The organism is Gordonia sp. NPDC003425 (assembly GCF_053588635.1).
Genome location: NZ_JBSFQI010000017.1, coordinates 39,725 through 97,395 on the forward strand (window position 1 = coordinate 39,725; position 57,671 = coordinate 97,395).

48 protein-coding genes and 2 pseudogenes (1 of these 50 cut by a window edge) are annotated in these 57,671 nt (G+C 67.0%); 34 read left to right on the forward strand and 16 right to left on the reverse strand.

Going from position 1 to position 57,671, the window contains the following annotated elements; translation table 11 throughout:
- Window positions 1-969: pseudogene (locus ACWDTD_RS17450) on the reverse strand (glutamate synthase subunit alpha); the annotation flags it as partial.
- Between the two features lie 367 nt (window positions 970-1,336).
- On the opposite strand from ACWDTD_RS17450, the gene ACWDTD_RS17455 reads away from it, so the two are divergent.
- Window positions 1,337-1,909 carry a DUF937 domain-containing protein gene (locus ACWDTD_RS17455; RefSeq protein WP_449748393.1) on the forward strand — a complete coding sequence of 191 codons (573 nt, stop codon included), beginning with the start codon at window positions 1,337-1,339 and terminating at the stop codon, window positions 1,907-1,909.
- Window positions 1,910-1,961: 52 nt separating this feature from the next.
- Here ACWDTD_RS17455 and ACWDTD_RS17460 read toward each other — a convergent pair whose 3' ends face one another.
- The gene (locus ACWDTD_RS17460) at window positions 1,962-4,106 is read right to left on the reverse strand and encodes a DUF2254 family protein (RefSeq protein ID WP_449748394.1); all 2,145 of its coding nucleotides are present in this window, start codon (window positions 4,104-4,106) and stop codon (window positions 1,962-1,964) included.
- A gap of 94 nt (window positions 4,107-4,200) precedes the next feature.
- Between ACWDTD_RS17460 and ACWDTD_RS17465 the strand changes: the two genes are divergently transcribed.
- Entirely contained in the window at window positions 4,201-5,004 is an 804-nt protein-coding gene (locus ACWDTD_RS17465) for a PIG-L deacetylase family protein (protein ID WP_449748395.1), read from the forward strand.
- 14 nt (window positions 5,005-5,018) lie between these two features.
- On the opposite strand, the gene ACWDTD_RS17470 is transcribed toward ACWDTD_RS17465, so the two are convergent.
- From ACWDTD_RS17470 to ACWDTD_RS17480, 3 genes are all read right to left on the reverse strand, one after another.
- Window positions 5,019-5,528, reverse strand: coding sequence for a DUF779 domain-containing protein (locus ACWDTD_RS17470; protein ID WP_449748396.1), 510 nt, complete (start codon window positions 5,526-5,528; stop codon window positions 5,019-5,021).
- Window positions 5,529-5,810: 282 nt separating this feature from the next.
- Window positions 5,811-7,334, reverse strand: coding sequence for an acetaldehyde dehydrogenase ExaC (exaC, locus tag ACWDTD_RS17475; protein WP_449748397.1), 1,524 nt, complete (start codon window positions 7,332-7,334; stop codon window positions 5,811-5,813).
- A 171-nt stretch (window positions 7,335-7,505) separates the two neighbouring features.
- Window positions 7,506-8,780 (reverse strand): GAF domain-containing protein, encoded by a 1,275-nt coding sequence (locus tag ACWDTD_RS17480; protein WP_449748398.1) that lies wholly within the window; start codon window positions 8,778-8,780, stop codon window positions 7,506-7,508.
- A 155-nt stretch (window positions 8,781-8,935) separates the two neighbouring features.
- Between ACWDTD_RS17480 and ACWDTD_RS17485 the strand changes: the two genes are divergently transcribed.
- The 4 genes from ACWDTD_RS17485 (at window position 8,936) to ACWDTD_RS17500 (ending at window position 12,819) form a co-directional block, all read left to right on the forward strand.
- On the forward strand, window positions 8,936-10,744 hold the full coding sequence (locus tag ACWDTD_RS17485) for a DUF2207 domain-containing protein (RefSeq protein ID WP_449748399.1): 1,809 nt from the start codon (window positions 8,936-8,938) through the stop codon (window positions 10,742-10,744).
- A gap of 124 nt (window positions 10,745-10,868) precedes the next feature.
- Window positions 10,869-11,441 (forward strand): LemA family protein, encoded by a 573-nt coding sequence (locus ACWDTD_RS17490; protein WP_449748400.1) that lies wholly within the window; start codon window positions 10,869-10,871, stop codon window positions 11,439-11,441.
- 54 nt (window positions 11,442-11,495) lie between these two features.
- The gene (locus ACWDTD_RS17495) at window positions 11,496-12,332 is read left to right on the forward strand and encodes a phosphatase PAP2 family protein (protein WP_449748401.1); all 837 of its coding nucleotides are present in this window, start codon (window positions 11,496-11,498) and stop codon (window positions 12,330-12,332) included.
- Window positions 12,333-12,420: 88 nt separating this feature from the next.
- Entirely contained in the window at window positions 12,421-12,819 is a 399-nt protein-coding gene (locus ACWDTD_RS17500) for a YccF domain-containing protein (protein ID WP_449748402.1), read from the forward strand.
- Window positions 12,820-12,864: 45 nt separating this feature from the next.
- Here ACWDTD_RS17500 and ACWDTD_RS17505 read toward each other — a convergent pair whose 3' ends face one another.
- Window positions 12,865-13,122, reverse strand: a complete 258-nt coding sequence (locus tag ACWDTD_RS17505) for a hypothetical protein (protein WP_449748403.1) — start codon at window positions 13,120-13,122, stop codon at window positions 12,865-12,867.
- 163 nt (window positions 13,123-13,285) lie between these two features.
- Here ACWDTD_RS17505 and ACWDTD_RS17510 point away from each other — a divergent pair, with 163 nt between their 5' ends.
- The 18 genes and pseudogenes from ACWDTD_RS17510 to ACWDTD_RS17595 all read left to right on the forward strand — a co-directional run bounded on the left by ACWDTD_RS17510 (window position 13,286) and on the right by ACWDTD_RS17595 (window position 36,528).
- Window positions 13,286-14,641 (forward strand): NAD(P)/FAD-dependent oxidoreductase, encoded by a 1,356-nt coding sequence (locus tag ACWDTD_RS17510; protein ID WP_449748404.1) that lies wholly within the window; start codon window positions 13,286-13,288, stop codon window positions 14,639-14,641.
- Window positions 14,638-15,366: pseudogene (locus tag ACWDTD_RS17515) on the forward strand (DUF1365 domain-containing protein); the annotation flags it as partial. The gene ACWDTD_RS17510 and the pseudogene ACWDTD_RS17515, both read left to right, overlap by 4 nt.
- Window positions 15,367-15,548: 182 nt before the next feature.
- Window positions 15,549-16,895, forward strand: a complete 1,347-nt coding sequence (locus ACWDTD_RS17520; protein ID WP_449748405.1) for a class I SAM-dependent methyltransferase — start codon at window positions 15,549-15,551, stop codon at window positions 16,893-16,895.
- Window positions 16,892-17,704 (forward strand): DUF1295 domain-containing protein, encoded by an 813-nt coding sequence (locus ACWDTD_RS17525; RefSeq protein ID WP_449748406.1) that lies wholly within the window; start codon window positions 16,892-16,894, stop codon window positions 17,702-17,704. Before ACWDTD_RS17520 ends, ACWDTD_RS17525 begins: the two co-directional genes overlap by 4 nt.
- A 145-nt stretch (window positions 17,705-17,849) precedes the next feature.
- Window positions 17,850-18,422, forward strand: a complete 573-nt coding sequence (locus ACWDTD_RS17530; protein ID WP_449748407.1) for a sigma-70 family RNA polymerase sigma factor — start codon at window positions 17,850-17,852, stop codon at window positions 18,420-18,422.
- Window positions 18,415-19,320: an anti-sigma factor gene (locus ACWDTD_RS17535; protein ID WP_449748408.1), complete on the forward strand. Its 906-nt coding sequence runs from the start codon at window positions 18,415-18,417 to the stop codon at window positions 19,318-19,320. Before ACWDTD_RS17530 ends, ACWDTD_RS17535 begins: the two co-directional genes overlap by 8 nt.
- 211 nt (window positions 19,321-19,531) lie before the next feature.
- Window positions 19,532-20,821, forward strand: a complete 1,290-nt coding sequence (locus ACWDTD_RS17540) for an aromatic ring-hydroxylating oxygenase subunit alpha (protein WP_449748443.1) — start codon at window positions 19,532-19,534, stop codon at window positions 20,819-20,821.
- A 10-nt stretch (window positions 20,822-20,831) separates the two neighbouring features.
- On the forward strand, window positions 20,832-21,830 hold the full coding sequence (locus tag ACWDTD_RS17545) for an FAD-binding oxidoreductase (protein ID WP_449748444.1): 999 nt from the start codon (window positions 20,832-20,834) through the stop codon (window positions 21,828-21,830).
- 8 nt (window positions 21,831-21,838) lie between these two features.
- A complete protein-coding gene (locus ACWDTD_RS17550) occupies window positions 21,839-23,089 on the forward strand; it encodes a sarcosine oxidase subunit beta family protein (protein ID WP_449748409.1) in 1,251 nt (416 codons plus the stop codon).
- A gap of 40 nt (window positions 23,090-23,129) precedes the next feature.
- On the forward strand, window positions 23,130-23,426 hold the full coding sequence (locus ACWDTD_RS17555) for a sarcosine oxidase subunit delta (RefSeq protein WP_449748410.1): 297 nt from the start codon (window positions 23,130-23,132) through the stop codon (window positions 23,424-23,426).
- Window positions 23,423-26,302 (forward strand): FAD-dependent oxidoreductase, encoded by a 2,880-nt coding sequence (locus tag ACWDTD_RS17560; RefSeq protein ID WP_449748411.1) that lies wholly within the window; start codon window positions 23,423-23,425, stop codon window positions 26,300-26,302. Before ACWDTD_RS17555 ends, ACWDTD_RS17560 begins: the two co-directional genes overlap by 4 nt.
- A 31-nt stretch (window positions 26,303-26,333) precedes the next feature.
- Window positions 26,334-26,879, forward strand: a complete 546-nt coding sequence (locus tag ACWDTD_RS17565; RefSeq protein ID WP_449748412.1) for a sarcosine oxidase subunit gamma — start codon at window positions 26,334-26,336, stop codon at window positions 26,877-26,879.
- Complete coding sequence (locus ACWDTD_RS17570) at window positions 26,876-29,329, forward strand: GcvT family protein (RefSeq protein WP_449748413.1); 2,454 nt, start codon at window positions 26,876-26,878, stop codon at window positions 29,327-29,329. Before ACWDTD_RS17565 ends, ACWDTD_RS17570 begins: the two co-directional genes overlap by 4 nt.
- Window positions 29,330-29,408: 79 nt before the next feature.
- Window positions 29,409-31,079, forward strand: a complete 1,671-nt coding sequence (locus tag ACWDTD_RS17575; RefSeq protein WP_449748414.1) for a BCCT family transporter — start codon at window positions 29,409-29,411, stop codon at window positions 31,077-31,079.
- On the forward strand, window positions 31,076-32,581 hold the full coding sequence (locus tag ACWDTD_RS17580; protein WP_449748415.1) for an aldehyde dehydrogenase family protein: 1,506 nt from the start codon (window positions 31,076-31,078) through the stop codon (window positions 32,579-32,581). The genes ACWDTD_RS17575 and ACWDTD_RS17580 overlap by 4 nt, the downstream gene beginning before the upstream one ends.
- A gap of 17 nt (window positions 32,582-32,598) precedes the next feature.
- Complete coding sequence (locus ACWDTD_RS17585; protein ID WP_449748416.1) at window positions 32,599-34,152, forward strand: APC family permease; 1,554 nt, start codon at window positions 32,599-32,601, stop codon at window positions 34,150-34,152.
- Window position 34,153: 1 nt separating this feature from the next.
- Complete coding sequence (locus ACWDTD_RS17590) at window positions 34,154-35,719, forward strand: GMC family oxidoreductase (RefSeq protein WP_449748417.1); 1,566 nt, start codon at window positions 34,154-34,156, stop codon at window positions 35,717-35,719.
- A gap of 23 nt (window positions 35,720-35,742) precedes the next feature.
- Window positions 35,743-36,528, forward strand: coding sequence for an IclR family transcriptional regulator (locus tag ACWDTD_RS17595; RefSeq protein WP_449748418.1), 786 nt, complete (start codon window positions 35,743-35,745; stop codon window positions 36,526-36,528).
- A 435-nt stretch (window positions 36,529-36,963) separates the two neighbouring features.
- Here ACWDTD_RS17595 and ACWDTD_RS17600 read toward each other — a convergent pair whose 3' ends face one another.
- The 7 genes from ACWDTD_RS17600 to ACWDTD_RS17630 all read right to left on the reverse strand — a co-directional run bounded on the left by ACWDTD_RS17600 (window position 36,964) and on the right by ACWDTD_RS17630 (window position 45,235).
- Window positions 36,964-38,481: an ATP-dependent DNA ligase gene (locus ACWDTD_RS17600; protein ID WP_449748419.1), complete on the reverse strand. Its 1,518-nt coding sequence runs from the start codon at window positions 38,479-38,481 to the stop codon at window positions 36,964-36,966.
- A complete protein-coding gene (locus ACWDTD_RS17605) occupies window positions 38,478-40,217 on the reverse strand; it encodes a SulP family inorganic anion transporter (protein ID WP_449748420.1) in 1,740 nt (579 codons plus the stop codon). Before ACWDTD_RS17605 ends, ACWDTD_RS17600 begins: the two co-directional genes overlap by 4 nt.
- Window positions 40,218-40,274: 57 nt before the next feature.
- Complete coding sequence (locus ACWDTD_RS17610) at window positions 40,275-40,901, reverse strand: MBL fold metallo-hydrolase (RefSeq protein WP_449748421.1); 627 nt, start codon at window positions 40,899-40,901, stop codon at window positions 40,275-40,277.
- On the reverse strand, window positions 40,898-41,992 hold the full coding sequence (locus ACWDTD_RS17615; protein ID WP_449748422.1) for an S-(hydroxymethyl)mycothiol dehydrogenase: 1,095 nt from the start codon (window positions 41,990-41,992) through the stop codon (window positions 40,898-40,900). The genes ACWDTD_RS17610 and ACWDTD_RS17615 overlap by 4 nt, the downstream gene beginning before the upstream one ends.
- Window positions 41,993-42,195: 203 nt before the next feature.
- Entirely contained in the window at window positions 42,196-43,473 is a 1,278-nt protein-coding gene (locus tag ACWDTD_RS17620) for a LuxR C-terminal-related transcriptional regulator (RefSeq protein WP_449748423.1), read from the reverse strand.
- A 26-nt stretch (window positions 43,474-43,499) separates the two neighbouring features.
- Window positions 43,500-44,555, reverse strand: a complete 1,056-nt coding sequence (locus ACWDTD_RS17625) for an alcohol dehydrogenase catalytic domain-containing protein (protein WP_449748424.1) — start codon at window positions 44,553-44,555, stop codon at window positions 43,500-43,502.
- A gap of 212 nt (window positions 44,556-44,767) precedes the next feature.
- A complete protein-coding gene (locus ACWDTD_RS17630; protein ID WP_449748425.1) occupies window positions 44,768-45,235 on the reverse strand; it encodes a Rho termination factor N-terminal domain-containing protein in 468 nt (155 codons plus the stop codon).
- Between the two features lie 75 nt (window positions 45,236-45,310).
- Between ACWDTD_RS17630 and ACWDTD_RS17635 the strand changes: the two genes are divergently transcribed.
- Complete coding sequence (locus tag ACWDTD_RS17635) at window positions 45,311-45,580, forward strand: DUF7218 family protein (protein ID WP_449748426.1); 270 nt, start codon at window positions 45,311-45,313, stop codon at window positions 45,578-45,580.
- A gap of 6 nt (window positions 45,581-45,586) precedes the next feature.
- Here ACWDTD_RS17635 and ACWDTD_RS17640 read toward each other — a convergent pair whose 3' ends face one another.
- Window positions 45,587-46,393: a LuxR C-terminal-related transcriptional regulator gene (locus tag ACWDTD_RS17640; protein WP_449748427.1), complete on the reverse strand. Its 807-nt coding sequence runs from the start codon at window positions 46,391-46,393 to the stop codon at window positions 45,587-45,589.
- Window positions 46,394-46,550: 157 nt separating this feature from the next.
- On the opposite strand from ACWDTD_RS17640, the gene ACWDTD_RS17645 reads away from it, so the two are divergent.
- A complete protein-coding gene (locus ACWDTD_RS17645; RefSeq protein ID WP_449748445.1) occupies window positions 46,551-48,143 on the forward strand; it encodes an AMP-binding protein in 1,593 nt (530 codons plus the stop codon).
- A 22-nt stretch (window positions 48,144-48,165) separates the two neighbouring features.
- On the opposite strand, the gene ACWDTD_RS17650 is transcribed toward ACWDTD_RS17645, so the two are convergent.
- Window positions 48,166-48,792, reverse strand: a complete 627-nt coding sequence (locus ACWDTD_RS17650) for a pyridoxamine 5'-phosphate oxidase family protein (RefSeq protein ID WP_449748428.1) — start codon at window positions 48,790-48,792, stop codon at window positions 48,166-48,168.
- 219 nt (window positions 48,793-49,011) lie between these two features.
- Between ACWDTD_RS17650 and ACWDTD_RS17655 the strand changes: the two genes are divergently transcribed.
- The 7 genes from ACWDTD_RS17655 to ACWDTD_RS17685 all read left to right on the forward strand — a co-directional run bounded on the left by ACWDTD_RS17655 (window position 49,012) and on the right by ACWDTD_RS17685 (window position 55,476).
- Entirely contained in the window at window positions 49,012-50,673 is a 1,662-nt protein-coding gene (locus ACWDTD_RS17655) for a DUF6777 domain-containing protein (protein ID WP_449748429.1), read from the forward strand.
- Between the two features lie 670 nt (window positions 50,674-51,343).
- Window positions 51,344-51,634 (forward strand): hypothetical protein, encoded by a 291-nt coding sequence (locus tag ACWDTD_RS17660; RefSeq protein ID WP_449748446.1) that lies wholly within the window; start codon window positions 51,344-51,346, stop codon window positions 51,632-51,634.
- The gene (locus ACWDTD_RS17665) at window positions 51,594-52,256 is read left to right on the forward strand and encodes a DUF3558 domain-containing protein (RefSeq protein ID WP_449748430.1); all 663 of its coding nucleotides are present in this window, start codon (window positions 51,594-51,596) and stop codon (window positions 52,254-52,256) included. The genes ACWDTD_RS17660 and ACWDTD_RS17665 overlap by 41 nt, the downstream gene beginning before the upstream one ends.
- A gap of 195 nt (window positions 52,257-52,451) precedes the next feature.
- A complete protein-coding gene (locus ACWDTD_RS17670) occupies window positions 52,452-52,766 on the forward strand; it encodes a WXG100 family type VII secretion target (RefSeq protein WP_449748431.1) in 315 nt (104 codons plus the stop codon).
- Window positions 52,766-53,056 (forward strand): WXG100 family type VII secretion target, encoded by a 291-nt coding sequence (locus ACWDTD_RS17675; RefSeq protein WP_449748432.1) that lies wholly within the window; start codon window positions 52,766-52,768, stop codon window positions 53,054-53,056. Before ACWDTD_RS17670 ends, ACWDTD_RS17675 begins: the two co-directional genes overlap by 1 nt.
- 9 nt (window positions 53,057-53,065) lie before the next feature.
- Window positions 53,066-54,391 carry a hypothetical protein gene (locus ACWDTD_RS17680; protein WP_449748433.1) on the forward strand — a complete coding sequence of 442 codons (1,326 nt, stop codon included), beginning with the start codon at window positions 53,066-53,068 and terminating at the stop codon, window positions 54,389-54,391.
- Window positions 54,391-55,476: a hypothetical protein gene (locus ACWDTD_RS17685; protein WP_449748434.1), complete on the forward strand. Its 1,086-nt coding sequence runs from the start codon at window positions 54,391-54,393 to the stop codon at window positions 55,474-55,476. Before ACWDTD_RS17680 ends, ACWDTD_RS17685 begins: the two co-directional genes overlap by 1 nt.
- Before the next feature lie 104 nt (window positions 55,477-55,580).
- On the opposite strand, the gene ACWDTD_RS17690 is transcribed toward ACWDTD_RS17685, so the two are convergent.
- The gene (locus tag ACWDTD_RS17690; protein WP_449748435.1) at window positions 55,581-57,119 is read right to left on the reverse strand and encodes a flavin-containing monooxygenase; all 1,539 of its coding nucleotides are present in this window, start codon (window positions 57,117-57,119) and stop codon (window positions 55,581-55,583) included.
- A gap of 130 nt (window positions 57,120-57,249) precedes the next feature.
- Between ACWDTD_RS17690 and ACWDTD_RS17695 the strand changes: the two genes are divergently transcribed.
- Window positions 57,250-57,671 carry the 5' end (the start) of a PucR family transcriptional regulator gene (locus ACWDTD_RS17695; RefSeq protein WP_449748436.1) on the forward strand. Its footprint extends 784 nt past the window's final position, so 422 of the gene's 1,206 nt are visible here — the first part of the coding sequence; its start codon is at window positions 57,250-57,252; its stop codon lies off the right edge, out of view.

Consider the following 57,671-nt stretch of genomic DNA (forward strand, 5'->3'; position numbering starts at 1 on the left):
GCTCCCGGCGTCGGCAACACTGGACCCGCTCGCTTCGCTCCCGGCGTCGGCAACACTCGACCCGCTCGCTTCGCTCCCGGCGTCGGCAACACTCGACCCGCTCGCTTCGCTCCCGGCGTCGGCAACACTCGAGTCGTTGCCGAACATTTCGGTGTCGATGAGTGCCTCGCGGGCGCGCATCCAGTTGCTGTTGCCGGTGACGGTGTTGATCTCGCCGTTGTGCGCGATGCGACGGAAGGGGTGCGCCAGCGGCCACGACGGGAAGGTGTTGGTGGAAAAGCGCGAGTGCACCAATCCCAGCGCACTCTCGACCCGCGAATCCTGCAGGTCGAGATAGAACCCGCGCAGCTGCGGGGTGGTGAGCATGCCCTTGTAGACCATGGTGGTACCCGACAGGCTCGGGAAGTAGACGGTCTCACGGCCGGGTCCGTCGGCGCCGGCGCCCTTGGTGCCGAGTTCGTGCTGCACGCGCTTGCGGACGACGAAAGCGCGGCGCTCGAGATCCATGCCCGACGCACCGCCGATGAAGATCTGCCGGAACGTCGGCATCGCGTCGCGGGCCAGCGCCCCGAGTCCGTTCTCGTGGGTGGGCACCTCGCGCCACCCCAGCACGGTCAGCCCTTCGGCCTCGACGATCTTCTCCACGCCGGCGCACGCGTCGCGCACATCGTGGGCGGCCTGCGGCAGGAACGCGATGCCGGTGGCGTAATGCCCCTCGGCGGGCAACTCGAAGTCCACCACCTCCCGCAGGAAGCGGTCGGGCACCTGGATCATGATGCCCGCGCCGTCGCCGGTGTTCGGTTCGGCGCCCGCGGCGCCACGGTGTTCGAGGTTGACCAGCGCCATGATCGCCTTGTCGACGATGTCGCGACTGCGTCGACCGTGCATGTCCACGACGAATGCGACGCCGCACGAGTCGTGCTCGTTGATCGGGTCGTAGAGCCCCACCGGGCCGGGAGCATGCTTCATAAGTTCGCCTCACTTGGTGCGCGACTCTGCGCACGGATATCGCCCGTATACGTCTGTGATGGCACCTGGCGCCGGGAGAGCCGGATCATCCCCCTCGTCGGGGCTGACCTGGGCTGATCCGTCGTCGCCCGGCGGTACCTGCTGCCAGCGCCGTTGCTGGCCGGCGTGCGAGGACCGGTTTGACGGCAAACGCACCACTGCTTCTTGAGCATTGTGGGATATTTTCTCACGGGCGGTACCCAGTACAGAAATCCGGCTACCACACGCACCCAGATTCCGCAGCGTTCGTGGCGGTCAGCGTGTCATTCCGTTTCTGGGCGGCAGGCCCGGCAGTTGGCGTTTCACATCCTCACAGGAGGTCGTAGTCGTGTCAGACATCGACGAACTCATGTCCCGCCTGCCGATCGGCGACATCGCCGGTCAACTCGGCGTCGACGAAGCCACGGCCCGAGCGGCGGTCGCGCAGGCGCTGCCCGCGCTCGTCGGCGGGCTCGAGCACCAGACCGAGTCCGACGAAGGTGCGCAGCGGGTCGCGGCCGCGCTGGCCCAGCACGATAACGACCTCGCGCACGGCGAGATCAACATCAGTGAGGTGGACACCGCGGACGGCTCCAAGATCGTCTCGCACATGTTCGGCGACAAGTCCGGCGAGGTGGCCTCGGCGCTGAGCAATCAGGTGCCCGCCGCGGCGGTGGACCAGAGCCTGATGTCCAAACTGCTGCCGATCCTCGCCCCGATCGTCATGAGCTACATCGTCGCGCGGATGCGCGGCGGTGCCACCTCGGGTGCAGGCGGAGCCGGTGACCTGGGCAGCATCCTCGGCGGCGCCCTGGGTGGCAGCGCCGGCGGTGGGTTGGGAAGCATCCTGGGCAACGTGCTCGGCGGGTCCGGCGGTGGTATCGGCAGCATCCTGGGATCGGTGCTCGGCGGCAAGAAGTAGTCGGCAAGAAGTAGTCGGCGAGAGGTAGCGGTTCCCACCAGGGCGTCGCGCGTCAGCAACTCATGGGCCGCCCGGTCTGCGATCCGTATCCCTGCCGGTCGGCGGCCCGGGCGAGACGACGGTCGAGTGGAGTGGACCATTGCGCCTCGACCTGCTGATCGAGCGCCCGGATACGGTCCTCCACGGGAGGGCGCTGATCGTCGGCGCATTGATCGAGCAGCGCGTCGAACAAGGCGCGCAGCCGACGCTGCACGGGTGCGTGACCGCCGCTGTGCCGACGGATCTCGTCGGTTCCGATGGCGACGAAGTCGGCCCAGCCGCGCTGGTATCCCACCACGAGCGGTGTCGCGTCGGCGTCGGTCCGTAGCCGGGCCGCGAGGAGCAACAGCAGCTCCTCGATGTGGTCGAGTGACTGCACCGCGGTGGTGGGATCGTTGCCGACACCCGAGATCGCCTTCAGCGCGATGTCGGAGATCGCCTGCAGCGACGCGGTGGGACTCACCGAGGGCTGCTGCATGTCACCGAAGAGCAGGCACCGCAGGACCTGACGCGACGCCGCCTCGGGCGGGGTGCCGTGAACGGCCACCACCGCAACGCCTTCGGCGACGAAGTCACCCACCGACACCAGCATCTGCAGCCGGACATCCCACGCGACGGCAAGGCGTTGCATCCGGGCGACGTTGACCGCCAACAGAACCCGGTCCCGTGTCGCGGCGCGACCGAGCCGGATCACGGTGGGCGCAGCTGCCTCATCGTCGGTGATGACCGGATCAGTAGTCGCCGGAAGGGTTGCCTCCACCACGGAATCCCCGGTCGTCGCGGTGGCCGGATACTGCCGAAGCACCGCACCGCGCCCGTCGGATGCGATCCACTGCAACAGTTTCGACGCGTTGAGCAACGTGCCCACCCGTGCCACCAGCGCGATGAACAGGAACGCGGAGACCACCGTGAGAAACGCCGCGATGGCCGTCGACAGTCGCGGTGAGGGCTGGTCGTCTCCGGTGACGAGGTCGATCGCAATCGTGACGCTGAAGACGAAGGTGGCCAGGAAGAATCCGATCGACCACCGCATCACCGGTTCGCGCTGCAGCATCGGGATCACCCGCACCGAGATCTGGGCACCGCCGAACTGCATCGCCAGTGTCACCGCGGTGAACACCAGACCGGTGAGCGTGGCCATCGCACCGGCGATCACACCCAGAATCGTTGCCAGCGTGCCCGAATCGACCCGCGTGCCGAACTGGGAGTCGAGTTCACTGCAGACGAGGGCGGCAACCATGGCCAGCACCACCAAGACAACGGGCAGACGCCACGCGGGCGTCGTGCGGAGCCGACGACGAATGCGCCGCCAGCGGATCGCGGTGGCGAGCGCATTCGGTGCCACCGCCGCCCGCGGTGCGGCGGCGGGGACGGGCACCAGATCCGGCGGGTCGTCGGGAACTCCGAAGCGTCCGGCGATGGCCTCCTGCGCCACCACCTTCCACCGCATCAGCGGCTCCCGGAACCTGATCTCGCGGCGCACCGCCTTGTCGTACTTCTGCTCTCGTGTGGTGTATCGCCAGCGCGCCCACGGTGATGCGGGGCGGGCCACCCGAATCGCTCCGACGACCAGCAGGATCGGGACGAACATGCCCACGAGCCCGGTCCACAGTTTGCCCTTGAGCAGGGTGATGATCGCCAGCGCCACGTTCAGTGCGACTCCGGCGATCACCGCGACGCGCGCCCAGACGTCGTGGTCGTCGGCGAATTCGGTGATCGCGTCGGGAAATCCCAGCGGCCGCAGGCCGAGCAGGAACAGCACGCCGATCGCGATCGCCACGAACACCGCGTCGACCGACGCGCGCCCCTCCTCGGCCCAGTACACGTCGCGTAGATGCAGGATGAGTGCGAACTCGTCGAGGACAAGTGCGCATCCGATGCCGAAGAGGGCCGCCAGCACGCAGTCGGCGATCGGGGTGTCGAACCGGGAGAGCACCAGCAGTCCGAACCCCGAGCCGATCAGCAGCATCACCCCGAAGAACTCGTGATGCATGTGCACACCGCCGGGGGTGACGTTGCCGGGCCACCAACTGACCTCGGCCCGGATCATCCGGACGCTGACACGGATGAACAGGAAGGTGAGCACGAAGGCGATGAGGAACAGGAACAGCGGCAGGCGGCCGGTCTCCACGATGGTCTGATCGAACCAGCGCGTCATGGGGAAACCCTACTGTTCACACCGGCCGCCCGGATGACAGATCAATCGATCGGCCGGCGCTCCGATTGTCCGGATTCGATGACATGATCAATCGGTGAGCACCATCGTCTTCGTTCATGCCCACCCAGACGACGAGGGCACCGCCACCGCGGGCAGCATGATCCGCGCGGCCCGTGAGGGGCACCGGGTGGTGGTCGTCTACTGCACCGACGGGGACCCCGGTGACGTGCCCGACGATCTGGCTCCCGGTGAGACGGTTGCAAGCCGCCGGCGCAGCGAGGCCGAGGCGTCGGCGGCCATCACCGGCACGAGTCGGGTGGCCTGGCTGGGATACGGCGACTCGGGGATGACGGGTTGGGCCCGCAACGAGGCCGACGGGGTCTTCTCCCGCGCCGATCTCGGTGAGGCCGCCCGACGGCTGGCCGACATCATCGACGACGAGAACGCCGACGTCGTCATCGGCTACGACTGGCACGGCGGATACGGCCACCCCGACCACATCATGCTGCACAAGGCGACTCGCGCCGCGGTCGATGTGGCCGCCACGAGGCCGCGTTACCTCGAGGTCACCATGAATCGCGATCTCATGCGGCAGCTGTTCGTGTTGGCCACCGCAGCCGGGATGGACGGATTCGACCCGGACACGGCCGGCGACGACGGCAACCCGATCGGAACGCCGGAGGCCGAACTACATTGGGCCGTCGACCTCGGCGACGACGTCGCGACCAAGCGTGAAGCGTTGGCGTGTCACGCGAGTCAGAGCGACGTGCGACGACTGCTGGCAATGCCCGTCGAGGTGTTCCCTTTCGCGTTCGGCACCGAGCATTACCTCGAACCCGGTCGTCCACCCGGCATGATCCGCGCCTGGTGGCTCGACCATCCGCCGACGGACCGCTGAGCGCGGCTGCCTTCTCACACCCCTGCTGCCGCGCCGGTCAGCGGCGGGTTCTCCGCCAGCACGGCATTCTCGTCTTCGGTGAAAGCTCTTGCGCGGGAAAGGAATCGGACGCCTTCGGGTGATTCCAGACTGAACCCGGCGCCGCGCCCCTTGACCACGTCGAGGATCAGCTGGGTGTGCTTCCACAGTTCGAACTGATCCCCGTTGATCCACACCCGTACGACCGGAATCGGTTCGGGCAGTTCGATCTCGCCCACCAGCACGTCCCGCTGGCCCACCCGATATTCGCCGACCGGGTAACACATCGGAGCCGAACCGTCGCAGCATCCACCGCTCTGGTGGATCATGAGCCCGCCGTGCAACTCCGACAATTTCGTCAGGAGCGCCACGGAGGCGTCGGTGGCGATCACGCGCGCCGGGATCGACGTGATGTCCGCCAACGCATCGGACTGTGCGGCGTCGGAATGTGCGGTGTCGGATTGTGCGGCGCCGGAATGTGCGCTCTCGGATTGTGCGCTGGGCATTGTGTGCCTACCTCTCACTGTGATCTACAACACAGACTAGCCGCGCGCTGGTTGCAGGGGAGTTGCAGCCGCTCGTCCACCGGTCGGTGGAGGGCAGCGTCCACCGGATCATCCACCCGGCCGGAGTTTGCCGCGTCGGGCCGGAGCCGACGAAAGTGGTTGGTGTGCAACAGAATCACCCGCCTCCCTCGACCCACACGTCTGATCGCAGGCCCCCCACGACGCCGCCGCGCAACCCGACTGGGCTGCGCGGCGGCGCTGGTTCCGTGGGCGCTCAGGCGATCAGAAGAAGCCCTTCGCGTTCTGCGCGTAGCCCACCAGCAGGTTCTTGGTCTGCTGGTAGTGCTCGAGCATCATCAGGTGGGTCTCGCGGCCGATGCCCGACTGCTTGTAGCCACCGAACGCCGCGTGTGCCGGGTAGTCGTGGTAGGTGTTGGTCCACACGCGTCCGGCCTGGATCTCGCGGCCCGCGCGGTAGGCGGTGGCACCGTCGCGGCTCCACACACCGGCACCGAGTCCGTAGAGGGTGTCGTTGGCGATGTGGATGGCGTCGGCATAATCCTTGAAGGTCGTGACCGCCAGCACCGGGCCGAAGATCTCCTCCTGGAAGATGCGCATCTTGTTGTGGCCGTCGAACACCGTCGGCTTGATGTAGTAGCCGCCGGAGAGGTCGCCGCCCAGGTCGGCGGGTTCGCCGCCGATGAGGACCTTGGCGCCCTCCTCCTTGCCGATGGCCAGGTAGGAGCTGATCTTCTCGAACTGGTCGTTGGATGCCTGAGCGCCCATCATCGTCTCGGTGTCGAGCGGGTTGCCCTGCTTGATCCGGCTGACCCGGTCGACGGCCTTCGCGATGAAGTCGTCGTAGATGTCTTCCTGGATGAGCGCGCGGCTCGGGCAGGTGCACACCTCGCCCTGGTTGAGCGCGAACATGGTGAAGCCCTCGAGGGCGCGATCGAGGAAGCCGTCGTCGGCCGACATCACGTCGCCGAAGAAAATGTTCGGGCTCTTGCCGCCGAGTTCCAGGGTCACCGGGATCAGGTTCTCCGACGCGTACTGCATGATCAGCCGGCCGGTGGTGGTCTCGCCGGTGAACGCGATCTTGCGGATGCGGTTGCTGGACGCGAGCGGCTTGCCCGCCTCCACACCGAACCCGTTGACGATGTTCACCACGCCCGCCGGAAGCAGGTCGGCGATCAGGCTCATCAGATACAGGATCGACGCCGGGGTCTGCTCGGCCGGCTTGAGCACCACCGCGTTGCCCGCGGCCAGGGCGGGAGCCAGCTTCCACACCGCCATCAGGATCGGGAAGTTCCACGGGATGATCTGTCCGACCACGCCGAGCGGCTCGTGGAAGTGATAGGCGACGGTGTCCTCGTCGACCTCGGAGATCGAGCCCTCCTGGGCGCGCAGTGCGCCGGCGAAGTAGCGGAAGTGGTCGATGGCCAGCGGGATGTCGGCGGCCAGGGTTTCCCGGACGGCCTTGCCGTTGTCCCAGGTCTCGGCGACGGCGATCTTCTCGAGATTCTCTTCCATGCGGTCGGCGACGCGCAGCAGCGCCAGGGCACGCTCGGCGACGGGCATCTTGCCCCACTGCGGGGCGGCCTTGTGCGCGGCGTCGAGCGCGAGGTCGATGTCCTCGGCGGTCGAGCGGGCGACCTCGCAGAAGGTCTTGCCGTCCACCGGCGACGGATTCTCGAAGTACTGCCCCTTCACCGGCGGCGTCCACTGGCCACCGATCCAGTTGTCATAGCGGGACTCGAACGACATCACCGAACCATCGGTTCCCGGCTTTGCGTAGACAGTCATGTGTAACTCCTCAAGTGCCTGTTTGCGGTATCACCGCGACCCGATGGACCGGATCGCATGTGATGTGTTGCACACAGTAGGAGCAATGTGGTTGCAGACACGTTGCAGGTGCGTTTGCAACGTTGCGGGACGCCGGTCGCACCGTCCCCGGCGGGCGCGTTCGAGGCTGCGCTACACCCCGTAGCGCCGGTCGAGGAGCCGAATCCGGCCCCCGACCATGGCCCTGTCCGGGTGACCGACGGGCAGGCGGTGTTCCAGACGCCGCCACGCCACCAGGTCGTCGCGCCCATGCGCCGACGACGTCCACGCGCGCAGCGCACCCACTTCACCCTCGGCGATCACCCGCGACCGCACGTCCTCGCGGAGTTCCTCGAAGATCTCGACGATGCCCGGCGCACTGGATTCCACCAGCAGCCCACCGCGCCCGAGGTCGTCGATGATCGCGGTGAGATCCCCGCGGCCGGCCACCCGTTCACGCAGGTCGGCGACATCCGTGTGCAACTCGGTGGTCAGCCGGTAGGGCCGCGACCCCAGCACGTCGGTGCCCAGATCGCGCCGCAAACGGGAGATCTCGGCGCGCACCGTCACCGGGTCGATGCCGTCGTCGGCAAGCAGCAACGCCAACTGTTCGGTGTTGAGCCCCTCCGGAAAGTGCTGCAGCAGCAGCAGGATCTCGGCATGCCTGCGTGAGAGGGTGCGCGCCCCGGAGGGATCACCGGCGCGCTGCCACCGGTACGCGTGGTCGGCGAGCACGCTCAGACGTGCCCCGCCCGCCTGCGCCGCGAATGTCGCCGGGTTGGCCAGGTCGACGGCCCGTGACTGCAACTCGCGTTCCACCACCGCCACCACCGACCGCACCGCGGCCAGCGCGAAGGGTTCCGCGGCCGCACGGCCACCGGTCACGTCGATCACACCGATCACGTGCCCGGTCGCCGGATCGTGCACCGGGGCCGCGGCGCAACTCCATTCCTGTACCTGACTGGAGAAGTGTTCGGGACCCACCACCTGAATCCCCTTGTCGAGTGCCAGCGCGAGGCCCGGGGCGTTGGTGCCGGCGACGTCCTCACTCCACATCGACCCCTCGACGAAGTTGATGCTGCTGGCCTTGTCGCGCGCCGACGACTCACCCTCGACCCACAACAGCCTGCCCACCTGATCGGTCAGTGCCACCACCACACCGGAGTCGGCGATGTCGTCGAGCATCAGTGACTGCACCACCGACCGCACCGCGGTGATGGGATGGCTGTCGCGATACCGGGCGAACTCCTCGTCGGTCATCTCGATGGTGTCGACGCTGCTCTCGGTGGGATCGATGCCCCTGCGCAACGAGCGCGACCACGATTCGGCCACCACCGATCGCACCGCCCCCGCGGACGGGCTCACTCCCGCAAGAAAGTCCTCGTAGGCGCGGCGGACGGTTGCGGACAGCGCGGCAACATCGGTCATGTGCCCTCCGAATCCACCTCTGGTTCCCACGATTGTGCCGCTATTGCTGTGACCACGGCAACAACGCGCCGATCATCAGGCCGATCTCACCCGTAGGCGAACCGGATGACGGACCGGTGACGCCGACGCGCGCATCGAATAATCTCCCCTGCTGCGTGAAGAGGGTTCTGCTGTCCGGTGCGGTCGCGTTGCTGACGCTGATCGGTCTGACGTGGTCCCTCGTCGATTTCGACACCTCCACCGATTCGGGCACCGACCCCGTCACCATCACCGACTACCGCGCCACCTACCACGTCGAGCGCGACGGCACGATGCGCGCGTCGGAGACGGTCACCGCCGATTTCCCCGAGGGCCGGCACGGCATCTTCCGGTTCTGGGACGTCGTCGACACCTCGAACAGCGGCGTCCGCCTCACCCCGGAGAACATCCACGTCCGGCTCGACGGTGGATCGGTTCCGGTCGCGATGAGCTGGGAGAAGCACGACCGGTTCCGCGTCGCCAAGATCGGCGACCCCGACTCCTACCTCGCCGTCGGCTCGCACACCTACACCATCGACTACACCGTCGACGGCGTCATCGGACCCGGCATGCGCTCGGCCTCCGACAGCCCGGGCTCGGCCGGGTGGTCGGGACGCGACACCTCCCAGTTCCTGTGGCGGGTGGTTGCCGACGGCTGGCAGATGCCGATCCTGAAGTCGACGAGCACCATCACGCTGCCCGTACCGCCGACCGCCGCCACCTGCGCACTCAAGACCGGCGATCCGTGCACGGTCACCGACGCCGGCCCGAACACGCGGGTGGTCACCACCGGCGCGCTGCCGCCGTCGAGCGGCGTCGCCTTCCGCGCCGACCTGCCGATCGCCGCACCCGCACGTGACACCACCCCGTGGCCTCAGCCACTCGACCGGGTGCTGGGCCGGTCGCTGATCACCGTCCTCGTGCTGCTCGCGCTCTCGCTGGTCACCTTCGCAATCGGTGTGTTCCTGGTCGTGCGCAGCATCGAACGCCAACCGCTGCTGCCGGTCATGTACGGCCCGCCCACCGACCCGGCCAACCCGACGATGACCCTCAGTCCGGTGCAGACCTATTACGTTGCGCGCGAATCGGTTCCGTCGACCGCACTGACCTCCACGCTGCTGTTCATGGCCGAACGAGGCCTGGTCGCGCTCAAACGTAACGGCGACGAATGGACGGTGACCTCGCTGGTCTCCCCCGACGTCTGGCGCACCGTCGACCCGGTGACGGGGTCGCTGGCCCGCAGCCTCAACATCCGGGCGAGCGGACTGAAGTTCAAGGCCGACGGGTCGGTGGACGCCGGACGCACGCTGAGCAGTGCGAAGTCCGAACTGCAAGCGGCGACCACCAACTGGGCACGCGATTCCGGCACCGTCGTCGACAGTCGCGCCGAGAAGATCGGCCGATGGCTGGTGGCCCTCGCGTTCGTGGTGGCCGCGGCGCTGTTCATCCTCGGCTGGTACCCGTTCTCCCTCGCGGTGCTGCCGATCGCCGCGTTCGCCATCGGCGGTGCGGGTTTGTGGGTCTCCGGCGTCGGCACCCGACGCACCGCACTGGGCCGGGGGGTGTGGTCGCAGGCCGGCGGTTTCGAGCGACTGCTCTCCACCCCGTCCAACCGCGACCGGCTCGACTTCTCCGCCCGCAAGGACCTCTACACCTCCTACATCCCGTACGCGATGGCGTTCGGCTGCGCGGCCGCGTGGGCGGCCAAATACCGTGCCGCCATGGGTACCGAACCACCAACCCCGGTGTGGCTGGCCGGCGCGTACGGCTCGTCGCCGGGGACCGGATGGTCCAGCGCGAACCTCGACAACTTCGACGCCAGCATCTCGTCGTCACTATCGGCGTACTCGGCCAGTCAGTCCTCGTCGTCGGGTAGCGGCGGCGGGTTCGGTGGCGGCTTCTCCGGCGGCGGCGGGGGCGGCGGGGGCGGGGGCGGATCGTGGTGACCGGCGCATCATGGTGACCGCCGGAAACATCCCGCGCAGCACGCCGCGCACATACTCTTCCAAGATCTCTCCGCAGAGCACACACGACCCGCAAGAACCACAGGACCCGTAGGAAAGGCCCGGCATGACCGCCGTCATCATCGTTCTCGTCATCGTCGTCGTACTCGTCGTCGCGCTCGTGGCCTTCGCGGCCATCGCATTCAACCGTCTGCGCCGCGCCGACATCACCGCGCAGGAGTCATTGGGCGGCATCGACGTTCAGCTCACCCGTCGCGCCGACCTCATCCCCAACCTGGTGAACACCGTGCAGGGCTACGCCGCCCACGAACGCGGGGTGTTCGAACAGGTGACCGCCGCCCGCGCCGGACTGCAGCAAGCGGCCCACGGCGGGTCGGTGGAGCAACGCGCGGCCGCCGACAACACCATGTCCCAAGCCCTCGGCAGGTTGTTCGCCGTCGCCGAGAACTATCCGGACCTCAAGGCGTCGGCCAACTTCATCGCGCTGCAACAGGAACTCTCCGACACCGAGAACAAACTCTCGTTCGCCCGCCAGTACTACAACGACGCAGTGTCGCGGCTCAACGCGCTGGTGACGACCATTCCATGGATGTTCTTCTCCGCCATGGCCGGCGTCCGCTCCCGCGAGTTCTACCGCGCCCCCGAAGGACAGCAGCAGCCACCACGTGTCCAGTTCTGAACGGCGCGTGCCGGATACGGGCACGACGGCCACACGTTCCGGCACAGTGGAAGCATGACCGCGCTCGACAACCACCACCCCGAGTTCTCCCACTCGCAGGTCGCCGCGCGCCCGAGTATCCGGCCGGTGGCCGCAGCAACACTGGTGGCGAGCTGCGCGGCCCTGGCAGCACTGGCGTGGTTCGCCCTGCACACCGGTGTCGGACAGCGCGCCGACCAACGCGCGATGCTCGCGGTCGACGGCACCGCGGAAGGTCAACGATCCGTGCTGCAGTTGCTCGGCTACGTATCGGGTGCCGCGGTGGCGCTGGTGCTGGTGTGCGCGGGAATCGCGATGGCGCGCGGCAAGGTGCGTCTCGGGGTGGCGGCGGTGATCGTGATGGGCGGCGCCGCCCTCACCACGCAGATCCTCAAACACTTCCTGATCGAGCGGTCCGACCTCGCCGACGGCGTCGCCGCGTCCAACAACAGCTTCCCGAGCGGACACACCACCGTCGCGGCCGCGGGCCTGGGTGCGCTGCTCCTCGTCAGCCCACGACGACTGCGTCTGGTGGTGGTACCGGTGGGTGCCTTCGCGGTCACCCTCATCGCCGCGGCGACGATGGTCGCCGGGTGGCATCGGGCCTCCGACGTGATCGCCGCGATCCTGGTTGCCCTCGCGTGGACGGCGCTGGCCGCGCTGGTGGCCGGCGGCCAGTACCACGGTGTGCGTGGTGTCACCGCGCTCGCGTTGGTGGGCACCGCGGCGGCCATCGGACTGTTGGTCTATCTCGGCGTGCGTCCGACGTACGGATGGTCGGGCATCACCGACGCCGCGCTGGTGCTGGGCGCGGTCGGCGTCGCCACCGCCGGCGGGGTGGCGCTGATGAACCGGACCGCCCCCACGTCCTGAACCCGCCGAGGTCACCCGTCCCGGACGATTTGCCTCGAATCTTCACGCCGCAGGCAATCAGAAGGCCCGCAGCGAGGACAATGAGGTCATGCGCGTCATTCTGAACATCATCTGGCTTCTGCTCTGTGGCATCTGGATGGCCATCGCCTACGTGTTCTTCGGGATCATCTTCTGCATCCTGATCATCACGATCCCGTTCGGTGTCGCCTCGTTCCGGATGGCGAATTATGTCCTGTGGCCGTTCGGCCGCACCGTGGTCCGCAAACCCACCGCCGGCGTGGGGTCGCTGCTCGGCAACATCCTGTGGATTCTGCTCGCCGGATGGGAACTGGCCATCGGCCACATCTCCTTCGGGCTTCTGATGTGCATCACCATCATCGGCATCCCGCTGGGCATCGCCAGCTTCAAGATGGTGCCGATCTCGCTCTTCCCGCTGGGTGCGCAGATCGTGGACAGCGACGAGTACATGCCCGGCGTCCGGGTGTGACCCTCGGGTGAGTGCCCGCTGCGGGTCGATCCGATCCGGGTACCGCTAGGGCTGCCACCCGTTGCGCCGGGGGTAGCGGGCCCGCAGGTAGCTGTAGGCGTAGGTGCTCAGCAGCAGTGCCGCACCGCTGATCACCGCCGGCCACAGAAACAGGTTGTCGATCGAGTCGCGCACCGTCGCGATCACCCATCCGATCACCAGGATCACCGTCGCGATCGACGCCAGCAGCCGCACGATCAGCACGAATGTGGTCAGCACTGCCCAGACCGCGGACCGCGCGTGGTCTTGGGTTCTGCCGCTCATGGTGTCAGGGTATCCATCCCGGTGCGTGACGGCCGGGTGAGCAAGAGCGTGCCCTATCGCCCTGCGCAGCCCACAATGGTGGCATGCACACTCGCTGCCCGGCCGTGCCCGCGCGACCCATCCGAGGACATTGCGGCACCGAACAACGGGCATGAGTTCGCCTATGCGCGCGGTTCCGCCCGCCACCACCGCCGTCATCGGCAGCGGAGTGGCCGGCCTGACCGCCGCGCACATCCTGTCGAAGAGTTCTCGGGTCACCCTTTTCGAGGCCGACGACCGGCTCGGCGGGCACGCGCACACCCATCAGGTGCCGATGCCCGACGGCAGCACCGTCGGCGTCGACTCGGGATTCATCGTTCACAACACCCGCACCTACCCCACATTGCTGCGACTGTTCGACGAGCTCGGCGTCGCCACCCGTGACACCGACATGTCCATGTCGGTGCATTCCGAGCTCAATGGCCTGGAGTACGCGGGCGCGCTGGGCATCTCCGGACTCTTCCCCACCGCGCGCAACCTGCGCCGCGGCCGGTACCTGCTGATGCTGGGTGAGATCGTGCGGTTCCACCGCGCGGCGCGGAGACTGCTCGATGATCCCGACTCCGACGAGCCGCTGGCCGAATTCGTGGTCCGCGAGGGATTCTCCGACTACTTCCAGCAGAACTTCATGCTGCCGCTGGTGGCCGCGGTGTGGTCCTGCGACGCGCAGACGGCGGCACGCTATCCCGCCCGCTACCTGTTCACCTTCCTCGACCACCACGGCATGCTCACCGTGTTCGGGTCGCCCACCTGGCGCACGGTGGTCGGCGGATCGGGCACCTATGTGCGGGCCGTCGACGAGCGGGTGCGGGCCCAGGGCGGCACGGTGCGCACCGGCGCACCGGTCACCCGGGTGCACACCCGGCCCGACGGCTCGGTGGAGGTCGGCGTCGACGGTGGCGGCAGTGAGGTCTTCGACGCCGCGGTGATCGCCACCCACCCCCATCAGGCGCTGCGCATGCTCGCCGAACCGACCGCCGACCAGCAGCGGGTACTGTCGGCGATCTCCTATCTTCCCAAACCCGTTGTCCTGCACAGCGACACCTCACTGATGCCGCAAGCCCGCCGCGCGTGGGCGTCGTGGAATTACCAGATCGGTGACGACGATTCGGCGATCGCCGTCACCTACGACCTCACCCGACTGATGCGGCTCGATCCCGGCCACCCGCGGATGCTGGTCACGGTGGGGCGCACCGACCTGGTCGACGAGTCGTCTGTGATCGCGGAGATGACCTACGAGCACCCCGTCTACACCACGGAATCTGTTGCCGCCCAAGCACAGCTGCCGCAGATCGACTCCGACTCCGTGGTGTTCGCCGGCGCCTATCACGGGTGGGGTTTCCATGAGGACGGTGCCGCGTCGGGTGCCCGTGCCGCGGCGCGACTCGGTGCCGACTGGAACTCGGCGGCCGGCGCGCAGCCGCCTGCTTCAAACCCTGCCGACCACGCCTCGACGGCGCCGGCAACGGAGTCGTCATGACCGCCGCAAGCGCATCCGTCGTGCGTACCCGGATCACCCACACCCGGACCTCGCCGACCCGACACGCCTTCACCTACCGCAGTGTGTCGTGGCTGATCGATCTCGACGATCTGCCCGAACCACCTGCCCCGCTGCGCCCGTTCGCGCAGTTCCGTGCCGCCGACCACTTTCCCGAGCCGGTCGTCGACGGACAGTCGCTTCGGGATCGACTCGACGCGTACCTGCTCGGTGCGGGGGTCACCCCGCCGCAGGGCACGGTGACGGCGCTGCTGTCGCCTCGGGTGGCGGGTTATGTGTTCAACCCGCTCAGCGTGTACTGGTGCCATCACGCCGACGGCTCGCTCGCCTGCGTGGTCGCCGAGGTGCACAACACCTACGGCGGACGTCACTGCTACGTGGTGCATCCCGACGATCACGGACGCGCCGAGGTCGACAAGGAGTTCTACGTCTCGCCGTTCAACGACGTGTCGGGGCGCTACCGGCTGCGGGTGCCCGAACCCGATCGGCAGGGCCGGGTGGCGGTGTCGATCACCCTGGAACGCGAGGGCCAGGATCCGTTCGTCGCGTCGCTGAGCGGACGCGCCCGGCCCGCCACCCCCGCCACGATGCTGGCCACCCAACTGCGCGCACCGCTGGCGCCGCTGGTGGTGTCGGCACGCATCCGCTTCCACGGAATCCGCCTGTGGGCCAAGCGACTTCCCATCGTCCCCCGCCCCACACCCCCTTCCCCGCCGGTTGAGCCCCATTCGCCGGTTGAGCCCCATTCGCTGGTTGAGCCTGTCGAAACCACCCACCCGCCGGTTGAGCCGCCCCCGCTGGTTGAGCCTGTCGAAACCACCGTCGAGCGTGCCCAGAATCCCGTCGACCGTGCCCAGAAGACCCCATCCCCTGTACCGGAAGGACACCGATGAGCACCCCCACCCGAGGCGCAGACCCGTCGTCCACCGCCAAGGACGACAAGTTCGCCACCGACCTCTCGCCCGAGGACGCACGCCGCTGGCCCGACGTCGCGGCCGTCCCCACCGGCACATCGGCCCGCGTGCGGGGCCGCGCGGCGAGTTGGCTGTTCCGGCACGCCACCTCCGGTCTCGCGGTCCGTATCGAATACCCCGACGGATCTCGTCGCGGCCGGGAGACCGACGAGGTGCTCCCACGCATGATCGTGCGTCGGCCCCAAGCATTTTCGCGACGCGTGGGGTCGCACGGCCTCATCGGATTCGGCGAGGCGTTCATGGCCGGGGACTGGACCACCGACGACCTCGTCGGTGTGCTCACCCCCTTCGCCGAGCGCGCCGCCCGATTGGTTCCCAAACCCCTGCAGACATTGCGTGCGCTCGTTCTCCCCAAGCAGCCCGCCGACGAGGAGAACACCACCGCCAACACCCGGCGCAACATCGCGCGGCACTACGACCTCTCCAACGAACTGTTCGCCACCTTCCTCGACGAGACGATGACCTACTCGAGCGCGCTCTTCGCCTCCGCGTCGGGCATCGACACCGACCCCGCGGCCCGCGCCACCTGGGGCGAGTTCGCCGACGCGCAGCGCCGCAAGGTGGACCGACTGCTCGACGCCGCCGGCGTCGGCCCGGGAACGCGGGTACTCGAGATCGGCACCGGCTGGGGTGAGCTGTGTCTGCGCGCGGCCGCCCGCGGCGCCACCGTCCGGTCGGTGACCCTGTCCAGCGAGCAGCGTGAGCTGGCCCGGCAACGTGTCGCCGACGCCGGTTTCGCCGATCGCGTACAGATCGATCTGCTCGACTACCGGAAGGTCGAGGGCACCTACGACGCCGTGGTGTCCGTCGAGATGATCGAGGCGGTGGGCGAAAAGTACTGGCCCACATACTTTTCGACAATCGACAAGGTGCTCGCGCCCGGCGGCCGGGTGGCGATCCAGGCGATCACCATGCCGCACGACCGGATGCGCGCCTCCCGCAACACCTACACGTGGGTGCACAAGTACATCTTCCCCGGCGGTCAGCTGACGTCACTGGATGCGCTGCGCGCGGTCACCGACAAGCACACCTCGCTTCGCCTCGTCGACAACCGCGCGATGGGCGCCCACTACGCGGAGACGCTGCGGCTGTGGCGGGAGCGCTTCACCGCCCACCGCACCGAGGTGGCCGCACTCGGATTCGACCCCACCTTCATGCGGATGTGGCAGTTCTACCTCGCCTACTCCGAGGCCGGGTTCCGCGCCGGATATCTCGACGTCCACCAACTCGTGTTCTCCCGCCCCACGGAGGACCGACCATGACCGGATGGGCCGGATTCGGCGCGGTCACCGGGGCATCGCTGCTGTTCCTGGTGGTACTGCAGTCCGTCACCTATGTCATCGGCCGACGCCTGGGCCGCTACAACGTCGTCGACGTCATCTGGGGCTTCGGCTTCGTCGGAGTGGGGTGGATCGCGTTCGCAGCGGGCGGCGGCGACCTCACCCGCCGCCTGATCCTGGCGCTCGCGGTCACCGTCTGGGGACTGCGACTCACGTGGCACATGTACGGCAAGTCGAAGGGCAAGGGCGAGGACCCGCGATACCAGAAACTGCTCGGCGAGGACCCCAGCGCGTGGACGGTGATCCGCAAGATCTTCCTCACCCAGGGCGCCGCTCAGTGGTTCGTCTCGCTACCGCTGCAGGTCTCGGCCGTGGTGGGCGCGACCACCGGCGTGTGGTGGATCGTGCTGGGCGCCGGCGTCGTGATCTGGGTGGTGGGACTGCTCTTCGAAGCGGTCGGCGATGCGCAGATGACGGCGTTCAAGGCCGATCCGTCGAACAAGGGGACGATCATGGACCGCGGCCTGTGGGCGTGGACCCGGCACCCGAACTATTTCGGCGACTCCAGCGTGTGGTGGGGCATGTGGCTCATCGCCGCCTCGGCCTGGCCGGGAGTACTCACCGTGCTCTCACCGGTGGTGATGACGTACTTCCTGGTCTTCGCCACCGGCGCGCGGCTGCTCGAAGAATCGATGAGCAAGCGTCCCGGGTATCCGGAGTATCAGCAGCGGACGTCGTATTTCCTGCCACGTCCTCCCAAACACACCGACGCCTCGGGGCGTTCGCGATGACGACGGGGGGAAGGTGACCGTGACGCTCGTGACATCAGGAATCGCCCTGTGGGCGCCTCCCCGGCGCAGCTTTGGGTCGGGCGTCTGGTTGAGGCGGCAACCACCGGCTACTAGTCTGAGCGTCGATGGACGCAGAGGCAGGCTGGTGACCACCCACAACGACCACGGGCTGGCCGTTTTGCCCACATTGCTCGAGAAGATCTCCGACGGCGATGCCGCCGCGTTCGCCGAGTTCTACGACCTCACCAGCCACCGCGTCTACGGCATGGTGGTTCGGGTGTTGCGCGACCCCGGGTACAGCGAGGAGACCACGCAGGAGGTCTACCTGCAGGTGTGGCGATCGGCGTCGACGTTCGATCCCGCTGCCGGATCGCCGCTGAGCTGGCTGATCACCATGGCGCACCGCCGCGCGGTCGACCGGGTGCGCTCGGAGACGGCGTCGACGCGCCGCGAACTCACCTACGGAAGTGCCGACTACACCGCCACTTTCGACGTGGTGAGCGAGACCGTCGGCGCGCAGGAAACCGGCGCACAGGTACGCGGCTGCCTGGAAACCCTCACCGACGTCCAGCGCGAGTCGGTGGATCTCGCGTACTACCACGGCCTCACCTATCGCGAAGTGGCCGACCAACTGTCCGTCGCCCTACCCACGGTCAAGAGTCGCATTCGCGACGGCTTGATCCGTCTCCGCAAATGCTTGGGGGACCCCGATGTCTGATGTCAGTGCTTCCGGCAATGCCGACGAACTCGTCGGCATGGCTCCGCTCGTCGCGCTCCACGTGCTGCCCGCCGATGAACTCGACGCCGTCGTCCGGCACCGCGCCGACGCCGACGCCGACGTCCGTGACACCTTCGACCGCGAGGTCCGCGCGACCCGCGAGGCGATGGCGTCGATGAGCGCGGCCACCGCCACCGCACCGCCGCCCACCCTGCGCGACCGCATCCTTGCCGCGGCGTCGTCGCTGCCTCCGCTGGTTGAGCCTGTCGAAACCACCCCCCCGCTGGTTGAGCCCCCCTCGCTGGTTGAGCCTGTCGAAACCACCCCTCCGCTGGTTGAGCCGTCCCCGCTGGTTGAGCCGTCCCCGCTGGTTGAGCCCCCTTCGCTGGTTGAGCCCCCCTCGCTGGTTGAGCCTGTCGAAACCACCGCCGAGGTCGTGCCCCTGCGCCGCCGCCGCGCCATCTACCTCGCCGCGGCCGCCGTGGTCGCGATCGCCGTCGGAGCGGTCGGGTGGTTGATCGGCACCTCCGTCACCGGCTCGGATCAGCCCACCCCGAACACCGCCGAGCAGGTGTTCGCGGCCAAGGACGTGCGCTCCACATCGGGCGATGTCGCCACCGGCCGCGCCACGGTCACCTTCTCCGATACCGCCGACGCGGGCGTGCTGGTGATGAACGACGTGCCGCCGCCGAAGTCGGGAACCGTGTATCAGATGTGGCTTGTCGGACCGGACGGCGCCACCTCCGCCGGAACCATGACCGACAAGGACGTGGCTCCGTCGACCACCGCGGTCATCCCGCACATCGGCAACGCGAAGACGCTCGCCTTCACCGTCGAACCGCCTGGTGGTTCGGCGAAGCCGACCGGCGCGTTCGTCGCGGAGCTGCCACTCACCTGATCGCCGCCGCGTAATTCTTCGGCCGATCCCGACATTCCCGACCCCGGGTTGACACGCGTTTATGCACGCCGCACACTTGTTGCATAACATGCGCGCCGTTGCGCAATACGCAACTCGATCGCTCCTTCTCGCACGGACCGATCACATCCCCGGCTCGAGAGAGGGTTCTGCCCCGATGACCGCAGATCTTGCGGGCGCACGCAGCACGCCCATGCCCTCCGGAGATCCCGGGGTCGACGAGGCGACGGCCCAGCTCATCTCCGGACGCATCCGCGGGCAGAGCCTGCCCGCACCGTTCTATGTGGATCAGCGGTTCTTCGACCTCGACCTCGCCGAAATCTTCTCCAAGAGATGGTTTTTCGCGGCGACGGAGGCCGAGATCCCCGAACCCGGCGATTACGTCACCATCACGTTCGGCACCCGCTCGGTCATCATCGCCCGCGACGACGACGAACATGTCCGCGCCTTCCACAACGTCTGCCGGCACCGCGGCGCCCGACTCCTCACCGAGACAAGTGGATCCGTCGGCACCATCGTCTGCACGTACCACTCGTGGACCTACGGTATGGATGGCCGGCTCCGCTTCGCCGACGCTCAGGCACCCGGATTCGACAAGAAGTGCTTCAGTCTGCGCCCCGTGCACGTGCGCACCATCGCCGGGCTGATCTTCCTCTGCCTCGCCGATGATCCACCCGCCGACATCGACGAGGTGGCTGCCATCATCGAGCCCTACCTGGCACCGCACCACCTCGCCGACGCCAAAGTCGCCAAGCAGACCGATCTGATGGAGAACGGCAACTGGAAGCTCACGATGGAGAACAATCGGGAGTGCTATCACTGCGGCGGGCACCCCGAACTGCTCAATGTCTTCTTCCCCACCTGGGGATACAGCACCGACGACGCGATCCCGGCACGACTGCGTCCGGTGTTCGGCCAGTATCGCCGGGCCACCGCCGAGATGACCGAGGTGTGGGAGTCATTATCGTTGCCCTACCCTCGTATCGAGCAACTCGACACGCGCACAACGGGTTTCCACATCGAGCGCGAGGCCATGGACCTTGCCGGCGAATCCTTCACGCTCGACGGCACCATCGCCTGCAGCCGACTGCTCACCGACCTGCCGCCCACCCGCCTCGGCCGCCTGTCGATGCACATGCAACCCAACATGTGGATGCATGTCACCAGCGACCACGCCGTCCTGTTCTCCGTCATTCCCGTCGCCGCCGACCGCACCCTTGTGCGCACCACCTGGCTGGTGCATCCCGATGCGGTCGAGGGCGTCGACTACGACCTCGACCGTCTCACCGGCGTCTGGGAGATCACCAACCAGCAGGACGCCGACCTCGTCGAACTAGCGCAGCAGGGCATCAGCAGTCCCGCCTACCTGCCGGGCCCCTACGGGCCGTCCGAATTCCAGGTGGAGGCGTTCGTCAACTGGTACATCACCGCGCTCCGCGACGGCCTCGCGTTGTCCGATCATTCGGTGGTGGCGCGTGAGTGACCACATCCTGATGTGTACGGCACGCGAGGACGTCACCGCCGACATGGCGACGTTCTCCTTCACCTCGCCCGACGGCCCACTCTTCGATTTCCGGCCCGGGCAGTTCCTCTCCATCACCCTCACCATCGACGGACGCGACGTGCAACGCTGCTACAGCATCTCGTCCTCGCCGGTGCGGCGTGACGCGCTGTCGATCACCGTCAAACGCGTTGCCGGAGGCCATGTCTCCAACTGGTTGCACGATCACCTCCGGCCCGGGATGAGCATCATCGCCGCCGGTCCGTCGGGACGGTTCAGTTACGTCACCGCACACGCCGACAAGTACCTGTTCATCTCCGCCGGCAGCGGCATCACCCCGGTGATGTCGATGGTGCGGGCCGCCACCGACACCGACCTCACCGCCGACATCGTCTTCGTGCACAGCGCCCGAACCACCGCCGACATCCCCTTCCGCGCCGAACTCGACGACCTCGCCGCCCGGCACCCCGGCCTCACCGTCGCCTACGCACGCACCCGCACGGACGCGACCGACGCCGGCCCCGGACACCGCGGACGAGTCGACGGCAACCTCCTCGCCCTGATCTGTCCGGACATGACCGAACGCGAGATATTCCTCTGCGGCCCAGGCGGATTCCGCAGCTCGGTCCGCACCGCATTGGTCACCGCCGGGGTCCCCCTGACCCGCATCCACGAGGAGAGTTTCGGCTTCGCCGCGCCGACCACCGATCACATCGTCACCGCAGAGAGCGGACACACCGTCGACTTCACCCGCCGCGCCCGCCGCGTCACCGTGTCACCGGGCACCACCATCCTGTCGGCAGCCGCATCCGCGGGAGTCACCCTGCCGTCGTCGTGCGGAGTGGGACTCTGTGGATCCTGCAAGGTACGCAAGGTATCCGGTGACGTCGTGATGAACCATCAGGGCGGCATCCGCCCACGTGAGATCGAGCAGGGCAAGATCCTGCTCTGCTGCTCCGAACCGCTGACACCGGTCGTGATCGACTACTGAGGACACCGATGACACCCCACACAGACTCCCCCGCAACCGCTCCCGGCGCCGATCTGCCTGCTCACCCCGATTTCCTGTGGCACACCCCCGAACCCAAGTCCACCTACGACGTCGTGATCGTCGGCGGCGGTGGACACGGACTGGCCACCGCGCACTACCTCGCCCGCAACCACGGCATCACCAATGTCGCAGTCCTCGAACGTGGTTGGCTCGCCGGCGGCAACATGGCCCGCAACACCACCCTCATCCGGTCCAACTATCTGTGGGACGAGAGCGCGGGCATCTATGAACACTCCCTGAAGCTGTGGGAAGGTCTCGAGGAGGAACTCGGCTACCCGATCCTGTTCAGCCAGCGCGGCGTTCTCAACCTCGCGCACACCGAACAAGACGTCCGCGACAGCATCCGCCGCGTGGAGGCCAACCGGCTCAACGGCATCGACGCCGAGTGGCTCGACCCCAAACAGGTCGCCGACGTCTGCCCGATCGTCAACGTCTCTCCGTCGATCCGCTATCCCGTCCACGGCGCCACCTTCCAGCAGCGCGGCGGCATCGCCAAACACGACTACGTCGCCTGGGGATTCGCACGCTCGGCGAGCAATGCGGGCGTCGACATCATCCAGAACTGTCAGGTCACCGGATTCGTCACCGATGGAGGCAAAGTCACCGCCGTCGAGACCACCCAGGGGCGGATCGGCGCGGGTACCGTGGCGCTTTGCGCCGCCGGACACACCTCCACACTGACCGACCAACTCGGTTTCGGCGTGCCCATCCAAAGCCATCCGCTGCAGGCGCTGGTGTCCGAACTGCTCGAACCCATCCACCCGACGGTGGTGATGTCCAACGCCGTTCACGTCTACGTGTCACAGGCGCACAAGGGCGAACTCGTCATGGGTGCCGGCGTGGACTCCTACAACGGTTACGGACAACGCGGCGCGTTCCACATCATCGAACGCCAGATGGCCGCCGCCGTCGAGCTGTTCCCGGTGTTCGGCCGCGCGCGCCTGCTGCGCACCTGGGGCGGCATCGTCGACGTCACCCCCGACGCCTCTCCCATCATCGGAGCCACCCCCTACCGCAACCTCTATCTCAACTGCGGTTGGGGCACCGGCGGTTTCAAGGCCACTCCCGGTGTCGGGTGGTGCCTGGCGCACACCATCGCCACCGGTGACCCGCACCAGATCAACGCCCCGTTCACGCTCGACCGCTTCGTCACCGGCGCGCTCATCGACGAGCACGGTGCCGCCGCCGTCGCCCACTGACCCCGACCGTCGTCCGCACCGAGAACCGAAAGACTCACCGATGCAACTCATCTCCTGCCCCTACTGCGGCCCACGCGAAGAGGTCGAGTTCCACTATGGCGCGGCGTCCGGTGTCGCCTACCCGCCCGACCCCTCCGCACTCGACGACACCCAGTGGTCGCAGTATCTGTTCTTCCGCCCCAACCCCAAAGGAGAACTCGCCGAACGGTGGTGTCACTCGGCCGGCTGCCGCCAGTGGTTCACCGTCCGCCGAGACACCGTGACCTACGCCTTCAGCGGCGCCACCACCCCGGCACGCCCGCTCACCGATCACCGCGACTCCGGAGATACCCGATGAGCCAACCTTTTCGGCAGCCGACCGGCGGACGCATCGACCGGACCAGCCCGATCGCGTTCACCTTCGACGGCGACACCTACACCGGCTACCGCGGCGACACCCTCGCATCGGCGTTGCTGGCCAACGGTGTTCGTGGCATCACCACCAGTGTCAACCTCGGCCGACCACGCGGGATCACCGGTTCCTGGTCGGAGGACGCCACCGCCCAGGTGGGCATCGACGCACCGTTCATCGAGCCGATGGTTCCGGCGACCACGGTCGAACTGTGCCCGGGGCTCGTCGCCCGCGGGGTCCCCGGACAGGGCGCGTTGTCGATGGTTCCCGACGACGCACGATACGACTCGCTGCACCACCACCCCGACGTGCTCGTGGTGGGCGCCGGCGCAGCTGGGATGATGGCGGCCCTCATCGCAGCGCGTTCCGGCGTGCGGGTGCTCCTCGTCGACGAACGCGCCGAACCGGGCGGCGCCACGCCCTCCGCGCCCTGGGTCTCCGACGCCGTCGCCGAATTCGACGCCCACCCCGGCACCACACGCCTGATCCGCACCACAGCATTCGGCGCCTACGACGACGGATTCATCCTCGCCGTCGAGCAGCGCACCGATCATCTCGGCACCGCCGCGCCCGCGCATGTGTCGCGCCAACGCATCCATCGCATCCGCGCGCGGTGGATCATCCTGGCCACCGGCGCCCACGAGCGGCCGATCGTGTTCGCCGCCAACGACCTTCCCGGCGTGATGCTCGCCGGAGCCGCCACCGATTACCTGCACCGATTTGCCGTCCGTGTGGCCGACCGGCCCCTCGTGTTCGCCGCCTGCGACTCCGCCTACACCGCGGCATTCGACCTCGCCGCCGCGGGCAGTCGCGTGCAGGCGATCGTCGACATCCGCAGCGCGGTGTCCGCCGACCTGCGCGCCGAGGCCGACCGACTCGGTATCCCGGTGCTCACCGGCACCACGGTCCTCGCCGCCTCCCCCGCCCCGTCCCCCGCCGGCGACGCCCCTCCCGCTGGCGACGCGCCCCCCGCTGGTCGAGCTTGTCGAGACCACCACCCCGCCGTCACAGGCGCGACGCTCAGCGACGGCCGCCACGTCGAATGCGACTCGATCCTGGTCAGCGGTGGCTGGAATCCGGCGGTCCACCTCTACAGCCAGCTGCGCGGCCCCATCGCCTTCGACGCCGACGCGTCGGCGTTCCTCCCGGCGGGCTCGGTCGACGGGGTCGAGATTGTCGGGGCCGCAGCCGGACTGGTGCACGAGGGCGCCTGCCTGACCGACGGTCGACGCGGCGGGCTCAACGCGCTCCGCTCGCTCGGCGTACCGGCGCCCGAACTGCGCGCGGTGCCGCGCGTGGTCGACCGCACCCAGGCCGCACCCGCCACCTGCTGGTATGTACCCGACGCCGACGCAACCGAGTCGTTCGTCGACCTCCAGCGCGACGCCACGGTCGCCGCCATCGCCCGCGCCCTCGGTGCCGGCATGCGTTCGGTGGAGCACGTCAAGCGGTACACCACGATCGGCACCGGGCACGACCAGGGAAAGACCTCGGGCATCGTGGCGTCCGGGATCGTCGCCAACATGCTCGGCATCGATCTCGACGACGCCGGGGTCACCACGTTCCGTCCGCCCTACACACCGGTGTCGTTTGCCGCGCTCGCCGGCCGCAACCGCGGCGACCTCTACGACCCCATTCGCCGCACGCCGCTGCACCACTGGCACGTGGAGCACGGCGCGGTGTTCGAAGACGTCGGCCAGTGGAAGCGTCCACGGCACTATCCGCGACCCGGCGAGGACATGCGCGACGCCGTACTGCGCGAATGCACCGCGGTGCGACGCGGGGTCGGCATCCTCGATGGCTCCACCCTCGGGGTCATCGACGTGGCCGGTGCCGACGCGCCCGCCTTTCTCGACATGCTCTACACCAACCTCATGAGCACACTTGCCGTGGGCAAGGTGCGCTACGGCGTGATGTGCGGGCCGGACGGCATGGTGCTCGACGACGGCACGGTGATGCGGATCGCCGACGACCGCTACACCGTCTACACCACCACCGGAAACGCTGCGGCCGTGCTCGATTGGATGGAGGAGTGGCATCAGACCGAGTGGCCGCATCTGACGGTGTTCCTCACCTCGCTCACCGACCACACGTCGACCTTTCCGGTGGTCGGCCCTCGGTCACGCGAGGTGATCGCCAAGGTATTCGGCCATCTCGACGTGGGTAACGACGCCTTCGGGTTCATGGAGTGGCGTGACACCACGTTCGCCGACGCGGTTCCGGTGCGGATCGGCCGAGTCAGCTTCTCCGGCGAACTGGCGTACGAAGTGAACGTCGCCGCCGGCTACGCCGAAACCGTTTGGTGTGCACTGGTATCGGCGGGTGATGAGTTCGGCATCACCCCGTACGGTACCGAGGCCATGCACGTGCTGCGCGCCGAGAAGGGCTACCCGATCATCGGGCAGGACACCGACGGCACGGTGACCCCACAGGATCTCGGAATGTCGTGGGTCGTGTCGAAACGCAAACCCGACTTCCTGGGTAAGCGATCATTCGCTCGCGCAGCCGATCTCACCGAGAGCCGAAAGCAGCTCGTCGGGCTCCTGCCGGTCGACGGCCGGACCCGGCTTCCCGAAGGCGCACAGATCGTCGCCCGCACACCCGACCGCACGTTGCCACCGACCCCGGTACCCATGCTCGGTCACGTCACCTCCAGCTACCTCAGTGCCGAACTGGGCCGCACGTTCGCGCTGGCGCTCGTCAAGGGCGGTCGCGATCGGATCGGCGACATTCTCGACGTCCCCGTCGGCGACACCCTGTGCGAGGTCGAGGTCACCGCACCGTTGTTCGTCGATCCGGAAGGAGACCGCCGCGATGGCTGACACCCTCTCGCCCCGAACCACGTTATCGGACATGGCAGCCCGCATGTCCGACCTCGCTCCGCAGGTGGGGCTGATCGAGACACCCGCACTGGCCCAGGTGGTGGTTCGCACCGCCGAACCCGGCACGGTCGCCGCACTCGGGTTGCCCCCGGTGTGCGCGCTCCGACGCACCCGAGGACGCACGGCCATCTGGCTCGGACCCGACGAGTGGCTGCTGACCGCCACCGACCACACCGGTCCGCAACTTCTCCACGACATCGAATCCCGCTGCACCGGGAGCAGTTACGCCCTCGATGTCTCCGGACAGCGCACCCGGTTGGAGCTCACCGGCCCCCATGCCGCCACCATCCTCGGGCACGGCTGCGCCATCGACCTGTCCCCGCAGGCCTTCGGCTCCGACAGGGCGGTCAGCACGCTTCTCGCCGAGGCCGGTGTGCTCCTGCACCGATTGCACGAATCCTCCGACAGCACAGACGGGTTCGCCATTCTGGTGCGCAGTTCGTTCGCTCACTACCTCGCCGAGTGGCTCATCGACGCGGCCACCGAGTACACCCACACCGCAGAGGACCTCCCATGACCCACCCCAAAGTCGTCATCGTCGGCGCCGGCATCGTCGGTTCCTCGCTGGCGGACGAACTCACCGCCCGCGGCTGCACGGACGTCACCGTCCTCGACCGCGGACCGCTGTTCGCCACCGGTGGTTCCACCTCGCACGCACCGGGACTCGTGTTCGCCACCAACCCGTCGAGGACGATGACCGAACTCGCCACCTACACCATCGAGAAGTTCTCGTCGCTCGAGCATCCCGACGGCTGGTGCTTCAATCCGGTCGGCGGCCTGGAGGTGGCCACCACCGAGCAGCGCTGGGATGACCTGCACCGCAAGGCGGGATGGGCCGCCTCCCGCGGTGTGAACCACGAACTCCTCTTACCGGCCGAATGTGCCGCGCTGTACCCGATCCTCGATCCGGACTGCCTCGTCGGAGGCCTGCACACCCCGGACGACGGACTGGCCAAGGCGCTGCGCGCCGTGGAAGCCCAGGCCCGCAGAGCCATGTCACGGGGAGCCGTGTTCCGGCCACACACCGATGTTGTCGATGTCGTCGAATCGGGTGGCCGGGTCAGCGGCGTCCGCACCTCCACCGGCATCGTCGACGCCGACATCGTGGTGTGCTGCACCGGTTTCTGGGGCCGCGAGTTCGGTCGGCGCGTGGGCCTGACCATCCCGCTGGTACCGATGGCCCACCAGTACGCCATCACCACCCCGCTCGAGTCCCGTACCGGTATCAACTCCCCGCTCTCCGAGGCGTCGTTGCCCATCCTGCGCCACCAGGATCACGACCTCTACTACCGCGAGCACGGTGACCGCATCGGCATCGGCTACTACGGACACCGTCCGATGCCCGCGGACGTCTCCGCACTCGATCCCACCGTCTCCGCCCTTGCGATGCCGTCCAAACTCACGTTCACACCCGAGGACTTCGACGAGGCGTGGGCCCAAACCACCACGCTTCTACCCGAACTCGGCAACGGGAAGGTCGAAGAGGGGTTCAACGGCATCTTCTCCTTCACCCCCGACGGCCACTCCATCATGGGTGAACACCGGGAACTGCCCGGCTTTTGGGTCGCCGAAGCGGTGTGGGTGACGCATTCGGCCGGCGTGGCGCGCACCATGGCCGAGTGGATCATCGACGGCACCCCGGGCGTCGACGTGCACGAGACCGATCTCTACCGCTTCGAGGACGCCGCCCTCACCGACGACTTCATCCTCACCACCAGCTCGCAGTCGTTCGTCGAGGTCTACGACATCATCCACCCGCATGACCAGCGACGGGCGCCGCGCGAACTGCGTACCAGTCCGTTTCACGACCGTGCGGCCGCCGCGGGCGCCGTCTTCTGGGAGGCCGGGCTCTGGGAACGGCCCGCGTGGTTCGAATCGAATGCCGCCGTCCTCGACGAGCTGCTCGCCGACGGTCTGTCGATTCCCGAGCGAGACTCGTGGTCGGCGCGGCACTGGTCGCCGATCGCGGTGGCCGAGGCCGTCTGGACGCGCCGGAACGTCGCCATGTACGACATGACGCCGCTGACCCGCTTCGAACTGGCCGGACCGGGTGCACTCGAACTGCTGCAGCACCTCACCACCAACAACCTCGACAAGTCGGTGGGATCGGTGACCTACACACTGATACTCGACGAAAAGGGCGGTGTTCGTTCCGATCTCACCATCGCCCGCCTTGCTGACGACGTGTTCCAGATCGGCGCCAACGGGCCGGTCGACTTCGACTGGATCGCAAGGCATCTCGGCACCGCGTCGGCACCGGTCACGCTTCGCGACATCACCGGCGCCACCTGCTGCGTCGGATTGTGGGGTCCGCTCGCACGAAAGGTTTTGGCGCCGCTCACGCCCGCCGACCTCACCAACAACGGACTCAAGTACTTCCGTAGCCTGTCCACCACCGTCGGATCCATCCCGGTCACCCTGATGCGGGTCTCCTACGTCGGTGAACTCGGTTGGGAGATCTACACCAGCGCCGACCACGGACGCGCCCTGTGGGATCTGCTCGCCGCCGCGGGCGCCGAACACCGCATCATTCCCGCGGGCCGGATCGCGTTCAACAGTCTGCGCATCGAAAAGGGGTACCGTTCGGCGGGCGTCGACATGACCACCGAACATACCCCCGACGCCGCCGGACTCGGTTTCGCCGTCCGCATGAACAAGGCCGAGTTCATCGGCAAGGATGCGCTGTCGGACCGGGAGAACCCGATGACGCTGCGCACCCTCCGCTTCACCGACCCGGCGGCCGTGGTTCTCGGCAAGGAACCGGTGTGCATCGACGGCGAGGTGGCCGGCTACGTCACCAGCGCCGGGTGGTCGCCGACCGTCGGCGCCTGCCTGGCCTACGCGTGGCTACCCGCCGACACCACCGTCGGCACCTCTGTTTCGGTCGACTACCTGCGGTTTTCGTACGATGCCGAGATCGTCGCCGATCCCGTCGTCGATCCCGACATGAGTCGTATCCGCGGTTGAACCCCCCGAACCGGTGCACAGCGGCCAAGCGGTTCGGGGATACTGCAATGACGTCCACAAGCTGTAAGAGGTGAAACCGATGAGCATTTCCGCATCAGATCGCCTGCGTCCGAGGCTCGACCCCGTCGTCTTCGGGGTCACCGCGGCGCTGGTGATCGCCTTCCTGGTCTGGGGTCTGGTGGCGCCCGACAACCTCTCCTCCGTCGGCAGCACCGTGCTGAATTGGATCACCGGAAATCTGGGCTGGCTGTTCATCCTGTCGGCAACGGGATTCGTGATCTTCGCGATCTTCCTGGCCATCAGCAAGTACGGGCGCATTCCGCTGGGCAAGGACGGTGAGGCGCCGGAATATCGCACGGTCAGCTGGATCGCCATGATGTTCAGCGCCGGCATGGGTATCGGACTGATGTTCTTCGGCTCCTACGAGCCGCTGTTCCACTATGTCGAGGCACCACCGGGAATGTCCGCCCACGACGTGCAGGCGGCCATGGCCACCACCATGTTCCACTGGGGATTTCATCCCTGGGCGATGTATGCCGTGGTGGGTCTCGCCATCGCCTACAGCACCTACCGGCTGGGCCGCAATCAGCTGATGAGTTCGGTATTCGAACCGCTCCTGGGCAGCTCGGCGCACGGTGCGGGCGGCAAGGTGATCGACATCCTCGCGATCTTCGCCACCCTGTTCGGCACCGTGGCCTCGCTGGGACTCGGTGCGCTGCAGATCGGTTCGGGTCTCAACAAGGTGGGCTGGGTCAACAATCCGGGCACCCTGTTGCTCGTCGCGATCATCGCGATCCTCACCGCCGCGTTCGTCGCGTCGGCGGTGTCGGGAATCGCCAAGGGAATCCAGTGGCTGTCCAACATCAACATGGTGCTCGCGCTCATCCTGGCAGTGTTCGTCTTCGTGGTCGGCCCCACCGTGTTCATCCTCAACCTGCTGCCCACCACCCTCGGTGCGTACGCCAACGACGTCACCTCGTTCTCGGCACGCTCGTCGGCCACCGTCGACGCCGACGGTGAGAGCTGGCTGGCCGGGTGGACCATCTTCTACTGGGCGTGGTGGGTGTCGTGGACACCGTTCGTCGGCATGTTCCTGGCCAAGATCTCCAGGGGCCGCACCATCCGCGAGTTCGTGATCGGGGTGATGGTGGTGCCGACCACCGTGTCGCTGCTGTGGTTCTGCATCTTCGGCGGCACCGCGATCCGGCAGAACATGGACGGCATCCTGCCCTTCGACCCGAGTACCAGCGCCAGCGAAAGCACCCTGTTCGACGTGCTGGGGCACATGCCGTGGACGGGTGTGGCATCGGCCCTGGTGATGATCCTGGTCGCCATCTTCTTCGTCTCCGGCGCCGACTCCGCGTCGCTGGTCATGGGCACCCTGTCGCAGCGCGGTGCGCACGAACCCACACGACTGGTCACCGTGTTCTGGGGCGTGTGTACCGGCGCGGTGGCCGCGGTGCTGCTCGCCATCAGCGGCGACGACGGCCTCAACGGGATCAAGCAGATGGCCATCATCGCCGCGCTCCCGTTCGTCCTGGTGATGATCGGCATGTGCGTGTCGTTGTACCTGGATCTGCGTCGTGACCCGCTGATCGTGGCGCGCGGCAAGCTCTTCCAGCAGGTCGACCGCCACATCCGCGAGGAGGCCGTGCGCATCGAGACCGGCGAGTTCGAGGCCATCAGCCCCAACGGTGACGCCCCCACCTCCCCGGCCGGCAGGGAACGGTCCCTCGGCGGACAACAATGACCGGCTTCGAGAGCCCACTGATCGGCGCGGCTCACCTCTACGTCGACGGCCGGTGGCGCACCGCCTCCGACGACGGTCGTCGTGAACTGATCAATCCGGCGACCGGTGAGGTCCTCACCACCGTCGACGAGGCGACTCCGCACGATGCCACGGCCGCGGTGGCCGCGGCCCGCGCGACTTTCGACGACGGGGCGTGGCCGGCCACCCCGGTTGCCGAACGTGCGGCGCTGTTGTGCCGGATCGCCGATCTGCTGGTGCGCGACAAGGAGGAGTTGTCCCGGATCGAAACCCTCGACACCGGGAAGACGTTGGCGGAGAGCGAGATCGACATCGACGACGTGGAGTCGGTGTTCCGGTACTACGCCGCGCAGATCGAAACCTCCGCCGATCGGGTCGTCGATGTCGGCAACCCGGCGGTCATCAGCCGCGTGGTGCGGGAGCCGATCGGCGTATGCGTTCTGATCGCGCCGTGGAACTATCCGCTGCTGCAGATGTCGTGGAAGATCGCTCCGGCACTCGCCGCCGGGTGCACCATGGTGGCCAAGCCCAGCGAGGTGACCCCGCTGTCGACCATCGCGTTCGTCCGGTTGTGCGAGGAGGCCGGTGTGCCGCCCGGCGTGCTCAACCTGGTGCAGGGATCGGGTGCGTCGCTCGGCGCCGCCCTCACCGACACCCCGGAGGTCGACTTCATCTCGTTCACCGGCGGATTGGCCACCGGCACCATCATTTCCCGCACCGCCGCCGCCCACGTCACCAAGGTGGCCGTCGAACTCGGCGGCAAGAACCCGCACATCGTATTTCCCGACGCCGATTGGGAGTCGTCGGTCGATCAGGTGCTCACCGGCGTCTTCCTGCACTCCGGTCAGGTGTGCTCGTCGGGGACGCGACTCATCGTGCACTCCTCGATCGCCGACCGTTTCGTCGACGCCCTGGTGGAGCGTGCCGGGAAGATCGTGATGGGCGATGGTCTCGACTCGGCCAGCAAGACCGGCCCGCTGGTGTCGCAGGCCCAGCTGGACAAGATGCACCACTACGTGAAGATCGCGCTCGACGAAGGTGCCGTACTCCGCTGCGGCGGAGACCGTCCCGATCGCCCCCACCTGCATCCGGGTGGCTACTACTTCGCACCGACCATCTTCGACCGGTGCGACGCGACGATGCAGGTCGTGCAGGACGAGACGTTCGGCCCGATCCTCACCGTCGAACGATTCGACACCGAGGATCAAGCCCTCGCCCTGGGCAACGACACCTCTTACGGCCTGGCCGCCGCCGTGCGCACGTCCGACGCTGCGCTCGGCGAACGAATGGTCCGCGGCCTGCGGCACGGCACGGTGTGGCTCAACGACTTCGGCTACTACACGCCCGCCGCAGAGTGGGGCGGATTCGGCAAGTCCGGCAACGGTCGCGAACTCGGACCGACCGGTCTCGCGGAATACCAGGAAACCAAACACATCTGGCACAACACCGCGCCGTCGTCGTCGCAGTGGTTCACCACCGACTGACCACGAGAAGAGGAACGATGGCCACCGACCCGACTCCGAGGGCTTCCGCCGAGACCGACGGTCTCGAAGACTTCGGATACAAGCAGTCCCTCGACCGCAGCATCGGCAAGTTCGCCAGCTTCGCCGCGGGCGTCAGCTACATCTCCATCCTGACCGGCACCTTTCAGCTGTTCTACTTCGGATTCGGCACCGCCGGACCGGCCTACCTGTGGTCGTGGCCGATGGTGTTCGTCGGACAGCTCTGCGTCGCACTGTGTTTCATGGAACTCGCCGCGAAGTACCCGGTGGCCGGTTCGGTCTACAACTGGGCCAAACGACTCGGCACACAACTCGTCGGCTGGTCGGCGGGCTGGCTGATGCTCACCGCATCGATCGTCACCCTCTCGGCGGTGGTGCTGGCGCTGCAGCTCAACCTGCCACGACTGTGGAGCGGTTTCCAGATCTACGGCGACATCAACGATCCCACCGATTACGCTGTCAACGCCGTCATCCTGGGTGCGATCCTGGTGGCCATCACCACCGCCATCAACGCGTGGAGCGTGCGGCTGATGGCGCTGATCAACAGCGTCGGAGTGTTCGTGGAACTCATCGCCGCGGTGCTGATCGCGATCATCCTTGCCTTCAACATCACCCGTGGCCCGCAGGTGTTCTTCTCCACCAACGGTTATGGGGCCGGCGAGAGCGGCGGCTACCTCGGCGCCTTCCTCATCGCCTCCCTCGCATCGGGCTATGTGATGTACGGCTTCGACACCGCCAGCTCACTCGGTGAGGAGACCGTCGAACCCCGACGCACCGCTCCCAAGGCCATCCTGCGCGCCATCCTCGCCTCGTTCGTGATCGGCGGAGCCATTCTCGTATTCGCGATCATGGCAGCGCCCAACCTCGACGATCCCAAACTCGGCCAGCCCGACGGCAGCCTGCAGTACATCGTGGAGAGTGTGATGTGGGGGCCCGCGAGCAAGGTGTTCCTCGTCGCGATCGTGGTGGCGGTGTTCGTGTGTTCGCTCGCGGTGCACACCGCCGCCATCCGGCTGATGTTCGCGATGGCCCGCGACAACGCGCTGCCGTTCGGCGAGCACCTCGCCAAAGTTGACACCAAACGGCAGACCCCGGTGATCCCCGCATTCGTCATCGGCATCCTCGCTGTGCTGATCCTGGTGATCAACATCGACCAGCCGAAGATCTTCACCGTGCTCACGTCGATCGCGATCATCATGATCTATCTGGCCTACCTGATGGTCACAGCACCGATGCTGCTCAAGCGATTCCGCGGCCAATGGCCGCCCGCCGACCTCGCCCCCGGCGGCTACTTCACCATGGGCCGATGGGGAACGTTCGTCAACGTCGTCGCGGTGGTCTGGGGAATCGCGATGGCGCTCAACCTCGCCTGGCCGCGCGCCGCCGTCTACGGCACTCCCTGGTACAACACGTGGGGCGCGTTCGTGTACATCGGCGTGATCCTCGGACTCGGCCTGCTCTGGTATTTCACCGTGGGACGCCGCAACATCGGGACACTCGCCTCTCACGCGCACGCACCGTCGCCGGCGGACACACTGGGCGGGGGACTCTGACGTGGCCGCCTACGACTACGTCATCGCCGGTGGCGGCACCGCCGGATGTGTTCTGGCGGCGCGACTGTCGGAAGACCCGGACACCACGGTGTGCCTGGTGGAGGCCGGGCCGTCCGACGTCGACGACCCCGCCATCCTGGTGCTCGCCGACTGGATGCACCTGCTCGACTCCGGCTACGACTGGGATTACCCGGTGGAGCCACAGGAGCACGGCAACAGCTTCCTGCGTCACGCCCGAGCGAAGGTGCTCGGCGGCTGCTCCTCACACAACTCGTGCATCGCGTTCTGGCCGCTGGCACAAGGCCTGCGGGACTGGGAGGCCGCCGGCGCCACCGGATGGGGACCCGAGGGGGTGCTTCCGTACGTCGCTCGGGTGGAGAACAACGTCGCCGACGGCACCTATCAGGGCTATCCCCACGGGCACGACGGTCCGGTGCGCCTAAGGGATGTGCCTCCCGATGATCCTTGTGGCCGTGCGGTTCTCGACTCCGCTGCCACGGTCGGTCTGCCCACGGTGCAGTTCAACCGCGGCGATTGGCACCTCAACGCCGCCGGCTGGCTGCAGATCAACGCCAACGAGGCGGGCGAACGGATGTCCTCGTCGCACGCCTACCTGCATCCGCTCCTGGGATCGCGACCCAATCTGACCGTCCTCACCGACAGCTGGATCAGCGAGATCCTCATCGACGACGACCTGCGCGCGACCGGGGTGCGCTTCCTGCGACCCGACCTCACCGGCTACGACACCGTGACCGCACGACGCGAGGTGATCGTCACCGCCGGCGCCATCGACACCCCGAAACTGTTGATGCTCAGCGGCATCGGTCCCGCCGATCACCTGCGTGAGGTGGGGATTGAGGTGCGTGTCGACGCGCCCGGCGTCGGCGCCAACCTCGACGATCACGTCGAGGGGCTGGTGTTCTGGGAGGCGTCACGGCCGATGGTCACCGAGTCGACCCAGTGGTGGGAGATCGGCCTGTTCGCCACCACCCGCGACGGACTCGATCACTCCGACCTGATGATGCATTACGGCAGCGTGCCGTTCGACATGAACACGATGCGCTGGGGCTATCCGACCACCGAGAACGGGTTCTGCCTGACACCCAATGTGACGCAGGGTCTCTCACGCGGCACCGTCCGGCTCCGGTCTCGTGACTTCCGCGACCGCCCCAAGGTGGATCCGCGGTACTTCACCGACGCCGACGGCCACGACGAGCAGGTGATGCTCGCCGGCATCAAACTTGCGCGAGAGATCGGCGCGCAGGCCCCGCTCACCGACTGGGTGGCGCGCGAACTGGCCCCCGGACCGGACGCGGTCACCGATCACGAACTGATCGACTACATCCACAAGACGCACAACACCGTCTACCACCCGGCCGCCACCGCGAAGATGGGGGCCGTCTCCGACCCCATGGCGGTCCTCGATCCCTCGCTGCGTGTGAAGGGCGTGAAGGGATTACGCGTGGTGGACGCGTCCGCGATGCCCAAGCTGCCGGTGATCAATCCGAACATCACGGTGATGACCATGGCCGAGAAACTCGCGGACATGATGAGGTCGGGTCACTGATGCCGAGTACGGTGACGGGCACGATGACCGACATTCCAGAACCGGAGAAATCCGCTGGCACCGCAGTGCAGTCCGTCGATCGCGCGCTGCAGATCATGGAGCTCATCGCCGAGACCGGCAGTGCCGGGATCACCGACATGTCGGTGCGGCTCGGCGTGCACAAGTCGACCGTCTCCCGCATTGTCGCCTCCCTCGAAGCGCGTGGATTCGTCGAGCAGATTCCCGGTGGCCGGCAGTACCGGATCGGTTTCACCATCGTCCGTCTCGCCGGATCGACTACGGCAACAATGGATCTCACCAAGCTCGGCCAGGACATCTGCACCGCGTTGGCCGAGGAGACCGGGGAGACCACCAATCTCGCGGTGCTCAGCGGCGCCGAGGCGATCAACGTGGTCGAGGCGTTGGGTCCGTCGAGCGTCGCACTGCAGACGTGGGTCGGTCAGGCCTCGCCGGCGCATGCCACGTCGTCGGGGAAGGTTCTGCTGGCCGGGCTGACGGAACCGGCGTTGCGCGCAATGTATAGCGATGGACTGAAGCGGTACACCGATCACACCATCACCGATCTCGACGAGTTGGTGGCCGACGTCGCACTGACCGCCGAACGAGGCTGGGCCGTCGCCGACGAAGAACTCGAGGTGGGCCTGGTGGCGATCGCCGCACCCGTGCGCGATCACACCAAGGGTGTCATCTCCGCGCTCAGCATCTCCGGCCCGCGCTACCGCCTCGACCCCGCCCACGCCCCCGATATCGCCCCCGCCGTGGTCGCTGCCGCCGACCAACTCAGCCGCCGCTTCGGCTACCGCCCCTGACGTCCCCCCGCTGGTTGAGCTGCCACCCGCTGGTTGAGCCCGCCACCCGCTGGTTGAGCTGCCACCCGCTGGTTGAGCCTGTCGAAACCACCCCGCTGGTTGAGCTGCCACCCGCTGGTTGAGCCTGTCGAAACCACCCCGCTGGCTGAGCCCGCCACCCCGCTGGTTGAGCCTGTCGAAACCACCCCGCTGGTTGAGTCCGCCACTCCGCTGGTTGAGCCTGTCGAAACCACCCCGCCGGTTGAGCTGTGATTACGCTGGTTGAGCTTGTCGAAACCACCCCGCTGGTTGAGCTGCCACCCGCTGGTTGAGCCTGTCGAAACCACCCCGCCGGCTGAGCCGTCACCCCGCTGGTTGAGCTTGTCGAAACCACCTAATGGGCACGATCAACGCGATTCCGGGCACGCTCGACGTCGATCTGAGACGCTGCACACCTCACGGCAGCAGTGCGCGCACCGCGTCGATCGTGTCCGCCTCGGCAGCCGTCTTGTCCGGACGGTAGCGCAGCACCCGCGCGAACCGCAGCGCCACACCGCCGGGATAGCGCGAACTGCGTTGCACCCCATCGAGTTCGATCTCCACGACGATCTCGGGCCGCAGGAACACCGCGTACTCCGACCGCGACACCTCGTGCCGCGGAAACTCTTCGGTCTGCCACCGCAGCAACTCGTCGGTCAGCCCTTTGAACGTCTTGCCGACCATCACCGGCGGACCCCCGTCGGGGTCGCGGGCGCCGAGGTGCAGATTCGACAGGAATCCGGTCCGTCGCCCCGACCCCCACTCCGCACCGATCACCACGAGGTCGACGGTGTGCACCGGCTTCACCTTCTGCCACGCCTTGCCCCGACGCCCGGCGGCATAAACGCCCTGCAGCGATTTCACCATCACCCCCTCGTGCCCGTGGGAGATCGCTGCGTCGAACTGCGCCTGCGCCTGTGCCGCATCGGGATTGAGGATCGACGGGATACGCAGCCCGGGGGCGACAACGTCGAGTGCGTCGAGCCGCTCGGCCAGTGGCCGGTCGATGAGGTCGGTGCCGTCGAGGTGCAGGCAGTCGAAGAAGAACGGCTGCAACAGCCGTGGCTCGACACTGGAATCGGTCGCCGACCCGAACCGGCTCATCGTTTCCTGGAAGGGTCGCGGCCGACCGTCGTCGTGCAGGGTCAGCGTCTCTCCGTCGAGAATCACCGAGCGGCACGGCAATCCGAGAGCAACCTCCACCAGGTCGGGTACTCGGTCGGTGACCTCGCGCAATGTGCGGGTGAACACAGCCACGTCGTCGCCGTCGCGGTGCACCTGAATGCGCGCTCCGTCGAGTTTGTAGTCCACCACCAGATCCGGCCCCAATGTCGTGAGCGCGGAGCCCAAGTCGTCTGCCGGGGTGGCCAGCATCGGCGCCACCGCTCGCCCCACTTGCAATGTCACCGCACGCAACGCGGCCGATCCGCCGTGGGTGGCCAGCACCGCCGTCTCCGACAACGACCCCGTGAGCATGTGCGCCCGCCGCACCAGGTCGAGGGGCTGGCCGGTCGCGGCGGCGATGGCGTCGACCATCAGCCCCACCAGCGCCCCCTGCCGCAGTTCGCCGGTCAGCAGCCGACGCAGAAAGTTCTGCTCGGCCACCGTGGCCCGCCCGAACAGCGACGCCAGGATGTCCCTACGCATCCCCGCCGATCCGGCACCACCGAGCCCGGCCAGCGCGGTGAAGTCGGCGTCCACCTCGCCGACGTCGAGCAGTGATTCGCCGGCGCCCGCCACGTCGAGTGACATCAGCGACCGCCAGCCGATACCGAGTCGCCCCTGCGGGATCTCACCGGAGAGCCAGGCAACCAGGATCGGGATCTCGTCGGCGGACGCCGCCGCCAGCAGGCTTACCAGCTCCGCGGTTTTCGCTTTGCGGGAACGGGTTTCGGCAATCGCCGCGGACGTCGACACCACCTCGGCGAGCTTCATGGCGCACCGTCGGGCCGTGCCGCGCCCCGCCCCGACGTGGCATCGGGGAAGGCTGCCTCGTAAGCCCGTACCGCCGCTCCGACGGTCGGGAACACGTGGTCGGGGTTGAGGTCGGCCAACACGCCCTCGGTGAGCAGCGTGCCCTGCAGTTCCGGATCGACACCGGCCAGAACGAAATGCGCGTTGCGCGAGTGGACAAAGGTGATCAGCCGGACCAGCGTCGCCGACGCCGAGTAGTCGACATCGGAGATCACCGTGCAATCGAGCACCAGCCACCGCAGCCGATGCGGAGCCTTGTCCACCAGTCCCATCACGTCGTCGGCGAACCGGCTGGCATTGGCGTAGAACAGGTCGGCGTCGTAGCGGAACACGATGAGCCCCGGCAACGATTCGGTTCCGGGTTCGGCAGGCTGATACCGGCGATTGCGGCCGTGGTCGGACACCCCAACCACGAACCGGCGCGGCTGGTACTGGCGCCGGATGATGGCCAGCAGCGAGACGGCCATCGCGGTCAGAATGCCCGTCTGCACACCGAAGACCACCACCACGACAGCCGTGAACACGGCCACCGCGAACTCTTCTTTGCGCACCTGCCACATTCGGCGGAAGGCGTGCACATCGATGAGGTCGACGGCCACCAGGAACACCACCGCCGACAACACCGCGTCGGGCAGATTGGCCAGTGCACCGTCGAGAAACACGACCACCACAAACGTGATCGCGGCCATGGTGAGATTGGCGACCTGTGTGCGACCGTGTTCCGCGTCGAGGAGTTGGGTCTTGGTGGGACTGCCGTTCACGACGAAGGTGGAGGAGAACCCCGCCACGATGTTCGACGCGGATAGTCCGACGATGTCCCGGTTGACGTCGGCGATCTCGCCGTGCTTCTGAGCGAAACTGCGTGCGGTGGCGGCACTCTGGGCCAGGATCACGATGGCACAGCCGATGGCCACGGTCGCGGCCTTCGGGATGTCGGTCCAGGTGACACCGTCCGGAACGCCGAACTGCGGCAGGCCGCCGTGCACCTCCCCGACCACCGGGAGATCGTCGGCCCACCCGAAGATGCCGACCACCGCGATCGACCCGATCACCACCAGAATGGGCATCGGTAACCGGGGCACCAGGATTCGCGACGCGATCAGCGCCACCAAAGTGACGATGGCGAACGTGACAGCGGCCCAATCGATCCGGTCGATCTCGGAGATCACGTGGGCCCACCGCTGCCAGATCCGGCCGTCGCTGCCGGAGATGCCCAACATGCCGGGTATCTGCCCGGTGAGCACCACGATGCCGGTTCCGGTGAGAAAGCCGGTGAGCACGGCCGTCGACAAGAAGTCGCCGAGAAACCCCAGGCGCAGCAGACGGGCAACGGCCAGCAGCCCTCCGGTGACCACCGCGATCAGCGCGGCCCAACCCAACCACTGCGGTGAATTCGGCTGTAGCCCACCCACTCCGAGACCCGCGATACCCGAGGCCAGGAGGGCGGCGGTGGCCGAGTCGGCTCCCACCACCATCATGCGTGCCGCGCCGACCACCGCGAACACCACGACGGGCAGGATCAGCGTGTACAGGCCCGCGGACACCGGAACGTGCGCGATGGTGCTGTAGCCCATCGATTCCGGGATCGCGACGGCCGCGAGTGTGCCGCCCGCGAGGACATCGGTACGCAACCAACTGCGTTGATATCCGGAGAATGCCGGCGGGACCAGCCGGCTCACCCACGACGAGGCGGTCACCGACCCGAGGTTACCCGGCCTGGATCGGCGACCACCACAGTTGATGGCCCCGCGTGGTCAACTGCCCCGCTTGATCCACTCCTCCAGATGCGGCGCCTCGTCGGCGACGGTGGTGCCTTCTCCGTGACCGGTGTACACCTTGGTCTCCGGGTCGAGGGTGAAGATCTTCTCGCGGATCGACTCGATGATGGTCGGGAAACTCGAGAAGGAGCGCCCGGTGGCGCCGGGACCACCGTGGAACAACGTGTCACCGCTGAACAGCACGCCCAGTTCCGGCGCGTAGATCACCGACGAGCCCGGCGAGTGGCCGGGCGTGTTGATGACGGTCAGGGTGGTACCGGCGACGTCGATCTGCTCACCGTCCTCGAGGTCACCGTGCGCCACGTCGGGATGGGTGTCGCGCCACAGCATGTCGTCGCCCGGATGCAGCAGGATCGGGGCGCCGGTCTGCGCCGACAACTCCGGTGCCACGGTGATGTGGTCGTTGTGTCCGTGGGTCAGCACGATGGCCTTGACGGTCCGGTCGCCGACGGCGTCGAGGATCGGTGCGGCCGAATGCGCGGCGTCGATGATGACCACCTCGTTCTCGTCGCCGACGATCCAGATGTTGTTGTCGACGTCCCAGGTGCCGCCGTCGAGCGAGAAGGTGCCGGAGGTGACGACGTTGTCGATGCGGGTGGTCATCGGTTGATCTCCACCACCGAGCGCAGCACCTTGCCGGACTTCATCGCGTCGAACGCGGCTTCGACGTCGTCGAGTCCCACGCGTTCGGAGACGAACTTGTCCAGCGGCAGGCGACCCTGTTCGTACAGGTCGATGAGCGTGGGGAAGTCCCGTTCGGGCAGGCAGTCGCCGTACCACGACGACTTCAGCGAGCCGCCGCGGGAGAAGAAGTCCACCAGCGGCATCTCCAGCGTCATCTCCGGGGTGGGCACGCCCACCAGCACGACGGTGCCGGCCAGGTCGCGGGCGTAGAACGCCTGCTTCCAGGTCTCCGGGCGGCCGACTGCGTCCACCACCACGTCCACCCCGAATCCATCGGTGAGGTCCTGCACGGCGGTCACGACGTCGTCCACCTCGGCGCCGTTGATGGTGTGGGTGGCGCCGAGTTCGGTGGCCCAGGACAGTTTCGCCGGGTCTCGGTCGATGGCGATGATCGTGGTGGCGCCGGCCAGCCGCGCGCCAGCGATCGCGGCGTCGCCGACACCGCCGCAGCCGATGACCGCCACCGAGTCGCCGCGGCCCACATTGCCGGTGTTCATCGCCGCGCCGAGGCCGGCCATCACACCGCAGCCGAGCAGTCCGGCGACGGCGGGGTCGGTGTTGGGGTTGACCTTGGTGCATTGACCCTCGTGGACGAGTGTCTTGTCGATGAACGCGCCGATGCCCAGCGCCGGGGTGAGCTCGGTGCCGTCGGTCAACGTCATCGGTTTGCTGGCGTTGTGGGTGTTGAAGCAGTACCAGGGTCGTCCGCGCTTGCAGGCCCGGCACTCGCCGCACACCGCACGCCAGTTGAGCACCACAAAGTCGCCGACCTCGACGTGGGTGACCTCGGAACCGACGGCCTCCACGGTGCCGGCGGCCTCGTGGCCGAGCAGGAACGGGTACTCGTCGTTGATGCCGCCCTCTTTGTAGGCCAGGTCGGTGTGGCAGACGCCGCATGCCGCGATGTCGACGATCACGTCGTTGGGACCCGGATCGGGTACCACCACATCAACCAGTTCGGTGGGCGCACCCTTGCTGCGGGAGATGACTCCCTTGACCGTCTGCGACATGTCCGCGTTCAACCTCTCGTGAAGGAAACCTTGTTCGTCCCACAGTCTCGTGGGATGCGACGACTCATGCATCCGTCCGAATGGATGGTTCTACCTAGCCGAAAGTACAGCCTGCCTCCCGCCGGTTGAGCTGCCCTCCGCCGGTTGAGCTGCCCTCCGCCGGTTGAGCTGCCTCCCGCTGGTTGAGCTTGTCGAAACCCCCCTCACTCCGCCGTGACGCCCGACCGCGCCGCCAGCAGCCCGGCCTCACCGCGATTGGACACGTCGAGTTTCTGCAAAATGGCTGCGACGTGGAACTTCACCGTGCTCTCGCTGACCCCGAGTTCGGTGGCGATCGCCTTGTTGCGCCGACCGAGCGCCAGGTGCCCCACCACCTCGAGTTCGCGCGGATTGAGCGATGCGAGCAGATCTCGCTCGGGCCGGGTCGGGGCCGCCTCGAGCGGGATTCGGACCGACACCCGGGTACCCCAGCCGGCGATCGATTCGACGTCGAGCGATCCGTCGATCGCGCGCAGCCGCCCGGCGAGTTCCGCGGACAACGCAGCGCCGTCGACGCCGCCCTGCCCCTGATCCCGCACGTCGAGCACCAAATCGCCGTCGACGCAGTCCCACCCGATCCGCAACCGCGTCAGATCTGGTTGTGCGGCGAGCGCGACGGTCACCGCACGCACGATGGCACGCGCGGCGTGCGCGATCTCGCCGGGAACAACACGACCCGGGGTACTCGGTTCGACGTAGTCGATATCGGCGTCGAGATCGCGCAGCACCGGCTCGAGTTCGGCGCGCAGCCTACCGAACGCGGCGCTCATCGCCTCGGTGGCCAATTCACGATCGGTGTCGCCGACCGCGCGCAACCGGATCAACGCGGCCGACGCGGTCTGCCCGGCGATCGTACGGGCCGTCCGATCGTCGAGGTCGCGCGATCGCAACGTGCCCAGGATCGAGGCGAGCGTGTCCTCGTGGGTCTCGGTCAGCTGCGTGATCGTGCGTGCTCGCTCGGTCGACGCCGCACGCGATTCGGCGAGGTAGTCGGGACTCGCCTGGGCAACCTGTTGCCGGATGGAGGTGGCCACCAGCGCGAACCACGCCGCCAGCAGTACGGGCGGACCCGGCATCGTGGGTTCGCGCGCTGGGAGGACCAGCACGAGCAGTGTGTCCGACCGATCGCGGACCGCGGTGATGCGGTGCGGTTCGCCGCCGATCACCACCCGCTCCTGGATCACCTCGCCTTGCCCCACAACGTCTTTCACCGCGTCGAGCTCTCCGATGGTCACCCGTTCGACGATTCGCGGGGCACCGGCCACCTTGCGTGGGCGGCCGGTGCACTCGCGGGTGTAGATGATCAACGCGTCGTGCGGTACGCCGGGCTGCAGGAACCGGGAGAACCGCGCGGCGATCTCCGGAAGCGGACCGTCGATCACGCGACGCAGGTCGTCCCAGGGCCGCGTCAGGGCACCCGGCTCGGTCACATCCACCGTCACGGGTTTCAGTATTGCCGACCCGCCGCTCAGGTGTTGGCGATGATCACCTTGAGGGCGTGCTCGTCGGCGGCCCGAGCGAACGTGTCGTAGGCGCGTTCGAATTCGTCGAATCCGAATCGGTGCGTGATGAACTTCTCGGGTGCGATCTCGCCGCGTTCGATGTCGGCGAGCAGTTCCGGTGCGGTGGTCGCGTTGACCAGGCCGGTGGTGATCGTGAGGTTGTTGATCCAGTCGCGGTCGATGGGGAACTCGACGCTCTTGCCGTGCACGCCGACGTTGGCCAGGTGACCACCGGGCCGCAGGCTGTCGAGGGCGGTGCGGAAGGTCGGTCCGATGCCGACCGCCTCGATGGCCACGTCGACGCCGAGACCGCCGCGCGAGAGCGCCTTGATCTCGCTGGTCACGTCGTCGCCTGCGGAGACGTCGATGGTGTCGGTGGCCCCGAATTCGCGGGACTGTTCCAACCGGAACTTGTTGGCGTCGACGGCGATCACGCGTGCCGCGCCGCGTGAGCTCGCGGTCATCACCGACGCCAGCCCCACCGGTCCGACGCCGACCACCGCGACCACATCGCCCTCCTTGACCGCGCCGTACTGCACGCCGATCTCGTAGCCGGTGGGCAGGATGTCGCTGAGCATCGTGCCCTGCTCGGCGGTGACGCCGGCGGGTAGTGGGATGAGGCCGTTGTCGGCGAAGGGCACCCGCACGTATTCGGCCTGGGTTCCGTCGATGAGGTGACCGAAGATCCAGCCGATCCCGCCCACAGTCTGGCAATGCGACGGCATCCCGGCGACGCAGTATTCGCACGTACCGCATTTGGTGACGCAGGAGATGATCACGCGGTCGCCGACCTTGACCCGCGTGCAGTCGGGCCCGACCTCGGTGACCACCCCGACGCCTTCGTGCCCGAGTACCCGGCCCTCGGTGACCGCCGGGACGTCACCCTGCAGGATGTGCAGATCAGTGCCGCAGATCGTGGTGGTTTCGACCCGGACGATCGCGTCGGTCGGGTCCGCGATGACCGGGTCGGGAACGTCGTCCCAGGACTTCTTTCCGGGGCCGTGATAGACGAGCGCCTTCATGACTTGCTCCTTCCGGCCACGTCGCTGTGGCCGTTGATCCCCCGTACCGATAACCCCCCAGGGACGTCAGTCCGGTGTTCCCCGGACGTCAGCCCAGTATTCGCGGCGGTCGGCTCGTCGTGGGACGCATTCGGCGGGCCGTCGCAGATTGAGACGCGGAAACTTCCCTCCGGCCGGCTGCATGAGATCGCCGAACGGCCGGTTCAACGCGCTCAGTTCAGCGCGTCGATCAACTGCGCCTTGGTCATCGACGAATAGCCCTTGACTCCTTCGGACTTGGCGCGTGCGCGCAGTTCCCGCACCGTGGGTGCCGCGGACTTCGTGGTTTTCGCCGCCGCGGGTTTCGCCGCCGTCGGTTTCGCCGCCGCCGGTTTGGCAGCACCCTGTTTTCCGCCCCCAGGTGTGTCGCCCGAGGGTTTCGCAGAATCCGCCGGTTTCGCTGCCGCGGTCTTCGTGGCGAGCTTCGACGCCGCCGGGGCCGGCGTCGCATCCGAGCCTCCAACCCCAACCCTCTTCAGCAACTCGCGCCGAAGGGCTTCGGTTTCGGCCACCGCCTTGCCGATCTGCTTTTCGGCCGCCTTCTTCACATCGTCGAGTCCCTGCTGCAACTCGCCGACCTGCTTCTGCAATTGCTTGATCTTCTTGTTGTTGCCCATCGCCTCGTCCCTTATCGACGTCATGACGTGCTCACCCGAGCGTAGGCACATTCGGGCGTACCGTGGAGCAGAACGCCGAGTCCGGACGAAGGAGGCGCCATGCCGCAACGTGATCCCGGTCCGTCCGTGAAGGACGACGAACTGTACGAAAAGCTTCGAGACGAGGGCAATTCGAAGGAGAAATCCGCTCGCATCGCGAATGCCGCAGCAAACCAAGGCCGTTCGGCCGTTGGCCGTAAGGGCGGTGAGTCGGAGTCCTACGAGAACTGGACCGTGGACGAATTGCGTTCACGGGCAAAGGAACTCGGATTGTCCGGGTACTCGTCGATGAAGAAGGACGACCTCATCGACGCACTACGCGAACACTGACCGCGCTCACGGCAACAGCCCTGAGCGCCGGGCAACCACCACGGCCTCCATCCGGCTGGTGGCGCCGAGTTTGCGCAGCACGTCCTTCATGTAGCCCTTCACCGTCTGGGTTTCGATGCCGAGTTCGCGCGCGATCGCCGCATTCGTGCGCCCCATCGCGGCCTGCGACAGCACGTCGTGTTCACGCCGGGTGAGTTCGGCCACGGGCTCCGACGTTTCTCCGTCGAGCAGCAGATCGGTGATGCGGGAGATCTCGGCGGCCACCGTGGTGTCGTCGAGCGAGCGGGCCAGGGTTCGTAGCTGTGCGTACGCCTCGGTGAGTCGGCCGCGCAGTGCGGCGGCGTCCGGTGACGATGTGTCGGCGGACAGTTGGGTGCGGGCGGCCACCACCTGCTGCTCGATGGCGCGTGCCTCGGTGGCGAGCGCGTCGAGGGTCCGTCCGCCGATCGGATCGTCGCTGCGCAGCGCCCCGTAGAGCACGGCGACGGGTCGCCGGTCGACGATCACCGGTGCGGCAGCCATCGCGCGCAGGCCTTCGGCGGCGATGATCGTGTTGTAGCGGTGCGTGATGCGTGGGGTGCGCAGGTAGTCGTCGACCACCACAGGCCGGTTCACCGCGATCACCTTGCCGCCCAGTCCCTGGCCCACGTCGACGGCGACGCCGTCCATCGCTCCGACCGTGTCGCCGACGAAGTGACGCAGCCGCAGTCCGCCGGTGCCCTGCACGATGCCGCCGAACGCGAGCGACACCCCGGTGGCGCGCCGCAGCCGACGGAGCGCATCGACCACCGGGACGGTCAGCGATTCAGCCACGGTCACCCACCTGCCGTACCCCCTCATCGGGGGGTGGCGCACCCGTCGACGGCGCACCAACAATGTCCTCGAATATGAGCCAGCTTACTCGGAACCCTCAAGGTGGGACATGACACACAGCACTGTGACCCCCGGCGCAACGTCGATTTCAGCTCGGATGTCCGACGAGATTCGCGCTCAGCTCGACGGCTGGCTGCAGACCTTCGGCGCGCCCGACGCGAACGCCGCCACCCTGCTGGTCGACTCTCATGATCCGGAAGCGACCGCCTTCATCACCGTGGAGATGGCCGGCGATGCACTGGTCACCAACAGCGTCTCCTACGGCGAACTCGCCGCGGATTCGCGCCGCTTCGCCACCGCCCTGGCCGGGCTCGGGGTGCAGCGCGGCGACACCGTCGGGGTGCTGATGGGCAAGCGCACCGAACTGGTGGTGGCGCTGCTGGCCATCGCCCGGTTGGGCGCCGTCTACGTCCCCCTCTTCACCGCGTTCGCCACCCCGGCCATCGAGATGAGGCTGCGCGCCGGCGGCACCAGCGTCGTGGTCACCGAGCAGGGCCAGGCCGACAAACTCACCGGAATCGACGGACTCACCACGGTGGTCGCCGGCGATGATGCGGCCACACTGCCGTTCGACCGCCTCGTCGCCGACAACCCTCCGCTGGAGGAGTCAGTGGCCGTCGGTGGTGACGGCACCTTGATCCTGCTGTTCACCAGCGGTACCACCGGCGCGCCGAAGGGGGTGCCGGTTCCGGTGCGTGCGCTGGCGTCGTTCACCGCGTACATGCACTACGGGCTCGACGTGTCGCAGGATGACGTGTTCTGGAACGCCGCCGACCCGGGCTGGGCTTACGGCCTCTACTACGGCGTGCTGGGGCCGCTGGCGATCGGGCGGCCCAACGTGCTGCTGCGCGCCGGGTTCACCCCCGAGGTCACCGCCACCGTGCTGTCCCAACTCGCGGTGACCAACTTCGCCGCCGCGCCCACCGTCTACCGCGCGCTCAGCAAGAACCCCGCCGTCGACGGATTCTCGCTGCGCCGTGCGTCGTCGGCCGGCGAACCGCTCACCCCCGACGTGATCGACTGGGCGCGAGGCGCATTGGGCACCGAGGTGCGAGATCACTACGGACAGACCGAACACGGCATGTTCATCAACAATCATTGGGCCGACGGTGTGCGGGAACCGCTGATCGCCGGGTCGATGGGACAGCCCATGCCCGGGTTCGCCGCAGGCATCGTCGACGACACCGGCACGCCGGTGAGCGGACCGGATGCGCGAGGTCAGATCGCGATCGACGTGGCGGCCAGCCCGGCGATGTGGTTCACCGGGTATCTCGATGCGCCGGAGAAGACCGCCGCCCGCTTCACCGAAGACGGCAGGTGGTACCTGACCGGTGACACCGGACGGACCGACGGCCACAACTTCTACTTCACCGCGCGCGACGACGACGTGATCATCATGGCCGGCTACCGGATCGGACCGTTCGACGTGGAGAGCGTGCTGATCACGCACCCCTCGGTGGTCGACGTCGCCGTGGTCGGGCGTCCCGACCAGTTGCGTGGCGAGGTGCTCGAAGCGTTCGTGGTGGTCGCCGACGGAGTGGTCGGCGACGACGTGCTCGAGGCCGAACTGCAACAACTGGTCAAGACGGGTTTCGCGGCGCACGCCTACCCGCGGACCGTTCACTTCGTCGACGCACTGCCCAAGACGCCGAGCGGCAAGATCCAGCGATTCGTGCTGCGGCAGCGGTGATGCTGCGGGCGGTGATCGGGTGTCAGCTCTCGACCAGCCTGCGCACCGACTCGGGAATACCGTTGCCGGTGAACGTGATCGGCTCGTCGTAGGTGGTGCGCACCGGCACCACGCCCGTCCACGCATCGGAGTCCACTCCCGGTCCTCCGGTGCGCGCCTTGGCGATCCACTCGCCGTCGACGATGGGCAGCCGCAGCGCGACGGTCGCCGCCCGCTCCTTGCGGGTGATGTCCGGGGTCTCGGCAACTCGTCCGGGAATCAGCTTGTCCGACAACGCTTCCAGCGCACCCGCCGGATCGTCGACGACGGGTTCGAGCCGTCCGCGGATCACCGCGGACCGGTAGTTGGCGGAGTGGTCGAACAGTGTCTCGGCCACCACGATGCCGTCGAGTACGAACACGGTGAAGCTCACCGGCGCTCCCTCGGCCACATGCCGTAGCGCGCCCGCGCCGGTGGAGCCGTGCAGCAGCACGTCGTCGCCGACGCGGGCGAAAAGCATCGGCACCGACCACGGCCAGCCGTCGACCACCGTGGACAGCACTCCCACCTGCGCGGTGTCGAGGACGTCGTCGAGCAGAGATCGGTCACCCTGGCGGTCGGGCTTGCGGGTGAGCGCGGTGAGAACATCGGGTTCCGGGGCTGTCGGCATGACTACATGGTCGGCCGTGGGTGGAACAGCGACAAGTCGTTTTGTCCCGCGACCCTCGTGTCCCCCGATTGGGGGAGTTTCTCGCGCCGGGCGAATGAATCTGGACATTCCGGGTGGACGGTGCCCGGCACGCTCTCGATACTGAGCACGTCGTGAACGTGCTCTCGTAAATTTCTGCTACAGCTCAGCAATGAGCCCGGCTGCCGTAGGAGCTTGTGGATGTCGTACTACCCGCCCGGCCCCCCGACCGGACCCGCATATCCGTCTGCTCCCTTCCCTGCGGTTCCGCCGGAGGAACCGCACAATCGGCGCACCCTGACGCTCGTGCTCATCGCGGTTGTCGCCGTGCTGGCGTTGATCTTCGCGTCGGTGGTGGTGCTGGTGGTGCGCGGCGGCAACAGCCCGTTCAAGATCCCCGGGCTGAGCCTGTTGACGAGGGACAACCCGGGCCCCAACCCCTTCGGGCCGAATGTCGCGCTGTCCAACAAGGATCTGCCCAGCGGCATGCGACTGTCCGCTCAGGTCGGTGCGATGAATCAGGGCACGCGCGTGGTGTCGGGGACGCAGCCCGGGCTGTACGCCGGCGGCGACTCGACGTGTGACGCAGCGGGTCTGGGCAACTATCTGGGCCAGCATCCCTCGCAGGCCCGGGCGTGGGCAAGCGTGTTCGGGATCAGTACCGAATCGATTCCGTATTACCTGAACACGCTGACCCCCGTCGTGCTCACCGCCGACACGTGGGTGACCAATCACAGCTACACCGACGGCGCGGCGTACGCGTTCCAATCGGTGTTGCAGTCGGGCACCGCGGTTCTCGTCGACGGGGCCGGCGTGCCGCGGGTGCGGTGTGCGTGCGGCAATCCGCTCAGTCCGCCGGCCAACGCGCCCGTCGGCGGGTACCGGCTCAGCGGCGCGCCGTGGCCCAGGTACACCAGTCATCAGGTCACCCGCGTCGCGTACAACACGCAGAACGTGACCGTCGTCAACAACACCACCACCGTCGTCAACCAGCAGGCACCAGCCGCCGGCGCGGTGCCCGTGGAAACCGCGTTGACGCTGGTCAATCTGGGGACAGGCCAGCTGTTCGAACGACCGGTCGGCAACATCTTGAACCTCAACGGGTTACCGCCGCTCGCGACGCCGCTGCCCACACCGGCGTCGCTCAATACGCCGTTCGTCGCCAGCAGCGATAGTCAGGCCGCGGACAACGGGTTGCAGAAGGCGGGCAGTCCTGAGGTGGCGCCCGAGGTGCAGCAACTGGCCAAGACCAACGCCGATCTGCCCGAGGGGGCGCCAGAGTCGACTCCTGCGGCCGGCGCATCGGGATCGGAGCAGCCGGAGCAGCCGGGCGAGTCGACGGGGACCACGGCGCCGGGTGAGAATCCGGCGGCCGAGTCGACGAGCGTGAGTGCGCCGGTCGCCACCGACTTCTCCGGAACCGGCGATTCGGTGGGCAGCTTCTCCTTTGTCGCCGACGGTAAGTCCACGACGTGTCAGGCGCCGTCGTCGGAGTCGCCGGGTCCGGTGTCGCTGACGTGCAGCGACAACGTGGCCCGCGAGGTGTCGGCGAGCGCACTGGAACGGACGTCGGTGCTGTCGGCGACCGATCCCACGACCAAGGTGTGGACGTTGACGGTGACCGAGGTGGCCGCGTCGAAGTCGGTGACGGTCGACGTCACCTCGGCGAAGTGGCAGACACTCGAGACGTCGACGACCACCACGCAGACCACGACCCCGGAGACGACCACCGAAACGACGACTCCGGAAACAACAACGGAGACAACGACTCCCGAGACGACCACGGAGACCACAACCACCGAGACGACCACCGAGGCGCCGCTCGACACCACCACGGACACCACGACCACGCCGGTACCGTGATCGTGGTGCCGGCTGGTGGACGCGTCACCGCCGGGGGTCGGTCAGCGACGTGGGGCACCTGGTTATCGGCACGCTGAGTGGGATGGTGCCGTCGTCACGTGGTAGGCGGGCCAGCCGGGGTTGGGTCGTGACGGCGCACGGTCGGTGACGGACCGTGCTCGCGTGTGGGGGCGCGCCGAAGACCGCCAGCTCGATGGTGGCCGCGCACAGTACCGCGGCTCCCCCGATTGCGGCCGCCCTGACCGCGTAGGTCGTCGAATGTTTGAGGTAGCCCGCACTTGTACCGATCGCAGCCACAGCGCACCTCCTGTCAGTGGCGTGGGAGCTGATGTGCTCCACGCATCAACGACGATGCGCGCACCGGGGCCTGTGGAAACGCGCAGTACACCACTCGACCTGCGCCGACGGCACTACCTGGACGTCGGATCGCTACCCGTTGAGGCGGCCGGCCCACGCTGTCCACACCTTCGCGAATCGGACCAACCGGCCCGCGGATTGTTGGTTAAACTGTCCGAACGCATGCGACGGGCCGCGGCCTGATGGTGATGAGGGGGATGGTGTGACGGACTTCTTCGTGCTCCCGGGCGGGACCGTGGACCTGCCGGGCCGCGGGCCCATCGGAGGCACCCCGACCGTCACCCCCCAGAACTCCGCACCCGAGGGTGGGGTCGTGCAATTCACGAGCGCGGAATGGCAACAGCGGGCCAAGGTGGCAAGGGAGTGTGCGGAGGATTTGAGCAGAGCGCGCACCGGGATCGCCGACACACTCGCTTACAACTATTTTGGTGATGTAGATGAAGGGCGAAAATTGCACTCGCAGTTGGTGGGCGTGGTCGACACTTGGACGAACACTCTGACGGAGCAGATCAACCGACTTATCGCCTTGGCCGCGGGTTGTGATTGCGCCGACGCTGAACTCCATGATACTGATCAGGCCAGTGCGACTGACCTTCGTGCATGAACGTCTCCGGCTTCTACAATTGCTCGCCGGTGGTTGCCTTATCGGATTGGTAAGTAGCTGTTCGACCGATGGCAACCCGGTAGCCCAGTCCGGCGTTAGTGTTACGTCGACCACTCAGAGTATCCGTCAGACCGATGCGCAGGGGCGGCGGTTGCCCTTCATGACTAGATTCCCCAACAGGTGGAACATCGGCAACGACGGGACAACTTACGAACCGTGTACTGCGGTTGCACCTTCGGTTCTTGTATCTGCGGGCCTGGACCCTTCGACTGCGCAAGATGCGGCGCTAGCCGACTTCCAAACGCTTCGAGGCTGTCGGTGGCTCTACGCTGGTAGCACTTTAGGTAGCGTCTCGCAGATCGTCGCAAACGCTGAGAACCTCGACGCCTACAAACAACGCCAGTCGGACGTTCTTCGCTGGTTTCCCGATCAATCAATTAATGGTCGAAGAGTCGCGGTTGGCGCGTTCCACGCTCCCGGCATGTGCATCGCAATCGTTGCTTCCGGAAAATCTCACGTCGCTTCCACTGTGTCGCTACCGACGGACACACCGCCCATCGCCGACATCTGCGCCAAGGCCGTCGACTTCACCCGCGCCACCATCGACCAGATACCGGAGTGACAGCCAGGAGCATGCTGGCGCGCCGTTCCCGCGCACGAGTTTCCCTCTTGCATCAGGAATTACCTGCGCGGGAGGGAAATTGCTGCGCGGTAGCGCCAACTGCACATACGTGGAGGGCAGACGCCCGACGAAGGTGATTAGCAGCCTGTGGATAGTTTTCCCAGGGCCTGCCCGACGCTCACTACTGTTCACGACATGGAGAGTGGGGGAACACAAATCGAGGTCGTACCCGACGAGTTGAAGCAGTTCGCCGCTATCCTCGTGCACACATCGAACTTGCTGCGGACCGGGTTGACCACCGCCGGCAGCGACGTCGACCACCTCACAAACGGCGGATGGACGGGCGCTGCAGCAGCCTCCTATGCCCACGGGTGGGCGCAGTGCCACAAGGCAGGGACGAGCATCCTCAATGTGCTCGACAGACTAGCGAACAGCGTCGATGCAGCCGGAAACGGCTACGCACAGGGCGATTTCCGCTCGGCCGACGACCTCTCCCTACTCAAGCTGTGATGGCCGCATTCGCAGTGGATCTGGACCAGCTTGAGGGCGTGGTTGCCAGACTCGGTGCTCTGGAAACAGAGTTGGCAGAGAATCTGACGCACCTCGACGAGCGCGCCACCTTCGTTCATGCAACCGCATGGGCAAGCTCGGCAGCGGAAGCTCATGCGGAGGCCCACCGCCAGTGGGCGCTGGCGGCCAAACAATTTCATCTAGGACTCGCGGAGATGCGCGCAGCTGCCGACCGAGCCCACCGCGCATACGTCGGTGCACAGTCAGTCAACACCCGGATGCTCCGGTAAAGCGCAGTGGTGCAAACCGACTCGGCCGTGTACTACGCGGCAGGCCGCGGATGTCGTGAGATCGCGAGCAACATCAGTGCGCAGGTGGGGCTACTGCGAACCTCGTTGCTCACCTGCGGCGGCATGGGTGGCGACCATCCCAATGCATCGCAGTGGTGCGGGCAGTATGACCAGCGGGCAATCGACTTCGTCAAGAACGCCGAGAATCTCGTCAACGCACTCGAGAACCTCGGTGACGTCACGAATGTAGCCGGCTATAACTGGGCCATCGCCGACTACCGAGCGAACAGCGATCCACACAAGGGGGCTGAGCCCGTGTGCCCGGCTCGCTCACGTGGCGCAATGTATGAGGGTCCGACGCTGCACCCGCCGACTTCGGTCGGCGCTAACGGCTCTGGTTACGACACCGACATACCGAATCTGCTCGAGAAGATCGGAGTCCCGGTACCCAACGGCGACAGCGACAAACTCGCCAAGGCATCACGCGCGTGGAACGCGTTCGCGACGCACGATCACATAGCCAACGCTGGCACTGCGCTCGGGAAACTTCACGACTCCTTCACTGACCTGGAGACCGCCGACACTCCGCTACTTCAGGGGCACCTCGCGACGGTTTCGGCGGCCGCCAGCGCGCTTCGTGCCTACGCGTCTGAGATGGCCTCGCCCATCGACGATCATCACCGCGCACTCGGCGAGATGCGATCGAAGATCAAGGTCCGCTCCGACGAACTGCTCGCCGAAATCGCCAGCACGGTGATCGTCGCCGCTGTCGTCTTCGTGGGTTTGATCGTTGTGACCGGGGGTGCCGCTGCCGGCGGTGCCGCCGTTGCCGCCGAAGGGGGCGCCGCGGCAACGGCCACACTGATCGCACGCGCCGGCCTGGCCATCCGCAGCCTGATCACCACCAGTCGGCTACTGACCGTGGTCCTCGGTGCGGGGACAGCCTCGGCCGCAGCGTTCGCAAAGGCGAGCGGCCTGACACCTGCCGCATCGCTCGAGCACATCGCTATGCTCGTCGCTCAAACCGATGATGACAACGACCCCCGATACGTTCCAAGCCCGAAACACGATCCGAGCACGCCCGACCACGGACGCCGCGGTACCCCTATGGATCTCAGCGACGAGGAGGCTCAACAGGTCCTGGATGAATCGATTGCCAGTGGCCGACGAAGGTACGGGACGAGTGACGACAGGCTGTACGAGTTCAAGGATGACAACGCGGGCGGCTGGCACGGATATCCTGTCACGCCGCAGGAGATACCGAACAGTGTGTTGAAGAAGATGATGGAGGATGGGTTGATTACGAAACGCCAGTATCGAAAGTGGTTGCATTGATGGATTCCGTCCCAGAGACTGTCCGCCTCCGACTCGAGGTCCGCGGCCCTCGCCACCGCGGTCCGGCGTCATTCTTGGACTGGTTCGAGGACGTTTCCCTTGTGGCGACGGTACTTGAGACAGGCGTGGAGAAGGTCCTCTTTTGTGCCGATCTGGAGCTCGGACCACTCCACCAGTGGCTCTCCGACAACGAGCAGTCGATCCGTCACGATCCGCCCGTACTGCCTCAGCGTCGAGGCGAGACCATCGGCCTTACCCTCCTGCGAGCCAAACAGTTCTTCCGAGCCGACTTGTCAGATGAGATCATCGATCTCATCGTGATGCCGATATCGAACTACGATGAATCACATCGTATTTCGACAAGTAGTTCACACATGAAGACCTCGCCCGTGTTGTTGGGGGTAGGCAACGCAGGGCACGAAGTTTGCAACTGGATAGGACTCGATGAGAAGGCGACGCCGTGGCACTTCAGATTTGACATCGACGACTTCTTCGACCACCTGCCTCAGTTCGACTTTCGCGGCGGCGACACCGGCGCCGGATTGACACTGTCCCCGAAGGCTGGCGGTCAGAGTCCTCCCCCGGATTATCGCCTCCGCCTTGAAGCTCGTCGACGTCCCGAACACCCTGCCCGCCTTGCGCTTATAGCCACAGACCTGGCCTCCAATACCGCAACCACGCTGGTCGAAACAGATTCTGACGACGCAACCATCGGGTCCGTGGTCAGTTGGCTCCGGGCTTCGGAAAGTAGCATCCGCGAACAGACCCAGCCCATTGAGCGCAGAGAGGGTGAAACGCTCGGTGAAGTCCTGGCCCGAGCACAAGCCTCGACAGACACAGCGCTACCGGACGATGTTCGCTTCCTCACCACCAAAGCGCTGTCCGACTACGTAAGTACCCACGACATCGGCTCCGTGTTGAGTGGTTCGACATCCGGGCCGCCTCTACTGATGGGGAGAGTCGATGGTCCGGGGATCAACTACTTCGAAATCTGCAACCGCGTCGACGGAGAGTACGCAAACAACGAACCGTGGAGCATCCGATTCGATCCCGACGACTTTTTCGCGCACCTCCCCGTCGGATGACGCCGATCTCCGAGCCCAACCCGATATAGACGGGGCCGCAGCGGGCCGCGACGACAATTATTGTCTCCGCGGTCCGCTGTGACCGCGTTTATATCGCAATACCGTCAGCCCGCGACCGGCTGCACCTGCTCCGCAACGACCTCCGACACCGGCTCAGCCACAACGGCTTTCACCTGGCGGCGGGAGAACTGGAGGTTCTCGAAGTCGGCGACGTCGCTGCCCAGCGCCTTTCGGTCCTTGTAGTAGCTCATCGACATGGTCCACGGTTCGTCGACACCCTGCCGCGGCAACTGGTCGGAGACCCGCTTGATGTAGCCGGCCCCGAAGTCGATCGCGGGTCGCGTCTCCATCCCGGATGGCGCCACCGGCTCCACCTCGGTGTAGGCCCGCGCGTCCATGTACTTCATCAACCGGCACCAATATTCGCAGATGAGGCCGATCTTGAGGGTCCACGACGAGTTGGTGTAGCCGAAGGCCATCACCAGGTTCGGTACCCCACTGAGCAGGGTGCCCCGGTACAGCACCTTGTCCGACAGCTTCAAGGGTTCACCGTCGATGGACAGGTCCATCCCACCGAACAGGCGCACGTTCAAACCCGTTGCGGTCACGATGATGTCGGCGTCGAGTTCCCTGCCGCTCTCGAGCAGCAGCCCCTTCTCGGTGAAGGTCTTGATCCGATCGGTCACCACCGACGCCTTGCCCGTGCTCACCGCGCGGAACAGGTCGGCGTCGGGGACCGCGCACAGCCGCTGATCCCATGGGTTGTATGGCGGATTGAAATGTGTGTCCACATCGAAATCGTCGGGCAACAGCATCGAATTGATCTTCCGAATCACCTTGCGCGACGTCTTCGGGAACCGCTGGCAGGATTCGTACAGCAGCCGCTGCTGCGCGATATTCTTCCACCGCGCCGCTTCGTAGCCGCGCTCGTCGCCCAGCACCTTGCGGGCGGCGATCGCGAACGGGTCGTGCTTGGGGAGCGGCACGATGTAGGTCGGCGTGCGCTGCAGCATCGTGATGTGTTCGGTCTTGTCGGCCATCGCCGGCAGCAGGGTCACCGCAGTGGCGCCACTGCCGATCACCACCACCTTCTTACCGGTGTAGTCCAGGTCCTCGGGCCAATGCTGCGGGTGCACGATCTGGCCCTCGAACCGTTCGACGCCCTCGAACTTCGGCGTGAAACCCTCGTCGTAGTTGTAGTACCCCGACCCCGCGTACACCCATTGCGCTTTGACCACCACGCGCTCACCGGTGTCGAGCCGGTCGACTTCGGCCGTCCACAGCTGCTCGTCCGACGACCATGACAACGACCGCGTCATGTGCTGATAGCGGATGTGCTCGTTGAGCTTGTCCTCGTCGACGGCCTCGTGCAGGTACTGCATGATGCGGTCCGCGTCGGCGATCGATTGCCGATCGACCCACGGCTTGAACGCGAACCCGAAGGTGTGCAGGTCGCTGTCGGAGCGGATGCCCGGATAGCGGAACAGATCCCACGTACCACCGATGGTGTCGCGACCCTCGAGGATCGCGAAGCTCTTCTCCGGCAGCAGCGTGGTGACGTAATGACCGGCTCCGAGGCCGGACACGCCGGCTCCGATGATCAGGATGTCCAGGGTTTCGACAGGCGTCGCCGTGGTCGGCATCCGTCCTCCTTCGTCCGAGCCGGGTAATGTGACACCCGGCGTTGTCACGTTCCATCATCCACGCGTAGCGCAGATCACACCACTGACAATGTGCACCCAGGTTCGATGGTTCAAGGTGCAGAATGTTCACATGTCCGAACCTTGGCCCCCAGTGTCCTCCGAGGTCCGTGAGTTGATCCGCCGCGGCGCGTCCCTCATCATCGACCCCCCACCCGAGTGGATCGAACTTCTCCACGAGGCAGCGCTCGGCGGCGCACGGATGAAGGCGATCGCCGATGACCCCGTGCTCGCGGCCGGCACCCGCCAAACCAACCTCGCCAACACCATGCGATGGGCCCACCACAACGTGCTGCATCCAGGCGAGCGAGTGCCTGCCGACATCACGCCCGAGATCCTGACCGCCTCGCGCGACCTGGTCCGACGCGGCCTCGACGAGTCGTCGCTGGACGCCTTCCGCACCGCCCAGAGCGTCGCGTGGCGGCTGTGGATGCAGATCTGCTTCACCCTCACCGACGACCCGGTCCAGCTACGTGAACTGCTCGACGTCACCTC

Coding starts and splice junctions, on each gene's coding strand:
- ACWDTD_RS17495 (WP_449748401.1), top strand. CDS start 11,496: ATGACCGCGCTCGACAACCACCACCCCGAGTTCTCCCACTCGCAGGTC.
- ACWDTD_RS17655 (WP_449748429.1), top strand. CDS start 49,012: ATGTCGTACTACCCGCCCGGCCCCCCGACCGGACCCGCATATCCGTCT.
- ACWDTD_RS17580 (WP_449748415.1), top strand. CDS start 31,076: ATGACCGGCTTCGAGAGCCCACTGATCGGCGCGGCTCACCTCTACGTC.
- ACWDTD_RS17460 (WP_449748394.1), bottom strand. CDS start 4,106: ATGACGCGCTGGTTCGATCAGACCATCGTGGAGACCGGCCGCCTGCCG.
- ACWDTD_RS17565 (WP_449748412.1), top strand. CDS start 26,334: ATGGCAGCCCGCATGTCCGACCTCGCTCCGCAGGTGGGGCTGATCGAG.
- ACWDTD_RS17600 (WP_449748419.1), bottom strand. CDS start 38,481: ATGAAGCTCGCCGAGGTGGTGTCGACGTCCGCGGCGATTGCCGAAACC.
- ACWDTD_RS17555 (WP_449748410.1), top strand. CDS start 23,130: ATGCAACTCATCTCCTGCCCCTACTGCGGCCCACGCGAAGAGGTCGAG.
- ACWDTD_RS17545 (WP_449748444.1), top strand. CDS start 20,832: ATGTGTACGGCACGCGAGGACGTCACCGCCGACATGGCGACGTTCTCC.
- ACWDTD_RS17570 (WP_449748413.1), top strand. CDS start 26,876: ATGACCCACCCCAAAGTCGTCATCGTCGGCGCCGGCATCGTCGGTTCC.
- ACWDTD_RS17560 (WP_449748411.1), top strand. CDS start 23,423: ATGAGCCAACCTTTTCGGCAGCCGACCGGCGGACGCATCGACCGGACC.
- ACWDTD_RS17645 (WP_449748445.1), top strand. CDS start 46,551: ATGTCCGACGAGATTCGCGCTCAGCTCGACGGCTGGCTGCAGACCTTC.
- ACWDTD_RS17595 (WP_449748418.1), top strand. CDS start 35,743: ATGACCGACATTCCAGAACCGGAGAAATCCGCTGGCACCGCAGTGCAG.
- ACWDTD_RS17630 (WP_449748425.1), bottom strand. CDS start 45,235: ATGACGTCGATAAGGGACGAGGCGATGGGCAACAACAAGAAGATCAAG.
- ACWDTD_RS17540 (WP_449748443.1), top strand. CDS start 19,532: ATGCCCTCCGGAGATCCCGGGGTCGACGAGGCGACGGCCCAGCTCATC.
- ACWDTD_RS17480 (WP_449748398.1), bottom strand. CDS start 8,780: ATGACCGATGTTGCCGCGCTGTCCGCAACCGTCCGCCGCGCCTACGAG.
- ACWDTD_RS17500 (WP_449748402.1), top strand. CDS start 12,421: ATGCGCGTCATTCTGAACATCATCTGGCTTCTGCTCTGTGGCATCTGG.
- ACWDTD_RS17510 (WP_449748404.1), top strand. CDS start 13,286: ATGCGCGCGGTTCCGCCCGCCACCACCGCCGTCATCGGCAGCGGAGTG.
- ACWDTD_RS17470 (WP_449748396.1), bottom strand. CDS start 5,528: ATGCCCAGCGCACAATCCGAGAGCGCACATTCCGGCGCCGCACAATCC.
- ACWDTD_RS17615 (WP_449748422.1), bottom strand. CDS start 41,992: ATGTCGCAGACGGTCAAGGGAGTCATCTCCCGCAGCAAGGGTGCGCCC.
- ACWDTD_RS17490 (WP_449748400.1), top strand. CDS start 10,869: ATGACCGCCGTCATCATCGTTCTCGTCATCGTCGTCGTACTCGTCGTC.
- ACWDTD_RS17575 (WP_449748414.1), top strand. CDS start 29,409: ATGAGCATTTCCGCATCAGATCGCCTGCGTCCGAGGCTCGACCCCGTC.
- ACWDTD_RS17670 (WP_449748431.1), top strand. CDS start 52,452: ATGGAGAGTGGGGGAACACAAATCGAGGTCGTACCCGACGAGTTGAAG.
- ACWDTD_RS17520 (WP_449748405.1), top strand. CDS start 15,549: ATGAGCACCCCCACCCGAGGCGCAGACCCGTCGTCCACCGCCAAGGAC.
- ACWDTD_RS17625 (WP_449748424.1), bottom strand. CDS start 44,555: ATGAAGGCGCTCGTCTATCACGGCCCCGGAAAGAAGTCCTGGGACGAC.
- ACWDTD_RS17585 (WP_449748416.1), top strand. CDS start 32,599: ATGGCCACCGACCCGACTCCGAGGGCTTCCGCCGAGACCGACGGTCTC.
- ACWDTD_RS17535 (WP_449748408.1), top strand. CDS start 18,415: ATGTCTGATGTCAGTGCTTCCGGCAATGCCGACGAACTCGTCGGCATG.
- ACWDTD_RS17610 (WP_449748421.1), bottom strand. CDS start 40,901: ATGACCACCCGCATCGACAACGTCGTCACCTCCGGCACCTTCTCGCTC.
- ACWDTD_RS17675 (WP_449748432.1), top strand. CDS start 52,766: ATGGCCGCATTCGCAGTGGATCTGGACCAGCTTGAGGGCGTGGTTGCC.
- ACWDTD_RS17685 (WP_449748434.1), top strand. CDS start 54,391: ATGGATTCCGTCCCAGAGACTGTCCGCCTCCGACTCGAGGTCCGCGGC.
- ACWDTD_RS17505 (WP_449748403.1), bottom strand. CDS start 13,122: ATGAGCGGCAGAACCCAAGACCACGCGCGGTCCGCGGTCTGGGCAGTG.
- exaC (WP_449748397.1), bottom strand. CDS start 7,334: ATGACTGTCTACGCAAAGCCGGGAACCGATGGTTCGGTGATGTCGTTC.
- ACWDTD_RS17665 (WP_449748430.1), top strand. CDS start 51,594: ATGATACTGATCAGGCCAGTGCGACTGACCTTCGTGCATGAACGTCTC.
- ACWDTD_RS17650 (WP_449748428.1), bottom strand. CDS start 48,792: ATGCCGACAGCCCCGGAACCCGATGTTCTCACCGCGCTCACCCGCAAG.
- ACWDTD_RS17550 (WP_449748409.1), top strand. CDS start 21,839: ATGACACCCCACACAGACTCCCCCGCAACCGCTCCCGGCGCCGATCTG.
- ACWDTD_RS17690 (WP_449748435.1), bottom strand. CDS start 57,119: ATGCCGACCACGGCGACGCCTGTCGAAACCCTGGACATCCTGATCATC.
- ACWDTD_RS17525 (WP_449748406.1), top strand. CDS start 16,892: ATGACCGGATGGGCCGGATTCGGCGCGGTCACCGGGGCATCGCTGCTG.
- ACWDTD_RS17635 (WP_449748426.1), top strand. CDS start 45,311: ATGCCGCAACGTGATCCCGGTCCGTCCGTGAAGGACGACGAACTGTAC.